Below are 56,730 nucleotides of genomic sequence, written 5' to 3' on the forward strand. Positions count from 1 at the left end.
TCCGGTGGCGGTATTCGGTGCACTACGTGCCGGTCTGGTCGTGGTCAACACCAATCCGCTCTATACCGAGCGTGAAATGGCTCATCAGTTCAAGGATTCGGGCGCACGCGCGATCCTCATCCTGGCCAACATGGCGCAAAAACTCGAGAAGGTGCTGGACCGTACCGACATCGAGCACGTACTGGTGACCGAGCTCGGCGATCTACACGGTCTACCAAAGCGTTTTCTGATCAACGCGGTCGTCAAGCACGTCAAGAAGATGGTGCCCGCCTTTTCGCTGCCGATGGCGGTGCCGTTTCGCAGCGCACTCAAGCTGGGTGCTTCGCGTCAGCACCGTGAGGTCGAGCGCCAACTCGACGATGTCGCCGCTCTGCAATATACCGGAGGCACCACCGGCCTGCCCAAGGGCACCATGCTGACCCATTGCAACCTGGTAGCCAATATGCTGCAGGCGCGTGCGGCCATTGGTCCGGGCCTTGACGAGGGCAAGGAGGTGGTGATCGCGCCGCTGCCGGTCTACCACATTTATACGTTCACGGTGAACTGCCTGTTCTTGATGGAGACCGGCAACCACTCGATCCTGATTACCAATCCGCGCGATCTGGATAACTTCGTCAAGGAGCTTCAGAAGGTCAAATTCACTGCTTTTATCGGACTCAATACGCTGTTCAATGCGCTGTGCAATCGTGAGGATTTTCGCCGCCTGGATTTCTCCCGCCTGCACCTGACCATTTCGGGAGGCATGGCGTTGACGAAGGCTGCCGCCAGCCGCTGGGAGGAGGTTACCGGTTGCCCCATCGCCGAGGGCTATGGCCTGACCGAAACCTCGCCGATCGTCAGCTTCAATCCGATCGATTCCATTCAATTGGGCACTATCGGCAAGCCGGTGGCGGGCACCGCGGTGAAGGTGGTCGATGCCGACGGCAATGCCTTGCCATTCGGCGAGCCGGGCGAGCTATGCGTCAAGGGGCCACAGGTGATGAAGGGCTATTGGAACCGCGCCGAGGAGACCGTCAAGGTCCTCAGCGGTGATGGTTGGTTCCACACCGGCGACATTGCGGTCCTGCAGGAGGACGGCTACATCAGGATCGTCGATCGCAAGAAAGACATGATTTTGGTGTCGGGGTTCAACGTGTATCCCAACGAGGTCGAGGATGTGGTGGCGGCCCATCCGGGCGTGATCGAAGTGGCTGCCGTGGGAGTCCCCGACGAGAATAGTGGTGAAGTGGTCAAGCTGTTCGTGGTGGCCAGGGACGAGAGCCTCGATGAAACGAGTCTGCGCGAATGGTGCAAGAAGGAATTGGCCGGTTACAAGGTGCCCAAGCACGTCGAGTTTCGTGACGAGCTGCCGAAAACCAATGTCGGCAAGGTGCTGCGACGCCAGCTGCGTGACGAGGAGACGGCCGGCCGGGCATAGCCTTCGCATTGGCCGCCGCCCGGCTCCCGGCGTTACAATGACCTGCCCGCTCCGGAATTTTCCGGAGCGGGCAGGTTTTTGCTTGGCAAGAGGCTTGGCTAGAGGAGCGTGGTGAATATCGCATCCGGTTCCGTCGCCGCCGGCGACAAGGCAGAGTTCGAGCGCCTGCAGCGTGCGTTGGGCGAGGTCATGCTGCGCGATCGCGCAGCGCTCGAGCGCAGGCTGAGCGGGCTGAACCGCCGTATCCGCGAGGGCAAGCCGGTGGATCGCGGGCTGGCCGAGGTGGCGCGCGGCATGGAACGCTCTGCGGCGCTGGCAGCAAGGCGCGGCACCCAGCCGGTGACGTTGAACTATCCCCCTGAGCTGCCGGTTGCCGAGCGCCGCGAGGATATCCTCGCCGCGCTGCGCGAGCATCAGGTGGTGGTGGTGGCCGGAGAGACCGGTTCGGGCAAGACGACCCAACTGCCCAAGCTGTGCCTGGAACTCGGCCTGGGACGTCGCGGTCTGGTCGGCCATACCCAGCCGCGTCGTTTAGCGGCGCGTTCGGTGGCGTCACGGTTGGCCGAGGAGCTCGAGGTGCCCCTCGGCGATCAGGTCGGCTACCAAGTGCGCTTCACCGACCAGACCGGCGACGATACGTTGGTCAAGCTGATGACCGACGGTATCCTGCTGGCCGAAACCCGCCACGACCCCGAGCTTTCGCGCTACGAGGCGATCATCATCGACGAGGCCCATGAGCGTAGCCTCAACATCGACTTCCTGCTCGGCTACCTCAAGCGGTTGCTGCCGCGACGCCCCGACCTCAAGCTGATCATTACCTCGGCGACCATCGACGTGGAGCGCTTCGCTCGGCATTTCGCCCTGCCCGGGGAAAACGGCGAGCCCGTGCCCGCCCCGGTGGTGGAGGTGTCGGGGCGTACCTATCCGGTGGAGGTGCGCTACCGTCCGCTGGTGCGCGAGGCCGACGACGAGGCCGATCGCACCCTGCAGGAGGGCATCCTCTACGCCGTGGAGGAGATCGAGCGGATCGAGCGCGACAAGCGCTGGTTCCACGGACCGCGGGACATCCTGGTGTTCCTGCCCGGCGAGCGCGAGATCCGCGAAGCTGCCGACATCCTTCGCCGCGCCGACCTCAAGGGAACCGAGATCCTGCCGCTCTACGCACGCCTGTCCAATGCCGAGCAGAATCGCGTCTTCGCTCCGCATGCGGGGCGGCGTATCGTGCTGGCGACCAACGTCGCCGAGACGTCGCTCACCGTGCCCGGCATTCGCTATGTGATCGATCCGGGGCTGGTGCGCATCAGTCGCTACAGCTATCGCGCCAAGATCCAGCGTCTGCCAGTAGAACCGGTCAGCCGGGCCAGTGCCGATCAGCGCAAGGGCCGCTGCGGGCGGGTGGCGGAAGGGGTATGCATTCGCCTCTACGCCGAAGAGGATTTTCTCTCCCGCCCCGAGTTCACCGACCCTGAAATTCGTCGTACCAACCTGGCCTCGGTGATCCTGTCGATGCTGTCGCTGGGGCTCGGCGACATCGAGCGCTTCCCCTTCGTCGACCCGCCCGACTCGCGCTTCATCAAGGACGGCTTCCGCTTGTTGTTCGAGCTGGGAGCGGTGGACGCATCCGACCGGCTGACAGCGGTGGGGCGCCGGCTCGCCCGGCTGCCGATTGACCCGCGGTTGGCGCGGATGGTACTGGCCGGTGCCGAGCAGGGAGGGTTGCGAGAGGTACTGATCGTTGTTTCGGCACTGGCCGTGCAGGACCCACGCGACCGCCCCGCGGAGAAGCGCGAGGCTGCCGACCAGGCCCATCGGCGCTGGCAGGATCCCGACTCCGATTTCGTTGCGCTGCTCAACCTGTGGCACGGCTTCGAGGCCGCCCGCGACGAACTCTCCGGCAATCGTCTGCGGCGCTGGTGTAAGGAGCACTACCTCAATTACCTGCGCCTGCGCGAGTGGCACGACACCTTTCGCCAGTTGCGCCAGCTGCTGCGTGACATGGAGATCGAGGTGCCGCCGCCGACGCCTCTGCCCGATGACGAACGGGCGCGGCATCAGGCACGCCGGCACAGTGCCGTGCAGCTGCACAAGGCACTGCTCACTGGGCTGCTTTCGCACCTGGGCGTACTCACCGAGAACCGCGAATACCTGGGGGCGCGCAATCGCAAGTTCGTCATCCACCCCGGCTCGGGGCTGGCGAAGAGATCGCCCAAGTGGTTGATGGCCTTCGAGCTGGTGGAAACCACCCGGCTGTTTGCGCGCATGGTGGCCAAGGTCGAACCGCAGTGGATCGAGCCGTTGGCAGGACATCTGGTCAAGCGCAGCTACAGCGAGCCCCACTGGGAGATGAAGCGCGCCCAGGTCGTAGCCAAGGAGCAGGTGACGCTATTCGGTCTGCCCATCGTCTCGGGGCGAAGCGTGCACTACGGACCCATCGACCCGCAGGAGGCACGCGAGCTGTTCATCCGTCGCGCTCTGGTCGAAGGGGAATTCCGTACCAAGGGTGAATTCTTCGCCTACAATCGCGCTCTGATAGCGGAGGTCGAGGACCTCGAGGATCGCGCCCGCAAGCGCGACATACTGGTCGACGAGGAGACGCTGTTCGCCTTCTACGACGAGCGCATTCCCGAGGACGTTCACAACGGTAAGGGCTTCGAGGCCTGGCGCAAGCAAGTCGAGCGTGGCGATCCCGGCATTCTCAAGTTCGATCGCGCCGCGCTGCTGGCCCGTGAGGCCGGGGAAGTGACCCAGGCCCAGTTTCCCGATGCATTGCTGCTGAGCGGCGTGCACTATCCGCTCAGCTATCGTTTCGAGCCTGGCGCGCCCGACGACGGTGTGACCTTGACGGTACCGGCGGCCATGTTATCGCAGCTGCCAAGGGCGCGACTGGAGTGGCTGGTGCCGGGGTTACTGCGCGAGAAATGCATCGCTCTGCTCAAGTCGCTGCCCAAATCGATCAGGCGTCAGGTCGTGCCGATTCCCGATTGGGTCGATGCCGCGTTGGAGACGCTCACGCCCGACGACGCTCCCCTTACCGAAGCGTTGGGTGAGTTCCTGCGCCGCCGTACCGGAGCCCGCGTTCATCCGGACGATTGGCGCGTCGACCAGCTTGAGCCGCACCTGATCCTCAATTTGCGCGTCGTCGATCATGAGGGGCGCGAGCTGGGACAGGGGCGGGACGTGCGTGAACTCGAGCGACGCTTCGAGGCGGCGGCAGGCGAGGGAGCCCGGGCGCTGGCCGCCGAGGTCGGCGATGCGCCCAGCGTGACCGACCTGCCCGAGACGCCATTGCCGGATTCGCGCGTGACGAACCAAGCCGGTATCCGCGTCGAGGCCTATCCGGCGCTGGTGCCCGAAGGCGAGGCGTTTCGCATCGAGCTGTACGATCATCCCGGCAAGGCCGAGCATGCCCACCGCCGGGGCGTGGTACGTCTGGCCATGGCACGTCTTCCCGATCAGGCGCGTGCCATTCGGCGTGTCAAGGGGCTCGAGACTTGTGCCCTGCTGTTTACCAGGGTGGGCAGCAAGCAGGAACTGGTCGAGGATGTCGTGGAGGCGGTATTTGCTCGTACCGTGGCTCAGGCACCATTGCCGCGCTCCGCCGCGGAGCTGACGACACGGCTCGACGCGACGCGCGCCGAGCTGATACCCAATGCCGAAGGACTGGTGGCGATCCTCAAGAAGGCCCTGGAGGGGCATTTTGCCGTCGCCAAGGCGCTGAAGGGCAACCTGAGTCTGGCGCTGGCGCTGGTTTACAGTGATATCAAGGCGCAGATGCAGCGGCTGGTGCATCCCGGCTTCGTGCTCGAGGCGGGCGACTGGCTCGAGGAGTATCCGCGCTATATGGAAGCGGCATCGATCCGGCTGGAGAAGGCGCCGCGCGAGCGTATGCGCGATCAGATGAACATGCAGGCGGTTCAGGACTTCGAGGCCCGGCTCGCCGCGCGCAGAGCGAGCCAGCGTCGCGGTGGCCACGAGGATCCCGAGCTGGTCGAGTTCGGTTGGTGGATAGAGGAACTGCGGGTATCGCTGTTCGCCCAGCAGCTCGGTACCCGCATGCCTGTCTCCGTCAAGCGCCTCGAGCGTCGCTGGGCGGAGCTGGTGGGGCACGATCAAGCATGACCGCGCCGCGCCGATAAGCGATATAAGGCGTCGGTTCGCCGGCGTACAGTCAGCGGTCCTGCGGCCGCACGAGGGAGACGAACATGACAGAGGTGCTGATTACCGGTACGGGACTCTTCACACCGGAGCACGCCATCGACAACGAGGCGCTGGTAGCTTCGTTCAATGCCTGGGTGGACGCGGAAAACGTGCGCCATGCCGCCGCCATCGAGGCGGGTGAGCGCGAGCCGCTACAACATTCGAGCAGCGAATTCATCGTCAAGGCTTCCGGCATTCACAGCCGCTACGTGCTGGATGCCGCCGGCATCCTCGACCCTGAGCGGATGCGTCCGCGACTGCCGTCGCGCAGCAACGACGAGCCTTCGGTCCAGTGCGAAATGGGCTTGATCGCCGCGCGCCAGGCGCTGGAGACGGCCGGCGTCGCGCCCGGTGACATCGACATGGTGATCGTGGCCTGCTCCAATCTGGAACGGGCCTACCCGGCGGTTGCCGTCGAACTGCAGGCGCAATTGGGGACTCAGGGGCATGCTTTCGACATGAACGTGGCGTGCAGTTCGGCCACCTTTGCCATCGACCTTGCCGCCTGCGCCATCCGCGGCGGCAACATCCGCCGCGCCCTGGTAGTGAACCCCGAAATCTGCTCGGCGCACCTCAACTTTCGCGACCGGGACAGCCATTTTATTTTCGGTGACGCCTGCACCGCCGTCGTATTGGAGGATGCTGAGCTGGCCACGGCCAGCGTTCGCTTCGAGATCCTCGGCACGCGCCTCGCCACGCGCTTCTCCAACGCCATCCGTAACAATGCCGGTTTTCTCAACCGGGTCACGGACAGCGATCCACTGGCCAGTGACAAGTTGTTCGTGCAGGAGGGCAGACGCGTCTTCAAGGAAGTCTGTCCCATGGTGGCGGCACTGATCAACGATCATCTCGAAAGCCTTGGGCTGGGCGGCGGCGAGCTGTCGCGCCTGTGGCTGCATCAGGCCAATCATCACATGAACGACCTGATCGCCCGGCGCGTGCTGGGGCACGACCCCAAGCCCGGACAGGCGCCCATCATTCTGGATCGCTATGCCAACACCAGCTCGGCGGGATCGATCATCGCCTTCCACTTGCACCATGCCGATCTGGCATCGGGCGAGGTAGGGGTGGTCTGCTCGTTCGGGGCCGGGTACAGTGCCGGCTGCGTTGTGGTGCGTCGGCAGTGATGCCTCGCTTACGGTAACCTGCAGGAGACTCAGCCGATGGTCGTTAAGCAGACCGGCTTTCTTTTCCGGGCCCTGGTCGCCCTGGCGGCGGTGGCCATGCTGGCCGGCTGCGCCGGACGAGTGGCCGTCGAGGATCGCCATCCCGACGACCCCTGGGAGGGATTCAACCGTCGCGTATTCAGCTTCAACGAGGCGATCGACCGCGCGGTGCTCAAGCCTGTGGCGCGTGGCTATCGTACCGTTACGCCCGAGCCGGTACAGACCGGCATCGGCAATTTCTTCTCCAACCTCGGCGAGATCCGCACCGCGCTCAATAGCCTGCTGCAGGGCAAGCCCGCCAATGCCGGTCTCTCCACCTCGCGCTTCCTCATCAACACCACGGTGGGGATCGGCGGGCTGTGGGATTTTGCCACGCCTATGGGGATTACCGCCGAGGAAGAGGACTTTGGTCAAACGCTTGGCGCCTGGGGCGTGGGAGAGGGGCCCTATCTGGTGCTGCCGTTCCTCGGGCCCAGCACGGTCCGCGATACGTCCGGCTTGCCTTTGGATATGTACACCTATCCGCTGACTTATGTCGAAGACGACAAGGTGCGCATAGGCCTGACCGCACTGCGCGTCGTCGACATACGCGCCGGCCTGCTCGACCAGGAGGAACTGATCCGCGGCGACCGCTATGTCTTCATTCGTGATGCGTATCTGCAGCGACGCCGCTTCGAGGTGAGCGATGGCGAGCTGGGCGACGATCCGTTTGCCAGCGATGATTTCGAGTTCGACGATTCGGATTTCGATGACGCCGATTTCGACGATTCCGCACTCGACGAAGCCGGTTCCGCAGACTGAGGCCTGAGCCGATGGATGTACCCAAGCCGTTGATTGGTGTACTCGATGAGCCGGGCGCTTACCGCGACGCCCTGGCCGATACCATTGCCCGGGATGGTTTGGCCGTGTTCGCCGCAGAGCGTCTGGAGGAGTTGCCGGCTGAGACGGCGCTGGTCGTGGCCCATGCCCAGGCCGTGCCCAGTCTGGCTTGGTCGAGCCTGACCGAACGGCTACCCACCGTCGTGGTCAGCGATTCCCGCCTCGATGCCGACCTGTTGACGGCGATCGACGTGGGCCTGGTGGACTACGTCGTCGAACCGATGCGGCATGGCCCGTTGTTGCGACGGATGATCCGCAAGGCGATCGAACTGCATCGGCTGGAAAAAGAGCGTGAACGCGACCGCGAACGGCTCGCTCAGCTCAATGCGCATCTGGAGGAACTCAACGAGAGCCTCGAGACGCATCTCGCGCTGCTGCGGCTGGATCAGCAGGCGGGAGGACATATCCAGCGCAAGCTGCTGCCGCCCCACCCGCAGACCGTTGGTGGAGTGACATGCGACTACTGGTTGATTCCTTCGCTTTACCTGTCGGGCGACTTCCTCGATTTTCAGCGCTTTGACGAACGTTTCACGCTGTTCTACTTTGCCGATGTGTCCGGACACGGGGCCTCGTCCGCGTTCGTCACGGTCTTGCTCAAGTATCTGAGCAATCGCTGGCTCATCGAGTGGAATGCCGAACGGCCCGAGCATCTTCCGTCACGCTGGTTGGCGGCGCTCAATCGCGAACTGCTCGATACCGGCATCGGCAAGCACGCGACATTGTTCGTCGGGGTCATTGACCATGAGGAACGCTGTCTCCACTATTCGCTGGGTGCCCAATTGCCGAAGCCGCTGCTGGTGGCCGATGGCGAGGTGACGGCGCTACCGGGCGAGGGGATGCCCGTGGGGCTGTTCCCCAACGTGGAATATCCACGTTTGACGTATAGGTTACCGGCGAACTTCCGGTTATGGTTGTGTTCGGATGGAATACTGGAGTGTCTGCCGGGCGATACGCTCGACATGCGGCTCAGGGAACTCGAGCAACGTGTTCTGACCTGTACGTCGTTGGAACGGCTTCGCGATAGCCTGGCGCTAGGCATTCCCCCCGACATCGATGCCGAAGGGGAGGGTAGCGGCGGTCAGGACTTGCCCGATGACCTGACGATCATGATGTTGAGCGGATTTGGCAATGATCACGAATGAGGGCCGCGTCAAGGCGGCGTTCGACTCCGGTGTCTTCATGCTCAAGCTATGCGGCGACGTTCGCTTGACGCTCTGTGCGACGCTGGACACTCAGGCCCAACAGCTCGCTCGTACCCCGGGGCTGCAGTCCCTGATAATCGATTTACGCGAGGCGACCAACGTCGACTCCACCGCGCTGGGTTTCCTGGCCAAGGTGGCCATGGCGGTCAAGGATCAAATCGTCTACAAACCGACCATCGTGGTCGACAACCCCGACGTCAGACGCATGCTCGAGGTGATGGGCTTCGCCCAGTTCTTCGCCATGGTGAAGGCTCCGCTCACCGAGACTTGCGAACTCTGCGATCTGCCGGAGATTCCCGCCGATCTCGAGGAGACGCGTCGACGCATCCTCGAGGCGCATCGTATTCTGATGCGCATGAACGAGCACAACCGAGAGGAGTTCCAGCCGCTGGTCGAGATGCTCGAGGCGCAGGAAGCCTCGCATCCCAATCACTGAGATGGCTGACGGAACGCACGTCAACGGGCCGGCAGGCTAACCTGCCGGCGGTCGGCGTTAGCCTTGGCGCAGCTCGGCCAGCAATTTTTCCAGCTTGCGCTGATCGTCGGCGAACTTGCGTATTCCCTCGGCCAACTTCTCGGTGGCCATGGCGTCTTCGTTCATTTCCCAGCGAAACTCGGTTTCGTCCAGAGGCTCGGGTGGCGAGGTTTCGGCATCGTTGGCAACCAGCTTGCGTTCAAGCCGTCCCTCGGTCTCGGCCAGTTCACTCAGCAGAGCGGGAGAGAGAGTCAGACGGTCGCAGCCGGCAAGCGCCAGGATCTCGCCCGCATTGCGGAAGCTCGCGCCCATCACGATGGTGCCGTAGCCATGTCCCTTGTAATGCTCGTAGATACGCTTGACCGACTTGACTCCCGGGTCGTTGTCGCCCATGAAATCGGCATCCGGCCACTCCGCCCGGTACCAGTCGAGGATGCGCCCAACGAAAGGGGAAACCAGCGTCACGCCGGCATCGGCACAGGCTTGCGCCTGAGCGAAGCTGAACAGCAGGGTTAGGTTGCAGTGAATCCCTTCACGCTCCAACTGCCGGGCGGCGCGAATCCCTTCCCACGTCGAGGCGACCTTGATCAGGATCCGCTCGGGGCCGATGCCGTGACGATCATAGCGCTCGATCAGCGAACGGGCACGGGAGAGAGTGGCCTCAGTATCGAAGGAGAGCCGGGCGCTCACTTCTGTCGATACGAAGCCCGGTACCAGGCTGCTGATCTCGCTGCCGATTTCCACCGCGACGGCATCCAGCGCGTCATCGATGTCGGTCGCCTGACGGGCGATAGCGGCGAGCCGTTCGCGGCGAGCCTCGTGCTGGGCCGCCTGGAGAATCAGCGAGGGGTTCGTGGTCGCATCGGTGGGCTGGAAGCGACGAATGGCGTCAATGTCGCCGGTATCGGCCACGACGGTGCTCATCGCCTTGAGTTGAGTCAGCAGATCCTCTGCCATGCCTAATCCTCGATGGGGTGATGGTCTCTCTCACTTTAGCAAGGCCATGGCTTCTTCTGCATCCCGCAAGCGGGGAGGTGAAGCCAGCACGCGTGGTTCCCACTCTCGGATAGCTTCGGTAAAATCGCGCGATTGTCGAGAGTCGATAATGAAGCGTCCGGCGTGGGCTCTCATCTGCTCCGCCTTCTCGCGCAACGCATGGGCATCCTGAGTGGAGAGGCTCACAAGGGAGCCGTTATCCTGGGTCACTGCCTTCATCTCGTCCATGGCTCGGTTGAGTTTGCCGATACCTTCGTGTTGGCCCTGGGAGGCGGAATCGATCTGCTCCATCAGTCGCTGAACTTTGGCGATGGAGTGAACGATCTCCGCCATGCCCTGGCTGGCATGGCTCGATAGCGCATTGCCACGCTGAACGCTGTCGCGCGATGCCGTCAGCAGGTCTCGAATCTTGTGGGCAGCTTCTGCGCTACGCGAGGCCAGCGAGCGCACTTCGCCAGCGACGACGGCGAATCCCCGACCTTGATCTCCGGCCCGCGCGGCCTCAACCGAGGCATTGAGGGCCAGAATGTTAGTCTGGAAGGCAAGGGCATCGATCAGGTCTACGATGGCATTGACCTGGCTGGCGCGCTCATTGATCTCTTCCATGGTATCGACGAAGCGATCCATGACGGCTTCACCCTGTCTCGCCTTGTCGAGGGCCAAATTAGCTAGCTGGTTAGCCTGATTGGCGCTCTCGGCATTGTGCGTCACGTTATGGGTGAGCTCGTCCAGTTGCGTGGCTGTGCGGTCAAGAGCCGCTCCCTGTTGGCGGGTCTGCGAGGCGAGTGTCTGGTTGCCCTGGGCCAGCCGCTCGGCGCTATCGAGCACATGCTGGCTGGTACCATGAAGGTGGCTCACCGTGAGCACGAGGGACTGCTGCATACCTGACAGTTCCTGAAAGAGCTGACGAACTTCACTGAGGCCCCTTGCTGTGATGTGCCCGGTGAGGTTGCCGCTGGCGATGGTGCGGAAATGATCCACCATCTCCCGTAGCGGCACGAGAACGTAGCGCTGACCCAGCCAGGCCATGAGAGCCAGTACGCCTGACGCTAACATCAATCCAATCGCCAGCAGCCATCCGAAACGTCTGGCTTGCTGCTCAGCATGGCGCAGCAGGCCAACACCTTGCTGGTCGGCGACGGCATAAAAGCGCCGGGCGCTATCCGTCAACGCTTGGCTTATCTCGACCGCTTCCAGCGTCAGCTGACGATAATGGCTGCGATCGCCCGTTCGTATCGCCGAGAGCTGTTGCTGCATGATGTCGAGCAAACCTTCGGTATGCGTGTTAAGCGTGTCACGCAGTGCCGGATGCGGGGTCGATCGTGTGGCTTCCATGAAGGCCCCGTGCGACGCCATCATTTCGTCGAGTTCTTCCTCTACGGCCTGCAAGGCAGCGATCGGATCGCCCAGGGAAGGGCGCAGTTGCCTTTCCAGGGCTCGGTCCATCCGATTGAGCCCTGCCAGACTGGCAACATGAAGTCGATTCAGCATCGAGGCCTGTTGGACATTGAGCCGTTCCAGCTCGGCCAGGTCATGTCGACTCTGCTGCATCACGCTCCAAGTCAAAAGCCCGAAAGCCAGTAGCAAAAGTGTCACCAGTGCCAGCATGGCGAAGCTGACGTGGCGGATCGAGATTTCCTGTCGTCGCGTCACTTGGATTCCCTACGAAGCGTTGGTTGTCGAGACACTCGGGAACCATGATAGAAGGCTAATGTTTCATTTCGTGGCACGAGAGGGATACGAACGGAGGTGAGGTATTGCCTCGTCATGCTAGTATTATTAGCCACCTATCTTTTTGATGTCGCAATGGAGCTGACTTGACCCTTTCTCCTCGACGCGTGGCCCTGTTGGTGGCAACCAACACGGCACTGGCGCCTTTCGCCATCGATGCCTATCTCCCCGCCATGTCGGCATTGGCCGATAGCATCGGCGCCAGCATTCATCATACCGAGCTTTCCTTGAGCGCTTTCCTGGCCGGTTTCGCCCTGGGCCAGCTGCTGTTCGGGCCGCTCTCCGACCGGGTGGGACGCAAGCCGGTGCTGCTGGGTGGCCTGGTGGCCTTCCTCCTGGCTAGCCTGGTGATCACGACCGTCGATTCTTTGACGGAATTGCTGGCGTGGCGCTTTGTGCAGGCGCTGGGCGGAGGGGCCACGGTGGTCAACTCGGCGGCCATCGTGCGGGACTGCTTCAGCGGCCGGGAAGCCGCCAAGGTGATGTCGACCATGGCAATCATCATGCTGCTAGCGCCTCTGGTGGCGCCGGTAGTGGGCAGCGGGTTGCTCTACCTGGGCGACTGGTGGCTGATCTTCGTCTTCCTGGCCGGCTATGCCGCCTTCCTGATGTGGCTAATGGGCACGCAACTGCCGGAGACCCGGGCGCCAGGATCACCCGTCGCTTCGCCGCGCCAAATGCTGGGCAACTACGCCAGCGTGTTGCGACACCGCGAGGCCATGGGCTATGTGTGTGCGGCTTCCATGTCCTTTGCCGGTTTGTTCGCCTTCATTACCGCCTCGCCTTTTCTCTACCTGGACCATTACGGGCTGAGTCCGGGGCTCTATCCGTTGCTGTTCGGCGTCAACGTGGTGACCATGGCGGCTTCCAATCGCCTCAACATTCGCCTGCTGCGCCGGCGCAGTCCGCAGCAAAATCTCCGCCTGGGGTTGGCCATTCAACTGGCGGCGGCAGCCGGTCTCGCCCTGTTGGTCGCCACCGGACTGGAATCGTTGTGGACGATGGTGCCGCTGATCATGTTGTTCGCCGGCACCATAGGCCTGGTAGCCCCCAACGCCATCTCTTCGCTGCTGGACCACTTTCATCACATGAGCGCCACCGCGGCGGCCCTGCAAGGCAGCATTCAGTTCTCCTGCGGTGCGCTGGCCGGTGTGCTGGTGGGCGCCTTCCAGATCGATAGCGCCTGGCCCATGGTGGCCACCATGCTGGGGGCGTCGCTGGCAGGTAACCTGGGGTTGCGCCTGCTGTCTGCTCGGGCCGAGCATGCCTGAGGCTTGGCTGCTGTGGGTCAACATGTCGCTCGGCGCCTGGCTGGGCTGCGCCCTGGTGCTTGCGTTGGGAGCCTTCGTGCAGCGCGCCACCGGCTTCGGCTTGGCGGTGGTCGGTGCGCCGTTGTTGCTGATGCTCGAGCCGCGCCTGGTGCCGGTGATTCTGGTGCTTTTTGGCCTCACCGTATCGCTGATGACGGTGCGCCACTATCGGCACGAGGTCCGCCTCGGCGAAATCGGCATGGCGTTACTGGGGCGGCTGCCCGGCAATGCCCTTGGCTTGTGGCTGCTGCTTGCTGCGCCCATGGTGCTATTGGAGAAGCTGATTGCCTTTAGCGTACTGTTTGCCGTGGCGGTGACGCTGTTTCGTTTTCGTCTACCGGTCAATCGGGTAAGCCTGTTCGGAGCCGGTGTGATGTCGGGCATCTTCGGTACGGTGGCCGCCATTGGTGGGCCGCCCATGGTGCTGCTGATGCATGGACTGTCCCCGGATCGCTTGCGTGGCAATTTGGCCGCCTACTTTATCATCACGGCGAGTCTGACGTTCGTCACCCTGTTGCTAGCCGGCCAGGTGCGCCCGTGGCACCTGGGGCTTGCGCTCACGTTCCTGCCGGCGGTACTGGCCGGCAACGCACTGGCCGACCGTATTGCCCATCGCCTGGACCGCCGCCGGCTGCAGGGCGCCTCGCTCTCGCTGTGCACGCTGGCGGCGCTGGGGCTGTTGCTGTAAGCCCAGTCGTTACGATCCGTTCACTTGTCATCTTTCTGCAATCAAGTCGCCGCAGAATCACTCCTGCGAATGGCCAACGAGCCAACACGACACCGCCAGGCCGTGGGTCTGCCGGATCAAAACGCAGAGAGGATAGTGAAGATGAGCTTCAAGAAGAGCACACTGAGCATGGCGATCGCCGCTTCCCTCGCCGTCGGTTTCACGACCGCCGCCCAGGCCCGCGACACCATTCAGATCGCCGGTTCCTCCACTGTGCTGCCCTTTGCCAGCATCGTTGCCGAGGAGTTCGGTGCTTCCTTCCCCCAGTTCAACACTCCGGTGGTTGGCTCCGGCGGTTCCAGCGGTGGCCTGCGTCAGTTCTGTCAGGGGGTGGGCGAGAACACCATCGATATCGCCAACGCCTCGCGTGCGATTCGCTCGGGCGAGATCGAGAGCTGCAACGCCAACGGCGTCAATGACATTCTCGAAGTCATGTTCGGCTACGACGGTATCGTCTTCGCCTCGCGTATCGATCGTGGCGAATTCGCCCTGACCCCGCAGCACGTGTTTGCCGCTGCAGCTGCGCAAATTCCCCAGGACGGCCAACTGGTCGACAACCCCTATACCCGCTGGTCCGAGATCGACAGCGACCTGCCTGACCAGGAGATCGTGCTGGTCATTCCGGCCTCCAACCACGGCACGCGTGAAGTCTTCGAAGAGAAGGTGCTCCACGCCGGTTGCGACAGCTATGCCGAGATCGAAGGCGACGCCTGTAACAGTCTGCGTGGCGACGGCCGCATCATCGAGATCGCTGGCGATTACACCGAGACCCTGGCGCGCCTCGATGCCCAGGCCGAAGCGGTCGGTGTGTTCGGCTTGAGCTTCTACGACCAGAACCGCGATCGTCTGCAGGTTGCTACCGTCAATGACGTGACTCCGAGCCTCGAGACCATCGGCTCCGGTGAATACCCGGTTTCGCGTCCCCTGTTCTTCTATGTCAAGGGCGAGCATCTCGATGTGATCCCCGGTCTGGCTGAGTACACCGAGTTCTTCCTCAGCGACGCCATCTCCGGTTACGGCAGCCCGCTGGAAGATGCCGGCCTGATCCCGATGGACGACGAAGAGCGTGCCCAGGCACTGGAAAAGTTCCAGGCGCGCACAGCCGTGTCTGCCGAATAAGCCAGGCGTGGTGCCACGGGGGGCGGCGGTGCTGCCCCCCGACCTGTACGCAAGAGCGTAAGCTGGAGAGACGATGAACCTTGTCTTGATCGCTACCGTGCTGATTGTAATGGCGTTGGCCTATCAGATAGGGCTTTCGCGCAGCAGGGCGGTGGCAAACGGTGGGGTGCGGCTGCATTCCCGGCCCGGCTATTATGGTGTGCTGGTTGCCCTCTGGTGTGGGCTACCGGCACTGCTGCTTTTTGGTGTTTGGCTTCTGCTCCAGGATGCCATCATCGAGATGCTGGTGGTAAACCAGCTACCCCCGGAGCTGGCCGGCCTGAGCGAGCGCGAGATGCAGGCGCTGATGCGCCGTATCGGTGCGCTGGCTTCCGGCCAAGGGTTGGCCGGCGAGGTGGAGGCCTACGAAATTGCCGCTGCCCAGCAGATGACCCGCCTCGAAAGCATGGGACGGCTCGCCATGTTCGCGAGTATGGCCGTCTTGGCTGTCGTCGGCCTGGTGCTGGCGCAGCGGCGAATCTCGCCGCAGTTGCGGGCACGCAATCATGTCGAGCGTGTGATCACGGCGCTTCTGGCGCTCAGTTCCGGTGTCGCTATCCTGACCACGGTGGGCATCGTCCTGTCGCTGCTTGGCGAGGCGGTCCACTTCTTCAGCTATATCAGTCCGGCCGAGTTCTTTTTCGGTACGGTGTGGAATCCACGCTTCAGCAGTGCCGGTAGCGGGGGGCAGGGCCAGTTCGGTTTGCTGCCACTGCTGTGGGGCACCGTGATGATCAGCGTGATTGCGCTGCTGGTGGCGATTCCGCTGGGCCTGATGACCGCTATCTACATGGCCGAATACGCACCGCCTTGGCTGCGCAGCGTTGCCAAGCCGGTCATCGAGGTCCTGGCCGGTATCCCCACCATTGTCTATGGCTTCTTCGCCTTGATCGTGATTGGCCCCTTCCTGTCGGGGCTGGGCGACCTGATAGGCATCAACATCCGCGCCACGAGCGCCCTGACGGCAGGACTGGTGATGGGAATCATGATCATTCCCTTCGTCTCCTCACTGTCCGATGACATCATTACCCAGGTACCCAAGTCGCTGCGCGATGGCGCACTGGGTCTCGGCGCAACGAAGTCGGAAATGATTCGTCAGGTGGTGCTTCCCGCGGCCCTGCCGGGAATCGTCGGCGCCTTTCTGCTAGCCGCCAGCCGAGCCATCGGCGAGACGATGATCGTGGTACTGGCTGCCGGCAATAATCCGGTACTGCATGCCAATCCTTTCGAGGCCGTTTCCACTATTACGGTAACCATTGTCAATCAGCTGACCGGCGACATGGATTTCTCGAGCCCGCAATCGCTGGTGGCCTTCGCCCTCGGCCTCACACTGTTCGTTATCACCCTTGGGCTCAATGTCATCGCCCTGGTGGTGGTGCGCAAATACCGTCAGCAATATGAGTGACGCCTCGTGACCACAACGAACCTCGATACCGTCGATAGCAGACGCCGCCAGCGCCTCGATACCGTCCAGCGCTCATTGAAGTCACGCCATGCTCGCGAGCGTCGCTTCCAGGGTATGGGGCTGTTCGCCGTCATCACCGCGCTGGTTCTGGTGACGATCCTGTTTGCCAGCATCCTGATGCGTGGGGTGCCGGCATTCTGGCAGGCCACGCTTTATCTCGATGTTCACCTCGATCCAGAGGTGATCCAGGTCGATGAACGGCCCGTACGCCAAGCGGCGGAGAGCCCGGCACAGTTCCGTGAGCGCGAGCTCGTCTGGTTGAACCAGCTTGGTATGGTCAATTGGAATGGTTTGATCGACGAGGCGTTAAAAGCACACCTTCCAGGAGAGATCGAGTCGCGTCAGACCCGAGATCTACGCGCCCTGGTAGCCAGCGGCGAACGCTTCGCCCTGCGTGATCGCGTCATGGAGAATCCGGGATTGATCGGCCAGACGATTAGCGTGAAAATGCTCGCCAGTGCCGATGTAGATGTCTGGTTGAAGGGCAACATTGATCGTAGCCTGGCCGACAGCCGGCAGCAGCTGAGTGCTCAGACCCGGGAATGGGCGGACTATCTGAAAGAGCAGGGCGTCATCCGCAATAGCTTCAGCACGGCACTGTTCCTCAACACCGATTCGCGTAGCTCGCCTGCTTCGGCGGGCCTGGCCGGTGCCTTCATGGGCTCGTTGTTCATGATGTTGATCGTTATCGCTCTGACGGTGCCCCTGGGTGTGGCCAGTGCCATCTACCTTGAGGAGTTCGCGCCCAGGAATCGCCTGACCGATCTGATCGAGATCAATATCAACAACTTGGCGGCGGTGCCTTCGATCGTCTTCGGCTTGTTAGGGGCCGCGATCTTCGTCGGCTATCTCGGCCTGCCGCTCTCCGCGCCATTGGTGGGGGGGCTGGTACTCACCCTGATGACGCTGCCCACCATCATTATCGCCACGCGTGCCGCGCTTCGCTCGATTCCGCCATCGATTCGCCAGGCAGCACTGGGCATTGGCGCATCGCGCGTGCAGACGGTTTTCCACCACGTACTGCCCCTGGCGTTGCCCGGGATTCTCACCGGCTCGATCCTGGGGGTGGCCCAGGCACTGGGGGAGACGGCGCCACTGCTGCTCATCGGCATGAATGCCTTCGTGGCCAACGTGCCCAGTTCACCCATGGATCAGGCTACCGCACTGCCGGTGCAGATCTATCTGTGGCAGGGTAACGAACTACGCAACTTCTTCGAGGCGCGCACCTCGGCAGCCATCATCGTGCTGCTGGGTCTGATGCTGAGCCTGAATGCGGTGGCCATCTGGCTGCGCAAGAAATTCGAGACGAGGTGGTAACCATGACTGTATCCGTCACCGTGCCCATGGCGATGAACAAGCGCACCTTGGAGAGCCGAAACGTGAAGATGAGCGCCCGAGGTGTGAAGGTGTTCTATGGGGAGAACGAGGCCCTTCACGGCATCGACATCGATATTCTCGAGAATGAGGTGATTGCCTTCATCGGTCCCTCGGGCTGTGGCAAGTCGACCTTCCTGCGCTGTCTCAATCGCATGAATGACACGATCGCAGGTGCCCGCGTCGAGGGACAAATTGCCCTGGATGGTAACGATATCTACGATCCCTCTCTCGATGTGGTACTGCTACGTGCTCAGGTGGGTATCGTGTTCCAGAAGCCCAACCCTTTCCCCAAGTCGATTTACGAGAACATCGCCTACGGCCCGCGGTTGCATGGGTTGGCCAGACGCCGTGCCGAACTCGACGACATCGTCGAAAGCAGCCTGCGTCGTGCCGGCCTGTGGGACGAGGTGAAGGATCGTCTGGACCAGCCCGGCACCGGGCTGTCGGGCGGGCAGCAGCAGCGCCTGTGCATCGCTCGCACCATCGCCGTCAGCCCTGAGGTGATCCTGATGGACGAGCCGTGCTCGGCGCTTGACCCCATCGCCACGGGCAAGATCGAGCAGCTCATTGACGAACTGAGCGAGAGCTACACGATCGTGATGGTAACTCACAACATGCAACAGGCGGCACGGGTGGCCCACAAGACCGCATTCTTTCACTTGGGAGATCTGGTCGAAATGGGAGATACCGACGACATCTTCACCAACCCTCGCGAGCAGCGCACCCACGATTACATAACTGGCCGTTTCGGCTAATCATGAGCGAGGTGAGCCAGGTGAAAAAGTATCGGGTCCTCTTTCTCTGCAATGCCAACTCCGCCCGGTCGCTGATGGCCGAAGCGCTGCTCAACCACATCGAAGGCGAGCGTATCGTCGCCTTCAGTGCCGGGGTCGAGCCCGACCGGCCGCATGAGCTTACCTTGGAAGCGCTGCATCATTTGGGTATCAGCACCGAGGGGCTGGCAAGCGAGCCACTGGAGAGCTACGCAGGGGAGCATTTCGATTCGGTCATCATCCTATGCGAAAAAGCTCGGCAGACCTGCCGGGAATGGCAGGGGCAGGCCGATGAGGTCGTCTTCTGGGATCTTCCCGACCCCCGCCTCAGCGACGATTCCTCCGCATATCGCAAGACGCTGCGCGAGATTCGTGGACGATTGCAGCTGTGGGTGGATGCCAAGCTGCGCAAGCTGGGTTGACTTTCTCGCAGTGCCGCAGAAAGCCTGCCTGTATGGCAAGTGTCTGGCGACCCCGCTCGATCTCGGTCGCGCATGAGCGACAGGCCAGTGCCGTTGACGCTGAACCAGAGTGAGGCACCCAGCGCTGGACGAGTACGATGACGGAGCGGCTGGCGTTGCCACAAGTGCAGCTGTCTTCTTCCATCGTTATTGTCCCGATAGGGTGAGACAAGGCGCCATTCGTCGCGTTCACTCGGTTATCACGGATAGGCGGTTGGAAGGTGAGCGGGGCCGTTGACATAAATTTGACACGGCAGATATGTATATATGTAATTCCATATATCTCGGCCCGTTCCACGATCCGATACATCTTTCCAACCCGGAGAACGCCATGACGATTCGTGTCGGCATCAATGGCCTTGGCCGCATGGGGCGACTTTCCCTGCGCTGCCTGTGGCCCCATGTTGCGCGCGGCGATGTCGAACTCGCTCACCTCAATGATCCGGGTGGCGACGCGGCAACGTTCGCCCACCTGCTCGAGTTCGACTCCGTGCACGGCCGCTGGGTACCGGGGAAGGGGTTCCAGGCAGAAGAGGAAGCACTGGTGATCGACGGCAGGCGTATCTCGTTCACCGGTGACCGCGAGCTGGTCGATAGCGACTGGTCCGGCTGCGATGTCGTCATCGAGGCCTCGGGCAAGATGAAGAGCCGGGACAAGCTGCAAGCCTATCTCGACCAAGGGGTCTCTCGCGTTGTCGTCACGGCACCGCTCAGAGAACAGGGTGTCCTCAACGTGGTCATGGGCGTCAATGACGAACGCTATGATCCCGGCGAGCATCGTATTGTCACTGCTGCGAGCTGCACGACCAACTGCATGGCACCGGTGGTCAAGGTCATCCTCGAGTCATTCGGCATTCGCCATGGCTCGATGACCACCGTGCACGACATTACCAATACCCAGTCGATCCTCGACACGCCGCACAAGGATCTGCGTCGGGCGCGGGCCAACAGCCAGAGTCTGATTCCCACGACGACCGGCTCGGCCAAGGCGATCACCGCCATCTTCCCCGAGCTCGAAGGCAAGCTCAACGGCCATGCCATCCGCGTGCCGCTGCTCAACGCCTCGCTGACCGACATGGTCTTCGAGCTGGAGCGCAGTGTCACCGTGGAAGAGGTCAACGCAGCGCTCAAGGTAGCCGCCGAGGGCGAACTGGCCGGCATCCTGGGCTTTGAGGAGCGTCCGCTGGTCTCGGTCGATTACCGTACCGACCCGCGCAGCTCGATCATCGACGCGCTCTCCACCATGGTGGTCAACGGCACGCAGCTGAAGCTGTACGCCTGGTACGACAACGAGTGGGGCTACGCCAACCGTACCGCGGAGCTGGCGCTGAAGGTGGGCCGTGGCTGAGTCGATCGATCCCGCGCAATCGCCGAGACGCTGCGCTTAACGGCACCCTATCGCTAAGATGCACGCGACCGTATTGGAGGGCCCCTTGGCCTTGATGGATCCCGTTCGTGTTTTCAAATGCCTGGGAGACGAGACTCGGCTAATGCTGATGCTTCTTGTCTTGCGCGAGAGCGAGCTGTGCGTCTGTGAAATGTCTCACGCTCTGCAGCAATCCCAGCCCAAGATATCACGCCACTTGGCCCAGTTGCGTCAGTGCGTCCTGCTTGAGGATCGCCGCGAGGGGCAGTGGGTCTACTATGGCTTGGCGCCAGAACTTCCTGATTGGGTCATGACGATCCTGAACGCAGCCGCATCGGGTCAGGGCGAACGCCTTGAAGCCGTCCAGACTCGCCTGCGTGGGATGGGCAATCGTCCCGAACGACGCCTGGCCATGTGTTGAGACGGCTCGGTCTGGAATCCTTCAAATGTAAGTGAAACCATGGAACAGCGAACGGTAACCGCGACAGCAGGGCATGTGGGGGAGGTCTTCAAGGCGTTTCTGTTGTTGGGCCTGACCTCCTTTGGAGGCCCTATCGCTCATCTTGGCTATTTTCGCACCGAATTCGTGGCGCGACGCAAATGGCTGGACGAGCAGGCGTATGCCGACCTGGTGGCGCTGTGCCAATTCCTGCCCGGTCCGGCCAGCAGCCAGGTAGGCTTCGCCCTCGGATTGATGCGAGGGGGCCCTTGGGGCGCTGCCGCCGCATGGCTGGCCTTCACGTTGCCCTCGGCCCTGGTGCTCGTGCTGTTTGCCTACGGGGCTGCGGTCATGGAGGGGGCGGTTGGGCGTGGTGTCATCCATGGGCTAAAGATCGTCGCCGTTGCCATCGTGGCGCATGCCGTATGGGGCATGGCGAAGAACCTATGCCCCGATCGTCAGCGGGCTACCATTGCCTTGGCGGCAGCACTTGTCGTGGTGTTGATAAACGGTTCACTGGGCCAGGTGGGGGCCATCCTGGCCGGGGGGCTGGCCGGCATCTGGTTGTGTCGCGGCCGTGTCGTGGCCACTGCGAGCCATCTGTCTCTACCCGTTTCCCGCACTGCCGGCGGGGCTGCCCTCGTGCTTTTCGTTGCCCTATTGGCTGGACTGCCGCTACTTACATGGATTGTCACGAGCCAGACGCTGGAGGTAATGGATGCGTTCTATCGCGCCGGGGCCATGGTGTTCGGCGGCGGCCATGTCGTTTTACCCTTACTCGAAGCTGAAGTGGTGCAATCCGGCTGGGTGAGCTCGGATGCCTTCTTGACGGGCTATGGTGCAGCGCAGGCGGTTCCCGGGCCGCTTTTCACCTTTGCCGCTTATCTCGGCAGCGTGTTGGAACCTGCCCCCGACGGTTTGGTTGGTGCGATCATTGCGCTATTGGCCATTTTCCTACCCGGGATGCTGCTTCTGGTTGCAATACTGCCGTTCTGGAACACCTTTCGCCAATTGGCGGCCGCCCAGGCCGTGATGCGTGGTGCCAACGCCGCCGTCGTCGGTATCCTGGGTGCCGCGCTCTACCAACCGGTGTGGACGAGCGCCATTTTCGGTCCCTACGATTTCGCGCTGGCACTGACGGGCTTCGTGCTATTGAGCATATGGAAAATGCCGGCTTGGGCCGTGGTTTTGATCGTGGGTTCTGGTGGGGTGGCGGTCAGCTTGTTGACTACGTCTGCTTTTTGAAAACGCACGAAATCAGCTATATCCACCAAGAAAGCAGCGCCATATTGAGCTAATGGAATGCTGCATTGCGGCTTCGTCACCTTCGCGTTTCGTTGGGTGGGCGCAGCCAGCCCGCTAATGGCGAGTGCTACTCGAAACGCGATGGCAATGCGCTAGTCATGCTCAATCGAATGTCTCGTTGGCGCGGGAAAAATGCTCGTGGGTATTGTTGGCGATGCGTACCAGAGCCAGCATCAGTGGCACCTCCACCAGAACGCCCACCACCGTGGCCAGCGCCGCGCCCGACTGCAGGCCGAACAGCGCGATGGCGGCGGCCACGGCCAGCTCGAAGAAGTTGCTGGCGCCGATCATGGCGCCGGGAGCGGCTACGTTGTGCGGTACCTTCCACGCCTTGGCCCAGCCATAGGCGATGAAGAAGATCAGGAAAGTCTGAATGATCAACGGAATGGCGATCAGCACGATATGCAGGGGGGTGGCGATGATCACGTCGCCCTGGAAGGCGAACAACAGCACTAGGGTGATGACCAGTCCGATGGGTGTGAGCGGTCCCACCTTCTTCATGAAGACGTTGTCGTACCACTCGAGGCCGTGGCGGGCGATCAGGGTGCGCCGGGTCACGCAGCCGGCGGCGAGCGGTATGACGATGTAAAGAAAGACAGACAGCGCCACGGTGTCCCAGGGCACCTGGATACTGGAGATGCCGAGCAGGAAAATCACGATGGGGGCGAAGGCGAACAGCATGATCAGGTCGTTGAAGGCTACCTGCACCAGGGTGTAGGCGGCGTCGCCGCGGGTCAGGTAGCTCCACACGAAGACCATGGCGGTGCAGGGGGCGGCGCCGAGCAGGATGGCGCCGGCCAGGTACTGGCTGGCCAAGTGTTCCGGAATCAGTGGCTGGAACGCCACCATCAGGAAGAACCAGGCGATGGCGAACATGGTGAAGGGCTTGATCAGCCAGTTCACTGTGGTAGTGATAATCAGTCCCTTGGGCTGGCGGCGCACGTCCAGCACGGCGGCGAATTCGATCTGCGCCATCATCGGGAAGATCATTGCCCAGATCAGGATCGCCACCGGTATCGATACCTGGGCGACTTCGAAGCGCGAGAGAGTTTCTGGCACCGCCGGGGCGAACTGGCCTAGCAGTACACCGGCGACGATGGCCAGTGCCACCCACACGGAGAGATAACGTTCGAACAGGCCCATGCCCTCGGTTGGCGGAGGCGCCTGGGTGTCCTGATGTGAGGTCATTTCGTTATCCGAAGGGTAAAAAGAAGTTTGAAGACAAGCCCTGGTGAATTAACTTGAACCTGCTGGTTTATTATATATGGATACCCATATATAGACAATCGAGAGGTAACATGGCTTCGACTTGTCAGCCTGCGGGTTCGCGCCACTGCCACTTCTTTTCCACCCGGCGGGGAAAAGCCTTGTCCGAAGAGTGCTTGCGACTCGACCGTGTTGCCATCGGCGAGCTGGCCGAGGTCAGCCTCGACGTCGCACCTGGCGAGATCGTCTGTCTCTCCGGCGCCAGCGGTTCCGGCAAGAGCCGGCTGCTGCGTGCCGTGGCCGACCTTGAACCCCATGGTGGCGAGGCCTGGCTGGGCGAACGAGCCCAATCGAGCCTGCCGGGGCATGTCTGGCGGCGGTGTGTGATGCTGGTGCCGGCCGAGAGCCACTGGTGGGAGGAAACGGTGGGCGAACATTTTCCCCAGGAGCCGGAAGCATCGGAACTGGAAGCGCTGGGGCTGGCCCCCGATGCCCTGGCCTGGCAGGTGGGGCGGCTCTCCACCGGCGAGAAGCAGCGCCTGGGGTTGCTGCGGGCCGTGAGCCGCGAGCCCGGGGCACTACTGCTCGACGAGCCCACCGCCAACCTGGATGATGCGACCAGCGAGTGTGTGGAGGCCTGGCTGAAGGCGCGTATCCACGAGCGTGGCTGGCCGACGCTTTGGGTCGCCCATGACCGAGGGCAGATCGCTCGGGTAGCCGGCCGACACCGGCGGATTGCGAACGGGCGACTGGAGGAAGTGGACGCAGCATGGACGTGATAGAACTCTCCTGGTGGCAGCTGGCGCTGGCGGCGATGATGGTCGTGCTGCTTGCGGCCTGTACCGTCGTGATGCGGCTGGGCATGGGGCGCAGCCTGCTGGTTGCCGCGCTGCGCACCGTCATTCAACTGGCGTTGGTCGGTCTGGTGCTGGAGGCGCTGTTCGCCGCCGAGCGGCTGGTGTGGGTCGTGCTGATGGCGCTGGCGATGCTGCTGGTCGCCGGGCGCGAGGTGATGGCGCGCCAGAAGCGACGGTTGCTGGGCGGCTGGGCCTTCGGCATCGGGACGCTGTCGATGTTTCTCTCGTCGTTCACCGTCGCCGTGCTGACCCTGACCGTAGTCATCGGCCCCGAGCCGTGGTATCGCCCTCAGTATGCCATTCCGCTGCTGGGCATGCTGCTGGGCAACACCATGACCGGCGTGGCTCTGGCGTTGGATCGACTGACCGATACCGCCTGGCGTCAGCGTGGCGTGATCGAGAACCGCTTGATGCTCGGCGAGCCGTGGCAGGTGGCGATTGGCGGCATCCGTCGCGAGGCGATGCGTAGCGGCCTGATGCCGATGATCAACGCCATGGCCGCCGCCGGCGTGGTCAGCCTGCCGGGCATGATGACCGGCCAGATACTCGCCGGCACCGCGCCGGCGCTGGCGGTGAAATACCAGATTCTGATCATGTTCGCGATCACGCTGGGAACCGGTTTCGGCACCTTGGCCGCGGTATCCATGGGCAGTCGGCGCCTTTTCGATGGACGCGAACGGCTACGCCTCGACCGTCTCGCCGCTCCCCAAGGATGACGGCGGGCATCTAGCGGATCGTCGGATCGGCGAGGAAAGGCTGTAGGGCGTCGAGCAGGCGCTCCGGGCACTCGCGATGGGGGACATGGCCGCAGTCGGCTAGCAGCTGTGCCACGGAGGGGCCCGCCGTCAGCGCTTTGATGCGTGCCGGCTGCTCGGGGGAGCCATATTCATCGTCTTCGCCGTGGAGCGCCAGCGTCGGGCAGCGTACCTGACGCAGGGCATCGTCCAGCCGCCATTCGCGGAAGGCCTCGGAGTGCCAGTTGTCGACCCAACTGCGCAGCACCCACTCGGCCTTGTCGCCATGGTATCTCGCCAGCCGCGCCATCTGCTCGGGGTCGGCGAAGGCCCGCTCGGCCTCGCGGATCCCCGCCAGGGTGCAGGGTTCGATGAAGGCTTGGGCGCCCATCGTCACCAACGCCTCGCAGGCGTCGGCATGGACTCCGGCGGCGTGGACGGCCATGCAACCGCCCACGCTGTGACCCAGCAGCACGAAGCGTTCCAGGCCAAGTCGCTCACATACCGCCGCCAGCGCTTGCCGTGGCTCGTCGGCGATGAAGCTGGACGGTTGCCGACCGACATGGGGGTCGGATCTGCCGTAGCCAAGCCGGTCATAGGCGACAACGGGGCGTCCCGTGCGCCGCGCCAGGCGTTCCGGGAAGTCCCGCCAGAGGGCTACGCAACCCAGGGAGTCGTGCAACAGAACGATGGGACAGCGCCCCGGCAGCGCCTCCGCTGGCATCCAGCCGACGGCGTGGAGGATGCCCCGTGGCGTCGCGATGCGGTACTCCCTCATGGCGGGTACTCCTCAAGCCGTTCAGTCGATCAGTTCGACCGCGACCGCGGTGGCCTCGCCGCCGCCGATGCAGAGACTCGCGATACCGCGCTTGCCGCTGCGGGAGCGCAGGGCGTGGATCAGGGTAGCGATGATGCGTGAGCCGGTGGAGCCGATCGGATGGCCCTGAGCGCAAGCGCCGCCGAAGACGTTGACCTTGCTGTGCGGGATATCGAGCCCATCCATGGCCAGCAGGGTGACCACGGCGAACGCCTCGTTGATCTCGAACAGGTCGACGTCGTTCACGCTCCAGCCAAGCGTCCTCATCAGCTTGCCGATGGCGCCCACCGGAGCAATGGTGAATTCGCTGGGGTGCTGGGAATGGGTGCTATGGCCGAGCATGCGGGCCAGAGGCTTGGCGCCGAGCCTGTCCGCTGCCGTTTGGCTCGCGAGAATCAAGGCCGAGGCGCCGTCGGAGATCGAGCTGGCGTTGGCGGCGGTGATCGTCCCGTCCTTGGCGAAGGCGGGGCGCAGCTCACGAATCTTGTCGAGCTTGGCCTGGAACGGCTGCTCGTCGTGCTCGACGACGCTTTCGCCGTGGCGGCTGGTGACGGTGACCGGCGCCATTTCGGCCTTCAGGTGGCCGGCGTTGGTGGCCTCCATAGCGCGCTCCAGCGAGGCGATGGCGAAATCGTCCAGGCGCTCGCGCGTGTAACCGCGCTCGGTGGCGATGTCCTGGGCGAAGGCGCCCATCAGCTTACCGGTCTCGGCGTCCTCCAGGCCGTCGAGAAACATATGGTCCTTCAGCTCGCCATGACCTAGGCGATAGCCGGTGCGCGCCTTGGTCAGCACATGCGGCGCGTTGGACATCGACTCCATGCCACCGGCCAGGATCACGTCGCCACTGCCGGCGCGGATCAGATCGTGCGCCATCATGGTGGCCTTCATGCCCGAGCCGCACAGCTTGTTGATGGTGGTGGCGCCGATGCCATCCGGGATGCCGGCCTGGCGCATCGCTTGTCGGGCCGGGCCCTGTTTGACGCCGGCGGGCAGTACGCAGCCCAAGATGCCTTCGTCGATGCTCGATGCCTCGATGCCGGCGCGCTCGATGGCAGCGCGAATCGCCGTGGCCGCAAGCTCGGGGGCCGTGACGCTGGACAGGCTGCCCAGCATGCCTCCCATGGGAGTGCGGGTGGCGGAAAGGAAAACGATATCGGTGGGATGGCTCATGGCATCTCTCCTGACTTGTGATTATCGGGGCGTGAGGCGCGACAACATCGGCTTCGCTCCGGCACCTGCCGCTGGCGTGAATGCGCTAGCGCTGCGTTGACCTGTCGGCGTCGCTGTGTTCTTCTCAAGATCAACCAAGCAAGCGCTAGTGTAAACCCGATGAATGCCGTTAACGAGTCCCCACGCCGCAAGGAATTGACCCGTCTGGCCGCCCAATTGTTCGTTCAGGAGGGCTTCGACCGGACCACGGTGCGCATGCTCGCCCAGGAAATGGGCATTAAATCCGGGAGCCTGTTCCATCATTTCCGCGATAAGCAGGAAATACTTGCCGCGGTGATCGAAGAGGGCACCCAGAACGCCCTAAGCCTTGCCCGCCAGGCGCTCGAAAGCTGTGGCGATTCCGCGCGCGAGCGTCTGCATGCCATGGCCCGGGCCCATCTGGAAACGCTGCTGACCGATCGCAATGCCCACGTGGTGGCGCTCTACGAGTGGCGGCGGCTCGATGCCGCGGCCCGCGACCATCTCAGTCATCTACGCGACGCCTACGAGGCGCTGTGGGAGCAGGTAATCGATGAAGCGCTCGAGGCCGGTCTCGTTCACGGTGACCGCTTTCTGGTTTCACGCTTCGTCATGGGGGCGCTGAATTGGACGGTGCGCTGGTACGATCCCGAAGGTGAGCGCAAACCAGGGGATCTCGCCCATGAGCTGGTCGCCATGATCACGCCTGCCGCCCCGCTGACGGCATCGGAATCGACCAAGGTCTAGCTTCCGGTTGGCGTTTGAGGGGTTGCCCTACCCCGGCTTTGCTTCTAGCTTGTACCGAGCGCTTGCTAGGTTGACGCTTACGTCAACTGCCTCTAAGCAGAGAAGGTATCGTGCGCCGGTCATGGTCAGACGCCATGCCGGCGACGCATTCCACACAACAAGCACAAACCGGTACAAGAGGGCAGTCCCGCCATGAGCACCCACACCCTTCCCGAATATTCCGCCTACCTCGAGCGATTCTCCATCGACGAGGTCATCGCCCGACTCGATGATCACGTCGATGGCAAGTTCAATGCGTACGAGTCCTGCTGTGGACGCCATCTGCGTGCCGGTCGCGGCGAGGTGCTCGCATTGGTGCACGAAGATGCCCAGGGTAGCGCCAACCGCCTTACCTATGCCGAACTCGAGGCCCGGAGTGCGAAGCTGGCCGGCTGGTTCGCCGAGCATGGCCTGGGAGTGGGTGATCGTATCGCCTGCATGCTGCCGCGCTCGCCCGAACTGCTGGTGGCGGTGCTGGCGGCCTGGCGTATCGGCGCCGTTTACCAGCCGCTGTTCACCGCCTTCGGCCCCGATGCCGTCGATTATCGCCTCGGCCGCGCCGACACCAAGCTGGTGATTACCGACTCGGTCAACCGTTTCAAGTTCGACGGCCTGACACAGAGCCCTCCGGTGCTTGCCGTGGGGGGGGCTGGCGTAGGCCGCGATTCCGACTGGGATTGGGCCGAGGCGCTGGGGCATAGCCCGATCCAGACCCAGCCGCCGCGGCTGGCGCCGGACGCCCCTTTCCTGCAGATGTTCACTTCGGGCACCGTGGGCAAGCCCAAGGGCGTCGCGGTACCGCTTTCCGCCATGCCGGCCTTCGCGCTCTACATGGAACTTGCCATCGATCTGCGCGAAAGCGACCGCTTCTGGAACATGGCCGATCCGGGTTGGGCTTACGGGCTCTACTACGCCATTGCCGGACCGCTGCTGCTGGGCGTCACCACGCACTTCTGCGAGGCGGGCTTCAGCGCCGAAGGGGCGCTGGACTTCATGACGCGACACCGCATCACCAATTTCGCCGCCGCGCCCACCGCCTATCGTCTGATGAAGGCTTCGGGCCTGTTCGACAGCGCCCATGAGACCCTCGAGCTACGCGTGGCCAGCTCGGCTGGCGAGCCCCTCAACACCGAAGTGGTGACTTGGGTCGAGCGCTCGCTGGGCTGTTCGGTCATGGATCACTATGGGCAAACCGAAACCGGCATGACGTGCTGCAATCACCATGCGCTGGAGCACCCCAAGCACGTCGGTGCCATGGGCGTGCCGATGCCGGGTTATCGGCTCGCCATCCTGGACGCCGAATACAACGAGCTGCCCCCCGGGGAGCCGGGGGTACTGGCGGTGGACATCGCACGCTCGCCGGCGCACTTCTTCGCCGGTTACACCTGGCAGGAGAAACATCCGTTCGCCAACGGTTACTACCTGACCGGCGACGTGGTGATCCGCAATGAGGATGGCACCTTCCAGTTCGCCGGCCGTGACGACGATATTATCACCACCGCGGGCTACCGCGTCGGGCCCACCGACGTCGAGAATACGGTCATGACCCATCCCGCGGTGGCGGAATCCGCTGCGGTGGGGCAGCCCGATGAGATTCGCGGTGAAATCATCAAGTCCTACATCGTGCTGCGTGAAGGCTTCGAGGCCAGCGATGCCCTGGCCGACGAAATTCGTCAGCGTGTGCGCGAACGGCTTTCCACCCATGCCTTCCCGCGGGTGATCGAGTTCGTCGACACCCTGCCCAAGACGCCCAGCGGCAAGATCCAGCGCTTCAAGCTGCGCGCCGACGCCGCCGAGAAGGCGGAAGCCGGTGCGCCGGCAGCGAAATGAACCGGGAGATCCCATAGATGCAAGTGAAGGACCGTACGTTTCTGATTACCGGCGCCGCCTCCGGCCTGGGGGCGGCCACCGCCGAGCGCATCGTTGCCGGCGGTGGCCGGGTGGTGCTGTGCGACCTCAGCGAAGCCGTCGAGGCGCATGCAGAAGCGCTGGGTGACGCCGCGCGCGCGGTGCGGGGCGACGTCACCTCGGCCGACGACATGCAGGCGGTGATCGATGCGGCCGTTGCGCTTGGCGGTGAGAGTGGGCTGGCCGGCGTAGTGCACTGCGCCGGTGTGGTCAGCGTGGCCAAGCTGGTCGACCGCGAGGGCAACCCCGCCGATCTCGACGCCTATGCCCGCACCGTACAGATCAACCTGGTCGGCACCTTCAATGTCATGCGCTTGGCGGCCGCCGCCATGGCTCGGAATGCGCCGGGTGAAGATGGCGAGCGTGGGGTGATCGTCAATACCGCCTCCATCGCCGCCTTCGACGGTCAGGTCGGCCAGTGCGCCTACAGTGCTTCCAAGGCCGGCGTGGTGGGCATGAACTTGCCAGCGGCGCGTGAATTGTCTCGTCACGGCGTGCGTGTCATGGCGATAGCGCCCGGCGTATTCCAGACCCCGATGATGAGTGACATCCCCGACGAGGCGGCTAAGGCGCTAGCCGCCGCGGTACCGTTCCCCAAGCGGCTTGGGTTTCCTGATGAATTCGCTCGGCTGGTCGAGCAGATCATTACCAACCCCATGCTCAACGGCGAAGTGATCCGGCTGGATGGCGGCATTCGCATGCAGTGAGCGTTGGTGGGGGCCGCTTGGCAGGTGTCGGCTGGCGCGCTAGCGTGTGGCGCACGACAAGACGCGCCAAGAACAGGGGAGTGCCCGCATGGCCAGCCAGGAGACCGGCTCCGACCTTCAACTCGACAACCAGCTCTGCTTTACGCTCTACACGACCTCGCTGCTGATGACCAAGTTCTACAAGCCCCTGCTCAAGGGGCTTGGCCTTACCTATCCCCAATACCTGGTGCTGCTCACCCTTTGGCAGGAGGACGGTCAAAGCGCCGGCGCCATCAGCCGACGTCTGATGACCGATACCGGCTCGCTGACGCCCGTATTCAAGCGCCTGGAGGCTGATGGGCTGCTAAAGCGGGTGCGTAGCCGCCGTGACGAACGGGTCGTCGAGCTGTTTCTCACCGAGCGGGGCAGGGCCATGCAATCGCAGGCCGAGGAGATACCCGACTGCGTGGTCATGGCCAGCGGCCAGTCGCCAGACGAACTGGTCGAACTCAAGGCGCGTCTCGAGATGCTGCGCGATAGGCTCGAGGAAGCCATGCCCTGACCACGCCTGCCTCTGACTCAATCACGCTACCGCCGTATGGCTCGCTTAATTGCTTAGTGCACAATAGTTTATTGTTATTTTGATTGGTGCGCGTTCTATTGGTGTGATTCGAGAGTTCTGTAATCTGTTGCAGCAAGTAGTTTTCTCTTTCAAGCACTCTCCTGAGCCGAATAGACGAGGTTCGCCGTGGCTTGCACTCCGATGTTGAGCCTGGCTGCCGGTGTGGCATGGGTGAGCCTTCGTCGGGTCGTCACGAGCATGAATAAAACGAGCGCTTGACTAAGCGTTGCATGCAGGCTAGTTTCAAACACATGTTTGAAAGAGGCTTTGCCGCTTTCACGCGACCGACTTCAGGCGACCTTTTTGCCCAGGCGATCTTTTGGAGAAGTGGAGATGCCCGACTATCAGGCCCCCCTGCGCGACCTTCGTTTCGTGATGGACGAAATGCTGAACTATCCCGCTCACTATGCCCGCTTGCCGGGTGGTGAAGAGGCCACACCCGACGTGGTGACCGCCATTCTCGAGGAGGGCGCTCGCTTCGCACGCGAGGTACTGCTGCCGCTGAACCAGAGCGGCGATCAGGAGGGATGCCTGCTGGAGGGTGGTGAGGTCAAGGCGCCAAAGGGCTTCAGGGAAGCCTACCAGCAATTCGTCGAGGGCGGCTGGCCGAGCCTTGCCGCCGATCCTGCCCACGGCGGTCAGGGGCTGCCTCATTCGCTGGCCATGGCGCTCAACGAGATGATCTGCTCCACCAACCTGGCCTGGGGCATGTATCCCGGCCTCTCCCATGGCGCCGCTGATGCCCTGCGCCACCATGGTACCGAGGAGCAGCAGGCCACCTATCTCACCAAGCTGGTGGAAGGCGTATGGACCGGCACCATGTGCCTGACCGAACCGCACTGCGGCACCGATCTGGGGCTGATCAAGACCCGCGCTGTGCCTACCGCCGACGGTGCCTATGAGATCACCGGCACCAAGATCTTCATCTCCGCCGGCGAGCACGACCTGGCCGAGAACATCGTTCACCTGGTGCTGGCCAAGCTGCCGGATGCGCCGGAGGGCTCCAAGGGCATCTCGCTGTTCGTAGTGCCCAAGTTCTTGCCCGATGCCGAAGGCAACCCCGGCAAGCGTAACGGCGTCAGCTGTGGCTCGCTCGAGCACAAGATGGGCATCCATGGCAATGCGACCTGCGTGATGAACTTCGATGGCGCCCGTGGCTTCCTCGTGGGTCCGCCCAACAAGGGGCTGGCGTGCATGTTCACCATGATGAACGCTGCGCGCCTGGGCGTGGGTATTCAGGGGTTGGGCCTGACCGAGGCGAGCTTCCAGAACGCGCTGGCCTATGCCCGCGACCGCCTGCAGATGCGTGCGCTCTCTGGGCCCAAGGCGCCGGAAAGACCCGCTGATCCGATCATCGTTCACCCCGACGTGCGACGCATGCTGCTGACGCAGAAGGCCTTCGCCGAAGGCGGGCGGATGCTGGTGCTATACACCGCCCAGATGCTCGATATCGTCGAACATGGCCAGGACGCGTCGGAGCGTGAGCATGCCGAGACCCTGCTCAGCCTGCTGACGCCGATTGTCAAGGCGTTCCTCACCGAGGTGGGCTTCGAGGCCACCAACGAAGGCGTGCAGGTTTTCGGTGGCCACGGCTTCATTCAGGAGTGGGGCATGGAGCAACTGGTACGCGATGCGCGTATCACGCGCCTCTACGAGGGCACTACCGGTATTCAGGCCCTCGACCTGCTGGGCCGCAAGGTGCTGATGAGCCAGGGCGAGAGTCTCAAGGTCTTCACCAAGGAAATTCACACGTTCTGCAAGGCAGAAGAAGCCAACGGCGAGCTGGCCGAATTCGTCGGCCCGCTGGCCAAGCTCAACGCCGAATGGGGCGAGCTGACCATGGGCATCGGCATGAAGGCCATGAACGATCGGGAGGAAGTGGGCGCGGCCAGTGTCGATTACCTGATGTACTCCGGCTACGTGACGCTTGCCTACCTCTTTGCCCGCGCGGCGAAGCAGGCTCGCGAGGCGCTCTCGGCGGGCAGCGACGAAGCGGCCTTCTACGAGGCCAAGATCCACACAGCGCGCTTTTACTTCCAGCGTCTGTTGCCGCGCACCCTGGCTCATGCTCGCATGATTCAGGCTGGCGCCGAGCCGCTGATGGCACTGTCACCGGAGGATTTCGGTCGCGGTTTCGAAATCTGACGTCGATCGAGCATGTCTCTCGGTCAGGTGACCGATCGGTGGTTTGCGGCGGGCCTTGCCCGCCGCTTTTCGTTGGGCTTCGTTCGGCTGGTTTCTCGCCACTGGCATTCCGCGGTCGGCTCCGTCGTCGCACTGGGACCGTCGTGCGTCTCCCGCCGTCCTCATGGAAGATGGAAGAGCTGCGGGGCGTCTCATGTCAGCGGGGGGTAGCCCAGCGCGTCGCGTATCCGTTCGGCATGGCGGGCCACCCAGGCCGGGTCGATGGGGCCCCAGTCGACGATCGTATAGCGCCCGCTGTTGTGACGTTGGCCTGGCGTGGGCCGAAATTCGTAGCGCACGTCCAATTCCTCCAGTGCTTTCAGCGTGTCCTGCGCAGTACGCCGTGGCATGCCGGTGGCCTCGAGGAGAGCCGGCACGCTGGCGATGCCGTGCTCGATCAGGTGGGCCAGGTAAAGGCGTCGGTAGAAGCTGGACTGTGTCTTGCTGAGTGTCATGCGGAATTTCCTGGAATCGGGGCGCTGCCGACAGCATAGCGTCCGCCGGCGGGCGGCCTCCACCCCCGCCTTGCCCTGTACCGAGCGCCTTCATCACCTACAGTGAAGGAGTGACCCTGCAGCACTTGGCAAGGACGGCATAACGGAGGAGAGCCATGTCAACCCAACAAATGGAAGTGAGCAAACACGAGCTGAAAGAACAGGTAGGGCGCTGCATGTTCGGGGAGCGCTTGGTGATCGAGCACGAGGGCAAGCGTTTCTCGGCACGTGTACAGCATGTCGGGGTTACCGGAGTGAAAGTCGTTCCCGAGACGGATCTGCTGGAGCATGAGGGAGAGCCGGGCGATCTCAACGGTGTCACCGTCTCTTACGACGATATCCGCGAGGTGGAGGTGGGAGACGTCATCTACCAGTTGAAGTAGGGGGCTTATTCGTCTCGCTCGGCATGCGAGGCGAGTCGCTCCAGCGCACGCTTGAGCCTCGGGTCGTCGATATCGGCGGCACAGGCGGATATCTCGTCGGCGGCCGGGGCCGGCAGTCGGCGAACCTGGCGAAGGGGGGGCTTGACGGGGCGCACCGGACGCACCTTCAGAGTGAAGCCGCTTACCGGGGCGAACTCGGGCAGGCGATGCAACAGGTCGAGCAGGCGCGGCTGCTCATAGCGCAGCCAAGTCAGCCATACGGCGCGATCGGTGAGTAGCGTCAACTTGCCGTCGCGAAACCCCCCGACGAAGACATGGTCGCGTACTTCTTCGGGCAAGTGGTCTCGCAGGTGCTGCTGGGCCTGGGCGATGGCCTTCGCGATGCGCATCAGCGGCGCCAGCTCGCCACGCCCGTCGAGCAAGCGTGACATGGGCTGGGCTCGTGAACGCTTAACCTTTATACTCATGAGCTTGTTTCTCGGGGCGGAAGCCTTGTCCGGATGACGCGGGCAGGTCGAACATACCATCTGCCTCGGAATGCGCTAACCGGCGTTCGTCGCCGGCGCCCGACACATCACAGCCTATCACGCTCGGAGTTCGTCGACAGCATGACCGCCGCCCCGATCACGCACCAGCGCACCGACAGCCCGCCCTCGGGGGCGGTGACACGCTGCCGGTTGCGTTCGCGCTGGTGGCTGGCGGGCCTGTTGGTGACTTGCCTGCTGCCGGCGGGGCTGTCCCAAGCGGAAACGCTGCGCCTCGCCGAGCGAGTGGTCCATACCTGCATTCTCGCTCCGACGCTGATGCGCGCGCGCTGCCGCTACGTGGCGCGCCGACGCGCTTCACCGCACTGGCCACCGCGTCGCCTGGTCGTCACCGCGCATCGGACGCCCACCCCACGTCGACCGCGGCCGTTCCGTGCCCGCTGGGCGGCCGCGCATGACGTCCTGACGCGCCGCGGCCCGCCCGGTGTGTGTCGCTGCCCTTGATCCACGATACTACCGGCGGGGCTGGTTCGGACCAGTCTTCGCGCCGGCTAACGCGACACGCAGAGATGGACGTCTCATGATCAATACGTTGTTACGCAAGGTCGTCGGCTCCAAGAACGACCGCGAAGTCAAGCGCATGCAGCGCCAGGTGGCGCAGATCAACGCGCTGGAACCGCAGTTCGAAGCGCTCGATGACGCCGCCCTCAAGGCGCGCACCGAGGAGTTTCGCGAACGTCTGGCCGGCGGCGAGAGCCTCGATGCCCTGCTGCCGGAGGCCTTTGCCACGGTGCGCGAAGCCAGCAAGCGCGTAATGGGCATGCGCCATTTCGATGTCCAGATGATCGGCGGCATGACGCTGCACCGCGGGCGCATCGCCGAGATGAAGACCGGCGAGGGCAAGACCCTGGTCGCCACGCTGGCGGTCTATCTCAACGCACTACCCGGCCAGGGCGTTCACGTGGTCACGGTGAACGACTACCTGGCGCGCCGCGACGCCGAGTGGATGCGGCCGCTCTACGAATTCCTGGGCCTCACGGTCGGCATCATCTTCGCCGGCCAGAGCGGTGAGCAGAAGCGAGCCGCCTATGCCTGCGACATCACCTACGGCACCAACAACGAGTACGGTTTCGACTACCTGCGGGATAACATGGCCTTCTCGCTGGAGGACAAAGTCCAGCGCAGCCTCAGCTTTGCCATTGTCGACGAGGTGGACTCGATCCTGATCGATGAGGCGCGTACTCCGCTCATCATCTCCGGTGCAGTGGACGAGAATACCGAACTCTACAAGGTGGTGGACAAACTCGCGGCGCACCTGGTCAAGGGCGAGGTGTCGGAAGACCCCGAGGCTCCCGTCAGCGGTGACTTCGTGCTCGAGGAGAAGCACAAGCAGGTCGAGATCACCGAGGCCGGCCACCACAAGGTGGAGGAGTTGATGCGCGCCGAGGGGCTGCTGGGCGAGGACGATTCGCTCTACGCCGCACAGAATCTCAATTTGCTGCACCATATGCATTCGGCCCTGCGCGCCCGTCACCTTTACCATCGCGACGTCGACTATATCGTCGTCGACAACCAGGTCGTGATCGTCGACGAACACACCGGCCGCACCATGCCCGGTCGCCGCTGGTCCGAGGGGCTGCACCAGGCCGTGGAGGCCAAGGAGGGCGTGCCGGTGCAGCGCGAGAGCCAGACGCTGGCCTCGACCACCTTCCAGAACTATTTTCGTCTCTACGACAAATTAGCCGGGATGACCGGTACCGCCGATACCGAGGCCTTCGAGTTCCGCCAGATCTACGGCCTTGACGTGGTGGTGATTCCCACCAACCGGCCGCTGATTCGTCGCGACCTCAATGACCTCGTCTATCTCTCGGCGGAGGAGAAGTTCGAGGCCATCATTCAGGACGTCAAGGAGCAGACCGAGGCCGGCCGTCCGGTGCTGGTGGGTACCGCCTCCATCGAGACCTCCGAGTACCTCGCCGGGCTGATGAAGCAGGACGGGCTCGGCTTCAACGTACTCAATGCCAAGCAGCACCAGAGCGAGGCCGAGATCATCGCCCAGGCGGGGCGACCCGGGGCCATCACCATTGCCACCAACATGGCCGGTCGCGGCACCGACATCGTGCTGGGCGGCAACTGGGAAGCCGAGGCGGCCAAGCTGGAGAATCCCACCGAGGAGCAGCTCGAACGCCTGCGCGAGGAGTGGCGCGAACGTCACGAAGCCGTGCTCGCTGCGGGTGGACTGCACGTGATCGGGTCCGAGCGCCATGAATCGCGGCGTATCGACAACCAACTGCGCGGTCGTGCCGGTCGCCAGGGCGACCCCGGCTCGACGCGTTTCTTCCTGTCGATGGAAGACAGCCTGATGCGCCTGTTCGGTTCCGACCGCGTGCAGCGCATGATGAAGGCGCTGGGGCTGGAGCGCGGCGAGGCCATCGAGCACAAGATGGTGACCAACGCCGTCGAGCGAGCCCAGAAGAAGGTCGAGAGTCGCAACTTCGATATTCGCAAGCAGCTGCTGGAATACGATGATGTGGCCAACGATCAGCGTCGCGTGATCTACGAGCAGCGCAACGAGATATTGGCCGTCAATGACGTCTCGGCCAATGTCTTAGGGATTCGCGACGAGGTGCTCGATCAGGCGATCAGCGAGTTCGTGCCGCCGCAGAGCCTGCCGGAACAGTGGGATCTGGCTGGGCTGCAGGAGCATCTGAAGACTGAATTCAACCTCGATGCCCCGGTGATGGAGTGGGCCGAGCAGGACGAGCGCCTCAGCGAGGAGCAGCTGCGCGAACGGTTGCAGGAGATGCATCGCAGCATCTACCAGGAGAAGGTCGATACCGCGGGCCCCGAGCTGATGCGCCGTTTCGAGAAGCAGATCATGCTGCAGGTGCTCGATACGCGCTGGAAGGAGCACTTGCAGTCGATGGACCATCTTCGTCGGGGCATTCACCTGCGCGGCTATGCGCAGAAGAATCCCAAGCAGGAATACAAGCGCGAAGCCTTCGAGTTGTTCCAGGCCCTGCTGACCAACATCAAGGCCGATATCACTCGCATTACCAGTCACGTACATGTGCGCAAGCCGGAAGAGGTCGATGAGCTGGAGCGGCAGCGCCGCGAGGCGCTGGAGCGCGAGAAGGCGGCTGCGGCCAGCCGACACGATGCTCCTCAACCCGAGGCGGAGGAGACACATGGTCAGCAGACGGCGGCTTCGACCGCCGAAGGACGCCCGGTGCGTCGCGAGGGACCCAAGGTGGGGCGCAACGATCCCTGCCCATGCGGATCGGGGAAAAAATACAAGCAGTGCTGCGGCAAGCTGAGCTGACCGGAACGGACAGGAGACGACACGATGGCTGTGGGTGAAACGCGCTTTCCGGCGATGCCGGCGATCGATGGGTTGCGCTTGGGCACTGCCATGGCCGGTATCAAGACACCGTGCCGCCGCGACCTGGTGGTGGTGGAGATCCCCGCGGGCGCCCGGGTGGCGGGCAGCTTCACCCGCAATGCCTTCTGTGCCGCGCCGGTGACATTGGCCAAGGCCAACCTGGCGGCATGCCGGGCGAAGGGAGAGGGCCCACGCTATCTGGTGATCAATACGGGCAATGCCAATGCCGGCACCGGTGAGGTTGGACTACGCGACGCCAGGGCCACCTGCGCCGAGCTGGCCAGGCTGGCCGGCGTCAACGAGGACGGCGTGCTGCCGTTTTCCACCGGTGTGATCGGCGAGCCGCTGCCGATGGAACGTCTGCTGGGCGGGTTGCCGGTCGCGCTGGCGTCGCTGGGTGCGGATGGCGAAGCCTGGCATCAGGCCGGGGAGGGGATTCTCACCACCGATACCCGGCCCAAGGGGGCCAGCGTGACTCTGGCCCTAGGTGAGCGCACTGTCACGATCAACGGTATCAGCAAGGGCTCGGGCATGATCAAGCCCAACATGGCCACCATGCTGGCTTTCGTCGCCACCGATGCTGCCATCGAGCAGGAGCTGCTCGATTCGCTGTTGCGCGAAACGGTGGACCGCTCGTTCAACTGCATCACGGTGGACGGCGACACCTCGACCAACGATGCTTGCATGCTGATCGCCACAGGCCGTGGTGCCACGGTTCACGGCGACGAGGAAATAGCGGTGTTTCGCAACGGACTTCAGCGGATCATGACCGAGCTGGCCCAGGCAATAGTGCGAGACGGCGAGGGTGCCACCAAGTTTGTAACGCTGCAGATCGAGGAAGCTGCGAGCCGCGAGGAGGCGCTGGATGTGGCCTTCACCGTGGCCCATTCGCCGCTGGTCAAGACCGCCCTGTATGCTTCCGATGCCAACTGGGGGCGCATCCTGGCTGCCGTGGGGAGAGCGCCGCTAGCCGATTTCGATGTTTCCCGGGTAGCCATCGACCTGGGCGACGTGCGCCTGGTGGAGCACGGCGGGCGTGCCACGGGCTATACCGAAGAGGATGGAAGTCGAGTGATGGGGCAGGAGGAAATCACCATTCGCATCGCGCTGGGGCGCGGCGAGGAGGTGGCCACGGTGTGGACCACCGATTTGTCCCATGATTACGTCAGCATCAACGCCGACTATCGCAGCTAGGCGGCATCAGTGCGGCCTGAGCCAGAGTACACGACCCTGCGCCAGTCGATTGGCGCAGGTAGAGCGGGTAGGAGTCAATGAACGTAATGGTGAAGAGAAGGGTGCACGTGGCAGCGGCCGCCATCATCAGCGGCGATGGCAAGAAGGCGCTGATTGCCCGCCGTCCGTCCAATGTCGACCACGGTGGGTTGTGGGAATTCCCCGGCGGCAAGCTGGCCCCCTACGAGACGGGGCTGGAAGGCCTCAAGCGCGAGCTCCACGAGGAGCTGGGGGTGGAAATCAAGCGTGCCCAGCCGTTGATCCGGGTTCACCATGAATACCCTGACAAGCATATCCTGCTCGACGTTTGGCAAGTGCATGAGTTCAGCGGTGAGCCGTTCGGTCGCGAGGGCCAGGCGGTGCGCTGGGTGCCGCTCGACGAGCTGGTGAATTATCCATTCCCGGCGGCCAACCTGCCGATCCTGCAGGCGGTGATGCTGCCCACAGAATACCTCATCACCGGTGAGGAGAGCGATGAAGCGAGGTTCGATGCTTGTCTGCAGCGGGCGCTGGAGCAGGATGGCGTGCGATTGGTGCAGTTGCGTGACAAGGCCCTTGGGGAGGCGGCTTACCTCGCCCGTGCCGAGCGGGCACTGGCGCTATGCCGGAAATACGGTGCACGCCTTTTGCTCAATGGCGAGCCGGAGTGGCTGGAGCGTGTCGATGCCGATGGCATCCACCTGACCAGTGAGCGGTTGATGGGGCTCGAGCGGCGGCCTATCTCCGAAACCAAGTGGCTGGCAGCGTCCACTCACGATCGTCGTCAGCTTGGCCAGGCGGCCCGGATCGGCTGCGACTTCGTCACACTGTCGCCGCTGCGTACAACGCCGTCGCACCCCGAGGTTGCGCCGATGGGCTGGCACGACTTTCAGCAACTGGTGGAACGTGCCGCCATGCCGGTATTCGCACTGGGCGGTATGACCCGTCACGACGCCAACCACGCTCGTGCTGTGGGTGCCCAGGGCATTGCCTCGATCCGCGATTTCTGGAAAGCGCCGGAAGCCTGAGCTCGGCTGTAAACAGAAAAACCCACCGCATGCCCTGTCGCGGTGGGTTTTTCTTTATCCGCCGGACCCGATAAGCCTCTGTGGCCTATCCCCGCGGCTGTTCTGGTGACAGGTTACAGGGCGCTGGATCGTCGATGAGGCGCTGTAACCCCTTCCTTGGGCGCTACTTTTGCCCTGCTTCGCTCGCGCATCCTGCTCCGCTTGCAGGACCCGTGCTGGCCATCCATTGGCCAGCCCGTTCGGAGCTATGCTCCTAACCCATGGAAAAGACCGCCTCTCCGGCCTGCCCCCAGTGCCGCTTACGCTGGTGCGTGTTTCACGGCAGGATATCTCAGTCTCTGTAACGTCGGGTCAGGTCGCCATAGGCGTCGATGCGGCGGTCGCGCAGGTAGGGCCAGATGCGCCGGACGTCCTCGCCGCGGCTCATGTCGAGAGTGACCAGCAGGCGCTCGGCCTCGGTGCCGCCGTGGGCCAGCAGCTCGCCTTGGGGGCCGGCGACGAAACTGCCACCCCAGAAGTCGATGCCCTCGCCTACGCCGGAGTGGTCCGGCTCGTGACCGACACGGTTGGCCACGATCACGGGTACTCCGTTGGCTACCGCATGGCTGCGCTGGATCAGGGTCCAGGCGTCCTTCTGACGCGCTTTCTCGGCACTGTCGTCGGACGGGCTCCAGCCGATGGCAGTGGGGTAGAGCAGCACTTCGGCACCCGCCAGCGCCATCAGTCGCGCTGCTTCCGGATACCACTGATCCCAGCACACCAAGAGTCCCAGCCGGCCCACCGAGGTATCGATGGGTTGGAAGCCCTGCTTGCGACTGTCGTCCTGGTCGCCGGGAGCGAAGTAGAACTTCTCGTAGAAGCCTGGATCGTCGGGGATGTGCATCTTGCGGTAGACGCCTACCTGGCCGCGGTCGCGGTCGTAGACCACGGCGGTGTTGTGGTAGAGGCCCGGTGCGCGGCGTTCGAACAACGAGCCGACCAGGACGATGCCGAGCTCGGCCGCCAAGGCGGCGAGGCGTCGTCCGGTGGGGCCGTCCAGCGGCTCGGCCAAATCGAACAGCTCGGTGTCCTCGTACTGGCAGAAATAGTGCGTGGCATGCAGCTCCTGGAGCAGCACCAGTTCGGCACCGGCAGCCGCCAGCTCGCGTACGCCGGCCTCGCTCTCGGCCAGGCTGCGCTCCTTGTCCGGCCAGGCGGGTTGCTGGACCAGGCCGACCTTGAGGGTGCGGGTCATGAGGTTTCTCCTTGCTGTGTAGCGTCATTCACGCTGCCCCGGGGGAGCTGCATGGTCAGGCAGTGCAGGCTGCCGTGCTGGCGGATCACGTTCGAGCAGTCGATGGGCACGATGTCTCGGCCCGGGAAGGCCTCGGCCAGGACAGCGAGTGCCCGGCTATCGGCGGCATCGCCATAGACAGGCACCAGCACGGCCGAGTTCACGATCAGAAAGTTGGCGTAGGTTGCCGGCAGCCGATGCCCGTCCACGGGATCGAAGCAGGAGCGCGGCCAGGGCAATGGCACCAGCCGGTAGGGCTCGCCGTCGGCGCGACGAAAATGCTTCAGCTCGACCTCCATCGCGGCCAGGTCCGGGTAATGCGGGTCGGATGGATCATCGCAGCGCACATAGGCTATGGTGGCCGGGTCGCAGAACCGCGCCAGGGTATCCACATGGCTGTCCGTATCGTCGCCTTCCAGATGACCGTTGGCCAGCCATAGCACCCGCTCGATACCGAAGTCCTTCCTGAGCAGTGACTCCACCGCTTCGCGATCGAGATGGGGGTTGCGGTTGGGGTTGAGCAGGCAGGCCTCGGTGGTGAGCAGGGTGCCTTCGCCATCGGTATCGATGGCGCCGCCCTCGAGGACGACCTCACGCCGCTCGACGGGGCAGGCGTAGATGCCGGTCTCTGCCAGGCGCTGCGTCAGCCGGTTATCGCGTTCGGCCTCGAACTTGCCGCCCCAACCGGTGAAGACGTAATCGAGCAGCACGGGCCGTCCGTCGCGCTCCACCGCGATCGGACCGTGATCGCGTGCCCAGGTGTCATCCGCCTCGACTACCGTCAGGTGCAGGCGCGAGGCCTCGACGCCCAGGTTGGCGAAGCGACTCAGCAGTTGGGCGCGGGTGGCGGCGTCGGGCACGGCGATCAGTACGCTTTGGTATCGTGCGATGGCCACCACCAGCGCTTCCATGGTGGCCTCGATGCGTTCGATCAGAGGCGCCCAATCGCTCGAGGGGCTGGGCCAGGTGAGTTGTACGGCATCCTGGGGGTGCCATTCGGGAAGCAGGCGGTTGGCCATGGAGTGAGCCTCTTTAGTAGCATCGGCAGCCGGTGGGTGCACCGAGTCGGCGCAATGTAGGCTCAGCCCGGTAATGTTGCAAGTCTCGGGGAAACCGGGTGCACCCGATGCAGCGGCGCGTAAAAAACCGTACCATGACCCCCCTCTGACAAGGAACGCAACGATGCTCGACCGCCTGCCACTGCTGATCGGCCTACGTTATGTGCGCGCCAAGCGCCGCAATCATTTCATCTCCTTCATTTCGCTCACCTCCATGCTGGGATTGATGCTCGGCGTGGCGGTTCTGATCCTGGTGCTCTCGGTCATGAACGGTTTCGATCATGAACTGCGCACCCGCATTCTCGGCATGGTGCCGCATACCAAGATCGAGTCGCGCAGCGGCCTGGTCGATTGGCAACCGTTGGCCGAGCAACTGATGCAGCGCGAGCGTGTCATCGGTGCGGCGCCCTATGTCGAGCAGCAGGGCATGTTCTCGGTCGGTGGGCGCAACGAGGGTGCCATGGTCAACGGTATCCACCCGGAATGGGAGGACCGGGTCTCGATCATCGGCTCTCATATGCGCCAGGGCAGCCTTGATGATCTGCAGCCGGGTGAGTGGAACATCGTGCTGGGGGCGCTGCTGGCACGCCATCTGGGCGTTGGGGTCGGCGACCGCGTCACTCTGCTGGTTCCCGAAGCCTCGATCACGCCGGCCGGGGTTTTTCCACGGCTCAAGCGCTTCACGGTTAGCGGCATTTTCAATGTTGGCGCTGACCTCGACGCCAATCTGGCCTACGCCAATATCGAGGACATGCAAACCCTGGCGCGACTGGGCGATGCCGTGGGTGGACTGCGCCTGGAGCTGAATGACCTGTTCGCCGCCTCCAGCGAGACGCGCGCCATCATCGACGAACTCGGCTCGGGCTATCGAGGCTTCGATTGGACCTTTTCCCACGGCAACCTGTTCCAGGCGATCCAGATGGAGAAACGCATGATCGCGCTGCTGCTGACGGTGATCATCGCCGTGGCCGCCTTCAACATCGTTTCGACCCTGGTCATGGTAGTGACCGACAAGCATGCTGATATCGCCATCCTGCGCACGATCGGCGCCACACCACGCTCGATCATGGGTATCTTCGTGGTGCAGGGGCTGGCGATCGGCGTAATCGGCATCGCCGTGGGTGTCGGACTCGGCATTCTCCTGGCGTTGACAATCTCCGATCTGATCGGCTGGGTGGAATCGACGTTCGGTATCCAGTTCCTTGACGCCGGGGTCTATTTCATCAGCGACCTGCCGTCACGGCTGCACTGGGAGGACGTGCGCAATATCGTTGCCGCCGCCTTCGGCCTGACCTTCCTGTCGACGCTCTACCCGGCCTGGCGTGCATCGCGAGTCCAGCCGGCGGAGGTGCTGCGCTATGAGTGAAACAACCGTGAACAAGGAAAGCCTCGTGAACCAGACGGCGAATGGCAGGATCATGCTGGCTTGCCGCGACCTGACGCGCATCTATCGCGAGGGGCCGCAGGACGTCACCGTGCTCGATGGCCTCTCACTCGAGGTGCGGGCCGGCGAACGGGTCGCGGTGGTCGGCAGTTCGGGGTCGGGCAAGACCACCCTGCTCAACCTGCTCGGCGGGCTCGACCGTCCGACCCGCGGCGAGGTGTCGATCGCGGGGGAGTCGCTGCTCGACCTGGGCGAGGCGGCGCTGGGCAAGTTTCGCAACCGTCGCATCGGCTTCGTCTACCAATTTCACCACCTTCTCGCCGAGTTCTCCGCGCTGGAGAACGCCGCATTGCCGCTGATCATACGCGGTCAGCGCAAGAGAGCGGCCGAAAGCCGCGCCAGGGAGCTGCTGGCCAAGGTGGGGATCGAGCACCGCGCCGACCACAAGCCGGGCGAGCTATCAGGCGGCGAACGCCAGCGTGTGGCTATCGCCCGGGCGCTTGTCACCGATCCGAGCCTGGTGCTGATGGACGAGCCGACCGGCAATCTCGATCAGAGTACGGCCGCAAGCATCCTGGCGCTGATGGATGAATTGGCGAGAACGACCGATTGCGCTTTCGTGGTAGTGACTCACGATCCGTCGCTGGCCGCCCATCAAGACCGCGTGATGAAGCTCGATGGCGGGCGCCTGACCGAACAGCGTTGAGCGGCACCCGCCTCTCGAACCCCGTAGAGCGGGGCTAGGTGTCTCGCTCCAGTCGTCTGCGACGGCGCTTCAGGGCGCGTCGCTTCCAGCTGCGCGAAACACGCCAGCGCCACAGCAGCCGAACCACCGCGTTGGCCAGAACGGCCAGCAGCACGGCTGACACCACCGAGCCGAGGGCGAGCGCCGGCAGGATGTCGGCCATGCGCTCGGCAATCCAGCGCGTCGAGATGCGTGTCGGAGCCTCCCGGGCCGGTGTCTCCATCAGCCAAGCGCCGAGGCGATAGTTACCGTAAAAGACCAAGGGCATGGTCAGCGGGTTGGTGATCCACACCAGGCCCACGGAGAGCGGGAGATTGCAGCGCAGCAACCAGGCGCCGAAGGCAGCGACGGCCATTTGGAAGGGAATCGGCAGCATGGCACTGAACAAGCCGACCGAAAAGGCGTTGGCTACGGTTCGCCGTGACAGCGCCCAGAGCCCAGGATCGCCGATAACGTGGCCCAGGAAGCGCAGCGAGCGCTGGCGCCTGAGCGTTTCGGGGTTGGGCATGTAGCGCTGCAGGAATCGGCGCGGCATGGCGTTGGCTCGCTGCTTCGTGACCCGGTTATTATCCATGGATGGCCGTTGACCCGCCATGTCATGCGTTGGCAGGAAGTTTGCCTTCGCATGCCTGGTGAAACCGGCTCGAGTCGCGTTGGATGTGCCGACGGGAGGCAAGGGAGTGCGGATGGGGGTGGCAATGCCGATGGCGCTGGCGGCGCTGGGCGGCACGGGGCTTGGCCGGTGGGCGCCGCCCGGGTTGGTGGAGGCCTGGGCGCTGGCGCTGCTTTGCGCATTGGCGAGCAAGCGCTGGCGAATGGCCGGGCTTGCCTTGGTGCTCGCCGTAACGGCGGTTCAGGTGTTGCTGGCCAGGGGCGCCGAGCTGCCGGCTGGGCTGTTGCGGGCCGACCTTGCACTCGCAGGACGGCTTGAAACGGTCGAAGGCGAAGGCCGCCTGACCCGGTTGCTGGTGCGGGTGGACGATTGCCGGCCGCTCGAGGCCGATAGGCTACCTTGCCACCGGCTGCGCCGGGTGCGCCTCAGCGTCTACGAGGCGCCGCCGATGCAGCCGGGCGAGCGTTGGGCCCTCACCGTGCGGCTGCGTCCACCGGATGGTTTTGCCAATCCCGGTACCTTCGATTATCGCGCCTGGCTATGGCGCGAAGGCATCCAGGCCACCGGCTATGTGCGCCGCGAACCGGCTCCTCGACGGCTGGCGCCGGCGCCTTATTCCCTACGCCGCCAAGCCGTGGCATTCCTCGATGCGCAGCCGCTCGCCCCTCTGACGACTCGCTGGCTGGCGGCGTTGACGCTGGGGGCCGGTGACCGGCTCTCGCGCGACGACTGGGAGCGGCTCAACGCCAGCGGTACTACCCATTTGGTGGTGATCTCGGGGCTGCACGTGGGCCTGGTCGCCGCCTTCATCCTGCTGCTGGCACGAGGCGTCGCGCGTGCGTTGACCCCGGAGCGCTGGCGCATGGCGATCTGGCCCTGGTGGTTGGCGGGGTTGGCGGCGGTTGGCTACGCCGCCCTGGCGGGTCTGCAACCGCCGGCCCTGCGTGCTCTGATCATGACCGTGATCGGGCTATGGGTCGCCAGTGGACGCCACGCTCCCGGTTCCTGGCAAGCCTGGTGGTTGGCGCTGGGACTGGTGGTGCTGCATGACCCGTTATCGGTTTGGCGTCCGGGGCTGTGGCTCTCGTTCCTGGCCGTGGCGGTGTTGATCCTGATCTGGCAAGGGCGTCCGCGGCCACGGGGCTTGCGCGGCTGGGCATGGGGGTTGCTGCGTACTCAGCTTCTGCTGGCGACGCTGATGGCGGCGGCTGTGCTGCTGGCCTTCGCCCGGCTTGCGCCTGCCGCGCCGCTGGTCAACTTGGTGGCGGTGCCGCTGGTGAGTTCGCTACTGGTGCCGCTGGGGCTGCTGGGCTGGTTGTTCGCACCGCTGGCGCCGCTCGGCGCTGCCTGCTGGTGGCTGTTCGAACGCATCACGCTGAGCATGACGGAGCTGCTCGATCTCGCGGTTTCCCGGCTCCCGCTATGGTGGCCCTCCGCCGAGCTGATCGCTCCACTTGCCCTGATGCTTGGGCTAATGGCGCTGCTGTGGGCGTTGCCCGGGCTCGCCAGGCGTCTTCGCGTCGGGGGGACGCTGTTGTTATTGCCCGCCATGCTGGGACTCACCGTGCCCGTGCCGGAGCCGGGCAGTCTGCGAGTACGGGTTTACGACGTCGGCCAGGGGCAACTGGTCGAGCTGCACAGTGCCGGTTTTCGCATGCTCTACGACAGCGGGCCGCGCTTCGCCTCTGGCTTCGCTCCGGTGAGTGCGTTATGGCCGGCGGGCCAACGCTTCGATCGGGTCATGGTCAGCCATGGCGATCTCGACCATGCCGGAGGCGTGGCCTGGCTGGCGGAGCGGCACGACGTCGGCGAGTTCCAGGCGCCTGCGGGAGAAAACCTCGACGTGACTTCCACTGTCTGCGTGGCTGGGCAGCAGTGGCAGCGCGACGGTGTGAGCTATCGCGTGCTTTGGCCTCCGGCAGACGCGGCACCGTTTTCCAGCAATGACCGCTCCTGTGTGCTCGAAGTAACGGCGGGGGAGGAGCGCCTGTTGATCACCGGCGATGTGAGCAGCGACATCGAGCGGGTCATTCTCCAGCGACTACCTCTGCCGATCACGGTGCTGGTGGCGGGGCATCACGGCAGCCGTTCCAGCTCCGGCCCCCAACTCGTGCAGTGGACCACGCCGCAACATGTCGTGTTCAGTGCCGGTCGTCACAATGCCTTCGGTCATCCCAGCGACGCGGTAGTGCGACGTTTCCATCGCGTCGGTAGCTGTCAATGGAGCACCGCCCTGGACGGTGCCGTCACCTTCTGGCTCGGACGCGACTCGAGCGTAAGCCTCGATACCGCCCGCGCCATGCCTTGGCGGCGCGGCGGTGTCGAAGGGAAGTGCCATGCGGTAGAATCGCGCCATTGATCGCGACAGCGTTGCGTGAGGAGGGGAACCGATGGACATGATGGATGCGCTGGTCGCCGGGGGGTGGCTGATGGTCCCGCTCCTGGGCTGCTCGCTGCTGGCGACGGTGATCATCATCGAGCGTCTGTGGACCCTGCGCGCCAAGCGCATCGCCCCTTACGGCTTGGGGCAGGAGGTTTGTTCGCTGGTCGCCCGTGGCCAGGTCAATCTCTACTGGCTCGAGAGTCACTCACCGCTGGGGGCCGTGCTGGCCGCCGGGCTGCGTAACGCGCGCCTGGGGCACGAGCAGGTGCGGGCCAGGCTGCAGGAGGCTGCTACCGCCGTGATTCACGACATGGAGCGCTTTCTCAGTCCGCTGGGCACCATTGCCGCGATTACGCCGCTGATCGGCCTGCTGGGCACCGTGGTGGGAATGATCGAGGTGTTCGCAGTGATCGTCGCAGCGGATGGGGCAAGCCGGACCGCCGAACTTGCCGGTGGCATTTCGCGTGCCCTGGTGACCACTGCTGCGGGTCTCACGGTGGCAATTCCGGCGCTGATGTTCCATCGTTACTTTCTGCGCCGAGTGGAGGACATCACGGTGCGCATGGAGGAGCAGGCGGGCCAGGTGGTGGAATTTCTGGCCCACTATCAGGGCGAGCTGGGTTTCAGCGAGCAGCGCGAGGAAGAGCGGGCCCGCTTTCGGGAGCAACCTGCGCCGGAGGTCGGCAGGTCGTGAAATTTCCGCGCCGCCGTCGCGATCCGGTGGAGGTCAATCTCACCCCGCTCATCGACGTGGTCTTTCTGCTGCTGATCTTCTTCATGGTATCCACGACATTCGAGACCCGACAGGCATTGGAGCTGGAACTGCCCGAGAGCGCTGCCGGCACGGCGCTCGAGGCGTCGCCGGTGACCCTGGTCGTCACCGAGCGGGGACGCTACCGGCTGGGAGAGCGCGAGCTCGGGGCAGCGGAGCTGGGTGAGGCGCTCTCCGCCGAAGCCGATCAAGCTCGCCTCCATGGGCTAGTGGTGGAGGCCGATGCACGTGCGGTTCACGCCGACGTGGTGCGAGCGCTGGATCAAGCGGGCGCGCTCGGCGTTCGCCAGGTGCGCATTGCCACGCGCGAAACTCAGGCAACATCCACGCAAGCGGAGACACCGTGACTCAAGACCGGACCCAACATTCTAGCTGGGCCCTCTACAAGCGGCTGCTGGCTTATGTGAAGCCCCACTGGGTTTCGTTCACCCTGGCGATCGTCGGCTATGCGCTCTACGCAGCCTCGAGCACTGCCCTGGCGGAAATGATGAAGCGCCTTATCGATGGCATTCAGAACCCCGATGCCTCCTTTCGCCTGCTGTTGCCGCTGTTCGTGGTCGGCATGTTCGCTGCCCGCGGCCTGGGCACCTTTCTCGGTACCTACTTCATGAGCAACGTGGCGCGCAACGTGGTGCATTCGCTGCGTTGCAATGTGTTCAACCACATGTTGCACCTGCCGGGTCGTTTCTTCGACGCCCACTCCAGCGGCCATCTCATCTCTCGCGTTACCTACCATGTCGAGCAGGTGACCGGGGCGGCGACCAATGCCATTACCATTCTGCTGCGAGAAGGTCTGTTCGTGATCGGCCTGCTGAGCTACCTGTTGTGGACCAACTGGATGCTGACGCTGCTTTTCCTGGGCGTGACCCCGCTGATCGCCGGCGTGGTGAGTTACGCCAGCAAGCGCTTCCGGCGTATCTCGCAGCGCATCCAGCACTCCATGGGCGATGTCACCCATGTCGCTTCCGAGGCGCTGACGGGCTATCGCGTCGTGCGTACTCACGGGGCGGAGGCGTACGAGAAGGCGCGCTTCGCCAAGGCCAGCGAGTACAACCGCCAACAGAAGATGAAAGAGGCCCTGACCAAGGCGATCAGCACGCCGGTGATTCAACTGATGATCGCCGTATCGCTGGCAGTGTTGGTATGGCTGGCGATGTCGCCGGCGATGATGGCAGACATGACGCCAGGTGAGTTCGTGGCGTTCATTACCGCCGCTTCGCTGATGGCCAAGCCGGTGCGTCAGCTCACCGAGATCAATAGCGAGATACAGAAGGGCATTGCCGCCGCCGATGAGCTGTTCGGCCTTCTGAACGTGCCAGCCGAGCCCGACGAAGGCACTCTGGAGCCGCAAAGACTCGAAGGACGGGTCGAGTTCGAAGGAGTGCGTTTTCGTTACGGCGAAGACCAGCCCGAGGTGCTCAAGGGCATCGACCAGGTCATTGCGCCAGGCGAGATGGTGGCCATCGTCGGTCGCTCGGGAAGCGGCAAATCGACCTTGGTAGGGCTGCTACCACGTTTCTATCGGCCCACTGGCGGGCGAGTGCTGATCGATGGGGTACCGATCGACGATTATCGCCTGGCGCCGCTGCGCCGGCAGATCGCGTTGGTTTCACAACAGGTGACGCTGTTCAACGCCAGCATTGCCGACAATATCGCCTACGGGGTCCCGCAGGCCGACCGTGTCGCCATCGAGGCGGCGGCGCGCGCCGCCTATGCGCACGAGTTCATTGAACGGATGCCCAACGGATACGACACCTTGGTCGGCGATAATGGCGTGATGCTCTCCGGCGGCCAGCGGCAACGGCTGGCCATTGCCCGGGCAATCTTCAAGGATGCGCCGTTGCTGATTCTCGACGAGGCCACGTCGGCACTGGATACCGAGTCGGAGCGTTATATCCAGGCAGCCCTGGAGGTCGTCTGCCGCGGGCGCACGACGCTGGTCATTGCCCATCGGTTGTCCACCATCGAACGCGCCGACCGCATACTGGTCATGGAACAGGGGCAGGTCGTCGAGCAGGGCACCCATGCCGAACTGATCGCCCGCGACGGTGCCTATGCCGCACTGCATCGGTTGCAGTTCCAGGAGGCCTCGACGGCATGATACGCGGGTTCGGTGAGCGCTGGCTCGTAGCCGCCTACGGCAACGCGGCCTGGCTCAAGTTACTGCGGCCGCTGGAGGCGCTCTACCGTAGGGCAATGAAGCGCCGTGCCGCCGCCTACCGTCAAGGCAAGCGTGCGGTATGGCACGCCGACGTTCCGGTGATCGTGGTCGGTAACCTGACGCTCGGCGGCACAGGCAAGTCCCCCTTGGTGGCCTGGCTTGCGCGCCACTTGTCCGAGCGGGGCTGGCGGCCGGGCATCGTGTCACGGGGCTATGGCGGCAGAGCGGGACAGGGCGCAGGCTACCCGCTGCATGTGACTGCGCACACACGCATCGCCGAGAGCGGCGACGAGCCGCGCATGCTGGCACGCCAGACCGGGCTACCCGTGGTGGTGGACCCGGAGCGGCCGCGGGGAGCGCGGGCACTGCTCGAGATGGGCTGTGACTTGGTGATCAGTGATGATGGGTTGCAGCATCTGGCGCTAGGGCGCGATATCGAACTGGTCGTGGTGGATGGGCGGCGTGGCTTCGGCAATGGACGTTGCCTGCCGGCAGGACCACTGCGTGAACCGTTGTCACGCCTGAGCGAGGTGGACGCGGTGCTGATCAATGGCAAGCCCACCTTCGAACCGCCTGTGGGGGCTTGGTCCTTCCGGCTGGCGCCGGTGCGCTGGCGCTCGCTAGAGGCCGACCGGAGATGTCCCGTGATGCCGCTTCCCTTCAGCGGGCCGGTGCATGCCGTGGCGGGTATCGGCAATCCCGACCGCTTCTTCGCCACGCTCAAGGAGCTGGGCATGGAAGTGCGACCGCATGCGTTGCCGGATCATCACCGCTTCACGGCGGCGGATCTCACCTTCGACGATGGCCGGCCGGTAGTCATGACGGCCAAGGACGCCGAGAAGTGTCGAGACCTGGCGCCACCGGGCAGTTGGGTGCTGGAGGTCGAGGCCGAGCCTATGCCCGCTTTCGTCGAGTGGCTGGATCAGCGACTGTCAGGATTGCGGTAACCTAGGCGTTAGGGACCGGCGAAGACGGTCGATAACGAATACGATAATTCTGCGGAGGTGAACGATGGACAAGGAATTGTTGGCAATGCTGGTCTGTCCGCTGTGCAAGGGCAAGCTCAAATACGATCGCGAGGCGGGGGAGCTGCGCTGCCATTACGATGGGCTGGCCTACCCGGTGCGCGACGGCATTCCGGTCATGCTGCCCGAGGAGGCACGCCAGATGGATGTCGATGAAAAGCTGCCGACATCGCCTGGCCGTACTGGGGAAGCGTGATGACGCGGGAGCAGGGATTTATCGCGGTGATTCCGGCGCGCTTCGGTTCCACTCGCCTGCCGGGTAAGCCGCTGCTCGATATTGCCGGGGAACCGATGATCGCTCACGTTTGGCGGCGTGCCAGTGAAAGTGCCGCCAGCCGGGTTGTGGTGGCCACCGACGATGAGAGAATCCGCGAGGCGCTCGCGCCGCTGGGTGCGGAGGTGGTGATGACTCGGGCCGACCACCCCTCGGGAACCGATCGCCTGGCAGAAGTGGCCGAGCGGTTGGGGCTTGCTGATGACGAAGTGCTGGTCAACGTACAGGGAGATGAGCCGTTGATTCCCCCGCGGCTGATCGATCAGGTGGCGGCCCGCCTGCTCGACGATCCCGGTGCTTCCATTGCGACGCTTGCCGAGCCGATCAGCGATGTGGAGACGCTATTCAATCCCAACGCAGTCAAGGTAGTGCGGGCGCTCTCCGGCCGTGCCCTCTATTTTTCTCGCGCACCCATCCCCTGGGATCGCGAGGCTTTCACCGCGCGCCCCGCTTGGCTCGTCACCGATGGCTGGCTGCGACATATCGGCCTGTACGCCTACCGTGCCGGCTTTCTCTTCGAGTATCGCGATTGGGCGCCATCGGCGCTCGAACAGCTCGAGCAGCTCGAGCAGCTACGGGCACTGCACTACGGCCATGCCATACAGGTGACGCTGGCCGCCGAGCCCAACCCTGCCGGGATCGATACGCTCGAGGATCTGGAGCGTGTACGGGACCTTTTGACCCCTAAGACTTGAAAAGCGTAAGCCCTGAGTCACTGCAAGGAGCGATCATGCGCGTACTGTTCGTCTGCTTGGGCAACATCTGCCGCTCCCCTACCGCCGAAGGGGTCTTTCGTCGCGAGCTGGATGCTGCCGGCCTGACTGGCCGCGTCGAGGTGGATTCCTGCGGCGTAGGGCCCTGGCACGTGGGCAAGGCGCCGGATCCGCGTGCCTGCGCGGCAGCCCGGCGGCGTGGCATCGAACTGAGTGACTTGAGCGCACGTCAGTTGTGCGCTGAGGATTTTCAGCGCTTCGACTATCTGTTGGCCATGGATCATGACAATCTTGCCGCCCTGAAGCGTTTGCGTCCGAGTGACTGCCGGGCCCATGTCGGGCTGTTTCTCGATTTTGCCGGTAAGGAGAACCGTCCGGTTCCCGATCCCTATTATGGTGGCGAGCAAGGTTTCGAAGAAGTGCTCGATCTGATCGAGGAAGCCTCCCGAGGGTTGATCGAGGATATCGGAAGGCGGCTCGAGGTCTTGTGAAATTGATCGAACCGATCCTGAAGAACCACGACCTGACACATGCCAACACCCTGGGCCTGCCCTGCAGGGCCGAGCGCTTCGCGGCGCCTGCCGACATGACGGCACTGCGCCACGTGCTGCAACAGGCATGCGCGCAAGGCTGGCGTTTGACACTAGTGGGTGGCGGCAGCAACCTGATCCTGCCGACGAGCCTCGAAGGGCTGGTGGTTCAGCCGGCGCTGTCGCATTGGTGGCTGGAGCGGCAGGGCGAGAATGTGCGGGTACATGTCGGGGCGGGCGTGGAGTGGCATCCGCTGGTAATGACACTGGCTCATCGCGGGCTATGGGGCATAGAGAACCTGGCGCTGATTCCGGGCCGCTGTGGCGCCGCACCGATCCAGAACATCGGTGCCTATGGCGTTGAACTGAGCGAAGTGCTGGAGGCGGTGCATCTGCTGTTTCTCGACGATGGACGCAAGGTGACACTGACGCCTGCCGAGTGCGCCTTCGGTTATCGTGACAGTATCTTCAAGAGAGAGCTGGCGGGGCGCGTTGTGATCATCGGGTTGACGCTGAGGCTGACGCGTCAGGCGCGCCCTCGGCTGGATTACGGTGATCTGTCGGCGCGCGTGGGCCCGCGCCCGAGTGCGCTTGACGTAGCCGAAGCCGTATGCGCCATACGCCGTGAGAAGCTGCCCGATCCGGGGCAGTTGGGTAATGCCGGCAGTTTCTTCAAGAACCCGGTGGTGGCACGCGCCGTTGCCGACCGCTTATTGGCCCGTTGGCCGGATATGCCGCACTTCAATGTCGATGCGGAGAGGGTCAAGCTGGCCGCGGGCTGGCTGATCGATCGATGTGGCCTCAAGGGCTGGCGCGACGGCCACTTTGGCGTGCATGAGCGTCAAGCCCTGGTGCTCGTACATCTGGGGGGGGGCGATGCTGACGAATTGTTGACGTTTGCCGAAGGCGTGGCGCAACGTGTGCATTCGCATTTCGGCGTGACGTTGGAGCGTGAGCCCAGAAAAGCCTGACAGCGTATCGATTCGGCCGACAAGAAAAAGCCCGCGCTAACGCGGGCTTCTTCGTGCTGAGCCGGTCGAAAGGGCAATTCAGTTCTGGTTGCCTTTTTGTGCTTCCTGCTCGCGGCGACGGATCTCGCGCGGATCGTTATGCGCGCGACGCCGACGCCGGCTTGCGGCGGGAGAGGGCGAACCTTCCTGCGCGTCGGGGGCCTGGGTCGGCTCAGCGGGCGTCTCCGTTGGCTTGGGCGCTTCGACCTGGGTCGGCTCGGCGGGTTTCTCCACCGGCTTGGGCGCTTCGGCCTGGGTCGGCTCGGCGGGTTTCTCCACCGGCTTGGGCGCTTCGGCCCGAGTCGGCCCGGCGGGTTTCTCCACCGGCTTGGGCGCTTCGGCCTGGGTCGGCTCGGCGGGTTTCTCCACCGGCTTGGGCGCTTCGGCCCGGGTCGGCCCGGTCGGTTTCTCCACCGGCTTGGGTGCCTTGGCCTGGGTCGGCTTGGCGGGCGTCTCCGTTGGCTTGGGTGCTTCGGCCTGGGTCGGCGCTGCCGGTTTCTCCACCGGCTTGGGCGCTTCGGCCTGGGTCGGCTCGGCCGGTTTCTCCACCGGCTTGGGCGCTTCGGCCTGGGTCGGCGCTGCCGGTTTCTCCACCGGCTTGGGCGCTTCGGCCTGGGTCGGCTCGGCCGGTTTCTCCACCGGCTTGGGCGCTTCGGCCTGGGTCGGCTTGGCGGGCGTCTCCGCCGGCTTGGGTGCTTTGGCCCGGGTCGGCTCGGCCGGTTTCTCTACCGGCTTGGGCGCTTCGGCCCGGGGCGGCTCGGCGGGTTTCTCCGCCTTGGCGGGCGTCTCTGCCGGCTTGTGCGCTTCGGCCCGGGTCGGCTCAGAGGATGCCTCCACCGCCTGGGACGATTCGCCCTTTGCCGTTTCTACGGTTTCAGCTTGGTGTACCGCTTCGGCCTGGAGGCGTTTCTGCTCGGCTTCGGCTTGAGGATTAATGGCGTGCTGGCGCGAGCGATTGCGCGGGTTGTTGCGGGTACGCTTGGGCTTGCCATCGTCATCCCTGGCGGATTCAGCCGCTTTCTCGGCAGGTTTCTCTGCGGGCTTCTGGGCCGGTTTATCCAGGTTCTCGGCCTTCTGGCGGCGGGGCGCCTCATCGCGCTGACGCTGTGCCGGCTTGCCCTGGCGGCCTTCGTCGCCCTGCGATTTCTCGGCACGTGCCTGGCCGCGACCACCGCGTCCGCTGCGGCCGTCGCTGCGCCCACCGGCGGGTTCCTGGCGCGATTCGCGCGAATCGGGATGTGGGCTTTCCTGTTGGCGCGACTGAGGACTCCGCTGGCTGCTGCGGCTCTCTTCGGGCGTGTTGCTGCGTGAGCGGCGACGCTGGCGGCCGTTGCGCTCGCCTCGGTCCTCGACGCCGCGTGCCTGAGGGGCTGCTGCCTCTGGCTTGCGCGACGGTGCCGAGGACTCGGTATCACTTTCGGCACTGCCGAGCCACTTGCTGACTCCCTTGATAAGACGGCCCAGCACGCCGCTAGTGGCGGGCTCCGAGACGGGGGAAGCAGGCTCGCGGGCCGGCTCCTGCTGCAGCGAAGCGGGGGCCGGTTCGTTGTGGATCACCGTCTTGACCGCTGCTTCCGCGCGGGCAACCGGCTTGGCAATGCTCGCATCCGGCTCCCTGCCGATCTCGGTATCGACCGAGAGCTCGAAACTGGACTTGTCCTGATCGCCTTCCTCTTCGATGTGGTCATCGCGCAAACGCTGCACATCGTAGTGAGGGGTATCCATGTCGGGGTTGGGCAGAATCAGTACCCGTACGCCCTGGCGCTTCTCGATGTCGGCGAGAACCGCGCGCTTTTCATTGAGCAAATAGGTGGCGACCGGAACGGGAAGGATGGCGCGGATCTGCGCGCTGCGCTCCTTCATCGCCTCTTCCTCGATCAGGCGCATGATGGAAAGCGACAGCGAACGCACATCGCGAATGGTGCCCTGGCCATTGCAGCGCGGGCAGACCACGCCGCTGGTCTCACCCAGCGAAGGGCGCAGGCGCTGGCGCGACATTTCCATCAGGCCAAAGCGAGAAATGCGGCCGATCTGCACGCGCGCGCGGTCGAGCTTGAGCGCGTCGCGCATGCGATTCTCGACCTCGCGCTGATTGCGTGCCGGACTCATGTCGATGAAGTCGATCACCACCAGGCCGCCGATGTCACGCAGGCGAAGCTGGCGGGCGATCTCGTCGGCCGCTTCCAGGTTGGTCTGCAGGGCGGTTTCCTCGATATCGCTACCCCGGGTGGCACGCGCCGAGTTGATGTCGATGGAAACCAGGGCTTCGGTGTGGTCGATGACAATGGAGCCGCCTGAGGGCAGCTTCACTTCGCGTTCGTAGGCGGTCTCGATCTGGGATTCGATCTGGAACCGCGAGAACAGCGGCACCTC

Annotated in this window: 50 protein-coding genes (2 of these 50 only partly in view); 39 read left to right on the forward strand and 11 right to left on the reverse strand. The window is 63.9% G+C overall.

All coding sequences use genetic code 11. The features are described 5' to 3' along the window. The 6 genes from F0A17_RS14765 to F0A17_RS14790 all read left to right on the forward strand — a co-directional run. Nucleotides 1–1,417, forward strand: partial view of an AMP-binding protein gene (locus tag F0A17_RS14765; RefSeq protein ID WP_149329101.1) — the 3' portion only. 257 nt of this gene lie to the left of the window's left edge; only the last 1,417 of its 1,674 coding nucleotides appear in the window; its start codon lies beyond the left edge, outside the window; the stop codon is at nt 1,415–1,417. Nucleotides 1,418–1,534: 117 nt separating this feature from the next. Continuing rightward, complete coding sequence (gene hrpA, locus F0A17_RS14770; RefSeq protein WP_422671007.1) at nt 1,535–5,536, forward strand: ATP-dependent RNA helicase HrpA; 4,002 nt, start codon at nt 1,535–1,537, stop codon at nt 5,534–5,536. An 83-nt stretch (nt 5,537–5,619) separates the two neighbouring features. Continuing rightward, complete coding sequence (locus tag F0A17_RS14775; protein ID WP_149329103.1) at nt 5,620–6,741, forward strand: beta-ketoacyl-ACP synthase III; 1,122 nt, start codon at nt 5,620–5,622, stop codon at nt 6,739–6,741. 36 nt (nt 6,742–6,777) lie between these two features. Next, complete coding sequence (locus tag F0A17_RS14780; RefSeq protein WP_149329104.1) at nt 6,778–7,581, forward strand: MlaA family lipoprotein; 804 nt, start codon at nt 6,778–6,780, stop codon at nt 7,579–7,581. 11 nt (nt 7,582–7,592) lie between these two features. Beyond that, on the forward strand, nt 7,593–8,801 hold the full coding sequence (locus tag F0A17_RS14785) for a PP2C family protein-serine/threonine phosphatase (RefSeq protein ID WP_149329105.1): 1,209 nt from the start codon (nt 7,593–7,595) through the stop codon (nt 8,799–8,801). Then, nucleotides 8,788–9,297, forward strand: a complete 510-nt coding sequence (locus F0A17_RS14790; RefSeq protein ID WP_149329106.1) for an STAS domain-containing protein — start codon at nt 8,788–8,790, stop codon at nt 9,295–9,297. Before F0A17_RS14785 ends, F0A17_RS14790 begins: the two co-directional genes overlap by 14 nt. 57 nt (nt 9,298–9,354) lie before the next feature. Here the strand turns inward: F0A17_RS14790 and tal are convergent, their stop codons facing one another. Together tal and F0A17_RS14800 are read right to left on the reverse strand one after the other, a co-directional pair. Further along, a complete protein-coding gene (tal, locus tag F0A17_RS14795; RefSeq protein ID WP_149329107.1) occupies nt 9,355–10,293 on the reverse strand; it encodes a transaldolase in 939 nt (312 codons plus the stop codon). Between the two features lie 30 nt (nt 10,294–10,323). Beyond that, nucleotides 10,324–11,985 carry a methyl-accepting chemotaxis protein gene (locus F0A17_RS14800; protein ID WP_228716917.1) on the reverse strand — a complete coding sequence of 554 codons (1,662 nt, stop codon included), beginning with the start codon at nt 11,983–11,985 and terminating at the stop codon, nt 10,324–10,326. Nucleotides 11,986–12,149: 164 nt separating this feature from the next. On the opposite strand from F0A17_RS14800, the gene F0A17_RS14805 reads away from it, so the two are divergent. From F0A17_RS14805 to chrA, 10 genes are all read left to right on the forward strand, one after another. Continuing rightward, a complete protein-coding gene (locus F0A17_RS14805) occupies nt 12,150–13,334 on the forward strand; it encodes a Bcr/CflA family multidrug efflux MFS transporter (RefSeq protein WP_149329108.1) in 1,185 nt (394 codons plus the stop codon). Further along, a complete protein-coding gene (locus F0A17_RS14810; protein WP_149329109.1) occupies nt 13,327–14,061 on the forward strand; it encodes a sulfite exporter TauE/SafE family protein in 735 nt (244 codons plus the stop codon). Before F0A17_RS14805 ends, F0A17_RS14810 begins: the two co-directional genes overlap by 8 nt. Nucleotides 14,062–14,202: 141 nt before the next feature. Beyond that, on the forward strand, nt 14,203–15,219 hold the full coding sequence (locus tag F0A17_RS14815) for a substrate-binding domain-containing protein (protein ID WP_149329110.1): 1,017 nt from the start codon (nt 14,203–14,205) through the stop codon (nt 15,217–15,219). A 73-nt stretch (nt 15,220–15,292) separates the two neighbouring features. Then, nucleotides 15,293–16,663, forward strand: a complete 1,371-nt coding sequence (gene pstC, locus F0A17_RS14820) for a phosphate ABC transporter permease subunit PstC (protein ID WP_149329111.1) — start codon at nt 15,293–15,295, stop codon at nt 16,661–16,663. 6 nt (nt 16,664–16,669) lie between these two features. Continuing rightward, nucleotides 16,670–18,040 (forward strand): phosphate ABC transporter permease PstA, encoded by a 1,371-nt coding sequence (gene pstA / locus F0A17_RS14825; protein WP_149329112.1) that lies wholly within the window; start codon nt 16,670–16,672, stop codon nt 18,038–18,040. A gap of 26 nt (nt 18,041–18,066) precedes the next feature. Further along, entirely contained in the window at nt 18,067–18,855 is a 789-nt protein-coding gene (pstB, locus tag F0A17_RS14830) for a phosphate ABC transporter ATP-binding protein PstB (RefSeq protein WP_149329248.1), read from the forward strand. A gap of 2 nt (nt 18,856–18,857) precedes the next feature. Further along, nucleotides 18,858–19,295 (forward strand): arsenate reductase ArsC, encoded by a 438-nt coding sequence (locus tag F0A17_RS14835; protein ID WP_422670992.1) that lies wholly within the window; start codon nt 18,858–18,860, stop codon nt 19,293–19,295. Nucleotides 19,296–19,665: 370 nt separating this feature from the next. After that, complete coding sequence (locus tag F0A17_RS14840; RefSeq protein ID WP_149329113.1) at nt 19,666–20,682, forward strand: ArsJ-associated glyceraldehyde-3-phosphate dehydrogenase; 1,017 nt, start codon at nt 19,666–19,668, stop codon at nt 20,680–20,682. A 94-nt stretch (nt 20,683–20,776) separates the two neighbouring features. Continuing rightward, a complete protein-coding gene (locus F0A17_RS14845; protein WP_149329114.1) occupies nt 20,777–21,121 on the forward strand; it encodes a metalloregulator ArsR/SmtB family transcription factor in 345 nt (114 codons plus the stop codon). Nucleotides 21,122–21,160: 39 nt separating this feature from the next. Further along, entirely contained in the window at nt 21,161–22,384 is a 1,224-nt protein-coding gene (gene chrA, locus F0A17_RS14850; protein ID WP_149329115.1) for a chromate efflux transporter, read from the forward strand. A gap of 162 nt (nt 22,385–22,546) precedes the next feature. On the opposite strand, the gene arsB is transcribed toward chrA, so the two are convergent. Next, nucleotides 22,547–23,632: an ACR3 family arsenite efflux transporter gene (arsB, locus tag F0A17_RS14855; protein ID WP_149329116.1), complete on the reverse strand. Its 1,086-nt coding sequence runs from the start codon at nt 23,630–23,632 to the stop codon at nt 22,547–22,549. Nucleotides 23,633–23,742: 110 nt separating this feature from the next. On the opposite strand from arsB, the gene F0A17_RS14860 reads away from it, so the two are divergent. Both F0A17_RS14860 and F0A17_RS14865 read left to right on the forward strand, forming a co-directional pair. After that, nucleotides 23,743–24,429: an ABC transporter ATP-binding protein gene (locus F0A17_RS14860; RefSeq protein ID WP_149329117.1), complete on the forward strand. Its 687-nt coding sequence runs from the start codon at nt 23,743–23,745 to the stop codon at nt 24,427–24,429. After that, a complete protein-coding gene (locus tag F0A17_RS14865) occupies nt 24,420–25,223 on the forward strand; it encodes an ABC transporter permease (RefSeq protein ID WP_149329118.1) in 804 nt (267 codons plus the stop codon). The genes F0A17_RS14860 and F0A17_RS14865 overlap by 10 nt, the downstream gene beginning before the upstream one ends. 10 nt (nt 25,224–25,233) lie before the next feature. Here the strand turns inward: F0A17_RS14865 and F0A17_RS14870 are convergent, their stop codons facing one another. Then, nucleotides 25,234–26,019 (reverse strand): alpha/beta fold hydrolase, encoded by a 786-nt coding sequence (locus tag F0A17_RS14870; RefSeq protein ID WP_149329119.1) that lies wholly within the window; start codon nt 26,017–26,019, stop codon nt 25,234–25,236. A gap of 21 nt (nt 26,020–26,040) precedes the next feature. Further along, a complete protein-coding gene (locus F0A17_RS14875) occupies nt 26,041–27,228 on the reverse strand; it encodes an acetyl-CoA C-acyltransferase (protein WP_149329120.1) in 1,188 nt (395 codons plus the stop codon). Nucleotides 27,229–27,387: 159 nt separating this feature from the next. On the opposite strand from F0A17_RS14875, the gene F0A17_RS14880 reads away from it, so the two are divergent. The 5 genes from F0A17_RS14880 (at nt 27,388) to F0A17_RS14900 (ending at nt 33,393) form a co-directional block, all read left to right on the forward strand. Next, nucleotides 27,388–27,993: a TetR/AcrR family transcriptional regulator gene (locus tag F0A17_RS14880; RefSeq protein WP_149329121.1), complete on the forward strand. Its 606-nt coding sequence runs from the start codon at nt 27,388–27,390 to the stop codon at nt 27,991–27,993. 192 nt (nt 27,994–28,185) lie between these two features. After that, complete coding sequence (locus tag F0A17_RS14885; protein ID WP_149329122.1) at nt 28,186–29,862, forward strand: AMP-binding protein; 1,677 nt, start codon at nt 28,186–28,188, stop codon at nt 29,860–29,862. A gap of 17 nt (nt 29,863–29,879) precedes the next feature. After that, nucleotides 29,880–30,647 carry an SDR family NAD(P)-dependent oxidoreductase gene (locus F0A17_RS14890; RefSeq protein WP_149329123.1) on the forward strand — a complete coding sequence of 256 codons (768 nt, stop codon included), beginning with the start codon at nt 29,880–29,882 and terminating at the stop codon, nt 30,645–30,647. 88 nt (nt 30,648–30,735) lie between these two features. Beyond that, on the forward strand, nt 30,736–31,188 hold the full coding sequence (locus F0A17_RS14895; protein WP_149329124.1) for a MarR family winged helix-turn-helix transcriptional regulator: 453 nt from the start codon (nt 30,736–30,738) through the stop codon (nt 31,186–31,188). A 393-nt stretch (nt 31,189–31,581) separates the two neighbouring features. Next, on the forward strand, nt 31,582–33,393 hold the full coding sequence (locus F0A17_RS14900; RefSeq protein WP_149329125.1) for an acyl-CoA dehydrogenase C-terminal domain-containing protein: 1,812 nt from the start codon (nt 31,582–31,584) through the stop codon (nt 33,391–33,393). Nucleotides 33,394–33,584: 191 nt separating this feature from the next. Here the strand turns inward: F0A17_RS14900 and F0A17_RS14905 are convergent, their stop codons facing one another. Beyond that, nucleotides 33,585–33,887: a winged helix-turn-helix domain-containing protein gene (locus tag F0A17_RS14905; RefSeq protein WP_149329126.1), complete on the reverse strand. Its 303-nt coding sequence runs from the start codon at nt 33,885–33,887 to the stop codon at nt 33,585–33,587. A gap of 155 nt (nt 33,888–34,042) precedes the next feature. Here F0A17_RS14905 and F0A17_RS14910 point away from each other — a divergent pair, with 155 nt between their 5' ends. Continuing rightward, complete coding sequence (locus tag F0A17_RS14910; RefSeq protein WP_149329127.1) at nt 34,043–34,309, forward strand: hypothetical protein; 267 nt, start codon at nt 34,043–34,045, stop codon at nt 34,307–34,309. Nucleotides 34,310–34,314: 5 nt separating this feature from the next. Here the strand turns inward: F0A17_RS14910 and F0A17_RS14915 are convergent, their stop codons facing one another. Further along, nucleotides 34,315–34,740 carry a DUF721 domain-containing protein gene (locus F0A17_RS14915; protein ID WP_149329128.1) on the reverse strand — a complete coding sequence of 142 codons (426 nt, stop codon included), beginning with the start codon at nt 34,738–34,740 and terminating at the stop codon, nt 34,315–34,317. A gap of 177 nt (nt 34,741–34,917) precedes the next feature. Here F0A17_RS14915 and F0A17_RS14920 point away from each other — a divergent pair, with 177 nt between their 5' ends. The 4 genes from F0A17_RS14920 to F0A17_RS14935 all read left to right on the forward strand — a co-directional run bounded on the left by F0A17_RS14920 (nt 34,918) and on the right by F0A17_RS14935 (nt 40,416). Next, nucleotides 34,918–35,298 carry a hypothetical protein gene (locus F0A17_RS14920; RefSeq protein ID WP_228716918.1) on the forward strand — a complete coding sequence of 127 codons (381 nt, stop codon included), beginning with the start codon at nt 34,918–34,920 and terminating at the stop codon, nt 35,296–35,298. A gap of 76 nt (nt 35,299–35,374) precedes the next feature. Further along, nucleotides 35,375–38,116: a preprotein translocase subunit SecA gene (gene secA, locus F0A17_RS14925; protein WP_149329129.1), complete on the forward strand. Its 2,742-nt coding sequence runs from the start codon at nt 35,375–35,377 to the stop codon at nt 38,114–38,116. A gap of 24 nt (nt 38,117–38,140) precedes the next feature. Beyond that, nucleotides 38,141–39,370 carry a bifunctional glutamate N-acetyltransferase/amino-acid acetyltransferase ArgJ gene (argJ, locus tag F0A17_RS14930; RefSeq protein ID WP_149329130.1) on the forward strand — a complete coding sequence of 410 codons (1,230 nt, stop codon included), beginning with the start codon at nt 38,141–38,143 and terminating at the stop codon, nt 39,368–39,370. Between the two features lie 86 nt (nt 39,371–39,456). Beyond that, nucleotides 39,457–40,416: a Nudix family hydrolase gene (locus tag F0A17_RS14935; protein WP_149329131.1), complete on the forward strand. Its 960-nt coding sequence runs from the start codon at nt 39,457–39,459 to the stop codon at nt 40,414–40,416. A 331-nt stretch (nt 40,417–40,747) separates the two neighbouring features. On the opposite strand, the gene F0A17_RS14940 is transcribed toward F0A17_RS14935, so the two are convergent. Next, nucleotides 40,748–41,650 (reverse strand): carbon-nitrogen hydrolase, encoded by a 903-nt coding sequence (locus F0A17_RS14940; protein ID WP_149329132.1) that lies wholly within the window; start codon nt 41,648–41,650, stop codon nt 40,748–40,750. Further along, nucleotides 41,647–42,708, reverse strand: a complete 1,062-nt coding sequence (locus tag F0A17_RS14945) for an agmatine deiminase family protein (protein ID WP_149329133.1) — start codon at nt 42,706–42,708, stop codon at nt 41,647–41,649. The genes F0A17_RS14940 and F0A17_RS14945 overlap by 4 nt, the downstream gene beginning before the upstream one ends. 163 nt (nt 42,709–42,871) lie before the next feature. Here F0A17_RS14945 and F0A17_RS14950 point away from each other — a divergent pair, with 163 nt between their 5' ends. Beyond that, the gene (locus F0A17_RS14950; protein WP_149329134.1) at nt 42,872–44,113 is read left to right on the forward strand and encodes a lipoprotein-releasing ABC transporter permease subunit; all 1,242 of its coding nucleotides are present in this window, start codon (nt 42,872–42,874) and stop codon (nt 44,111–44,113) included. Further along, on the forward strand, nt 44,106–44,837 hold the full coding sequence (locus F0A17_RS14955) for an ABC transporter ATP-binding protein (protein WP_149329135.1): 732 nt from the start codon (nt 44,106–44,108) through the stop codon (nt 44,835–44,837). Before F0A17_RS14950 ends, F0A17_RS14955 begins: the two co-directional genes overlap by 8 nt. A 34-nt stretch (nt 44,838–44,871) precedes the next feature. On the opposite strand, the gene F0A17_RS14960 is transcribed toward F0A17_RS14955, so the two are convergent. Next, nucleotides 44,872–45,411 carry a DUF2062 domain-containing protein gene (locus F0A17_RS14960; RefSeq protein ID WP_149329136.1) on the reverse strand — a complete coding sequence of 180 codons (540 nt, stop codon included), beginning with the start codon at nt 45,409–45,411 and terminating at the stop codon, nt 44,872–44,874. A gap of 151 nt (nt 45,412–45,562) precedes the next feature. Between F0A17_RS14960 and F0A17_RS14965 the strand changes: the two genes are divergently transcribed. The 9 genes from F0A17_RS14965 (at nt 45,563) to murB (ending at nt 54,318) form a co-directional block, all read left to right on the forward strand. Continuing rightward, nucleotides 45,563–47,848 (forward strand): DNA internalization-related competence protein ComEC/Rec2, encoded by a 2,286-nt coding sequence (locus tag F0A17_RS14965; protein ID WP_187774707.1) that lies wholly within the window; start codon nt 45,563–45,565, stop codon nt 47,846–47,848. Between the two features lie 31 nt (nt 47,849–47,879). Then, nucleotides 47,880–48,566 carry a MotA/TolQ/ExbB proton channel family protein gene (locus F0A17_RS14970; RefSeq protein ID WP_149329137.1) on the forward strand — a complete coding sequence of 229 codons (687 nt, stop codon included), beginning with the start codon at nt 47,880–47,882 and terminating at the stop codon, nt 48,564–48,566. Next, nucleotides 48,563–48,991: an ExbD/TolR family protein gene (locus F0A17_RS14975; protein WP_149329138.1), complete on the forward strand. Its 429-nt coding sequence runs from the start codon at nt 48,563–48,565 to the stop codon at nt 48,989–48,991. Before F0A17_RS14970 ends, F0A17_RS14975 begins: the two co-directional genes overlap by 4 nt. Beyond that, a complete protein-coding gene (gene msbA, locus F0A17_RS14980; protein WP_149329139.1) occupies nt 48,988–50,745 on the forward strand; it encodes a lipid A export permease/ATP-binding protein MsbA in 1,758 nt (585 codons plus the stop codon). The genes F0A17_RS14975 and msbA overlap by 4 nt, the downstream gene beginning before the upstream one ends. Continuing rightward, entirely contained in the window at nt 50,742–51,752 is a 1,011-nt protein-coding gene (lpxK, locus tag F0A17_RS14985) for a tetraacyldisaccharide 4'-kinase (protein WP_149329140.1), read from the forward strand. The genes msbA and lpxK overlap by 4 nt, the downstream gene beginning before the upstream one ends. A 64-nt stretch (nt 51,753–51,816) precedes the next feature. Continuing rightward, nucleotides 51,817–52,026, forward strand: coding sequence for a Trm112 family protein (locus F0A17_RS14990; protein ID WP_149329141.1), 210 nt, complete (start codon nt 51,817–51,819; stop codon nt 52,024–52,026). Then, nucleotides 52,026–52,799 carry a 3-deoxy-manno-octulosonate cytidylyltransferase gene (kdsB, locus tag F0A17_RS14995; RefSeq protein ID WP_149329142.1) on the forward strand — a complete coding sequence of 258 codons (774 nt, stop codon included), beginning with the start codon at nt 52,026–52,028 and terminating at the stop codon, nt 52,797–52,799. The genes F0A17_RS14990 and kdsB overlap by 1 nt, the downstream gene beginning before the upstream one ends. Nucleotides 52,800–52,834: 35 nt before the next feature. Further along, nucleotides 52,835–53,308 (forward strand): low molecular weight protein-tyrosine-phosphatase, encoded by a 474-nt coding sequence (locus F0A17_RS15000; RefSeq protein ID WP_149329143.1) that lies wholly within the window; start codon nt 52,835–52,837, stop codon nt 53,306–53,308. Continuing rightward, a complete protein-coding gene (murB, locus tag F0A17_RS15005) occupies nt 53,305–54,318 on the forward strand; it encodes a UDP-N-acetylmuramate dehydrogenase (protein ID WP_422671002.1) in 1,014 nt (337 codons plus the stop codon). Before F0A17_RS15000 ends, murB begins: the two co-directional genes overlap by 4 nt. A 78-nt stretch (nt 54,319–54,396) precedes the next feature. Here the strand turns inward: murB and rne are convergent, their stop codons facing one another. Continuing rightward, nucleotides 54,397–56,730, reverse strand: partial view of a ribonuclease E gene (gene rne, locus F0A17_RS15010; RefSeq protein WP_187774708.1) — the 3' portion only. The gene runs 774 nt beyond the window's last position; only the last 2,334 of its 3,108 coding nucleotides appear in the window; its start codon lies off the right edge, out of view — the gene reads right to left on this strand; it ends in the stop codon at nt 54,397–54,399.

Source organism: Billgrantia pellis, from assembly GCF_008297955.1.
GTDB classification, from domain to species: domain Bacteria; phylum Pseudomonadota; class Gammaproteobacteria; order Pseudomonadales; family Halomonadaceae; genus Halomonas; species Halomonas pellis.

Excerpts from the sequence above, each read along its gene's own strand:
- F0A17_RS14775 (WP_149329103.1), top strand. The coding sequence starts at position 5,620 with ATGACAGAGGTGCTGATTACCGGTACGGGACTCTTCACACCGGAGCAC.
- F0A17_RS14780 (WP_149329104.1), top strand. The coding sequence starts at position 6,778 with ATGGTCGTTAAGCAGACCGGCTTTCTTTTCCGGGCCCTGGTCGCCCTG.
- F0A17_RS14785 (WP_149329105.1), top strand. The coding sequence starts at position 7,593 with ATGGATGTACCCAAGCCGTTGATTGGTGTACTCGATGAGCCGGGCGCT.
- F0A17_RS14790 (WP_149329106.1), top strand. The coding sequence starts at position 8,788 with ATGATCACGAATGAGGGCCGCGTCAAGGCGGCGTTCGACTCCGGTGTC.
- tal (WP_149329107.1), bottom strand. The coding sequence starts at position 10,293 with ATGGCAGAGGATCTGCTGACTCAACTCAAGGCGATGAGCACCGTCGTG.
- F0A17_RS14810 (WP_149329109.1), top strand. The coding sequence starts at position 13,327 with ATGCCTGAGGCTTGGCTGCTGTGGGTCAACATGTCGCTCGGCGCCTGG.
- F0A17_RS14815 (WP_149329110.1), top strand. The coding sequence starts at position 14,203 with ATGAGCTTCAAGAAGAGCACACTGAGCATGGCGATCGCCGCTTCCCTC.
- pstC (WP_149329111.1), top strand. The coding sequence starts at position 15,293 with ATGAACCTTGTCTTGATCGCTACCGTGCTGATTGTAATGGCGTTGGCC.
- pstB (WP_149329248.1), top strand. The coding sequence starts at position 18,067 with ATGGCGATGAACAAGCGCACCTTGGAGAGCCGAAACGTGAAGATGAGC.
- F0A17_RS14835 (WP_422670992.1), top strand. The coding sequence starts at position 18,858 with ATGAGCGAGGTGAGCCAGGTGAAAAAGTATCGGGTCCTCTTTCTCTGC.
- F0A17_RS14840 (WP_149329113.1), top strand. The coding sequence starts at position 19,666 with ATGACGATTCGTGTCGGCATCAATGGCCTTGGCCGCATGGGGCGACTT.
- F0A17_RS14845 (WP_149329114.1), top strand. The coding sequence starts at position 20,777 with ATGGATCCCGTTCGTGTTTTCAAATGCCTGGGAGACGAGACTCGGCTA.
- chrA (WP_149329115.1), top strand. The coding sequence starts at position 21,161 with ATGGAACAGCGAACGGTAACCGCGACAGCAGGGCATGTGGGGGAGGTC.
- arsB (WP_149329116.1), bottom strand. The coding sequence starts at position 23,632 with ATGACCTCACATCAGGACACCCAGGCGCCTCCGCCAACCGAGGGCATG.
- F0A17_RS14860 (WP_149329117.1), top strand. The coding sequence starts at position 23,743 with ATGGCTTCGACTTGTCAGCCTGCGGGTTCGCGCCACTGCCACTTCTTT.
- F0A17_RS14865 (WP_149329118.1), top strand. The coding sequence starts at position 24,420 with ATGGACGTGATAGAACTCTCCTGGTGGCAGCTGGCGCTGGCGGCGATG.
- F0A17_RS14870 (WP_149329119.1), bottom strand. The coding sequence starts at position 26,019 with ATGAGGGAGTACCGCATCGCGACGCCACGGGGCATCCTCCACGCCGTC.
- F0A17_RS14875 (WP_149329120.1), bottom strand. The coding sequence starts at position 27,228 with ATGAGCCATCCCACCGATATCGTTTTCCTTTCCGCCACCCGCACTCCC.
- F0A17_RS14880 (WP_149329121.1), top strand. The coding sequence starts at position 27,388 with ATGAATGCCGTTAACGAGTCCCCACGCCGCAAGGAATTGACCCGTCTG.
- F0A17_RS14885 (WP_149329122.1), top strand. The coding sequence starts at position 28,186 with ATGAGCACCCACACCCTTCCCGAATATTCCGCCTACCTCGAGCGATTC.
- F0A17_RS14890 (WP_149329123.1), top strand. The coding sequence starts at position 29,880 with ATGCAAGTGAAGGACCGTACGTTTCTGATTACCGGCGCCGCCTCCGGC.
- F0A17_RS14895 (WP_149329124.1), top strand. The coding sequence starts at position 30,736 with ATGGCCAGCCAGGAGACCGGCTCCGACCTTCAACTCGACAACCAGCTC.
- F0A17_RS14900 (WP_149329125.1), top strand. The coding sequence starts at position 31,582 with ATGCCCGACTATCAGGCCCCCCTGCGCGACCTTCGTTTCGTGATGGAC.
- F0A17_RS14905 (WP_149329126.1), bottom strand. The coding sequence starts at position 33,887 with ATGACACTCAGCAAGACACAGTCCAGCTTCTACCGACGCCTTTACCTG.
- F0A17_RS14910 (WP_149329127.1), top strand. The coding sequence starts at position 34,043 with ATGTCAACCCAACAAATGGAAGTGAGCAAACACGAGCTGAAAGAACAG.
- F0A17_RS14915 (WP_149329128.1), bottom strand. The coding sequence starts at position 34,740 with ATGTCACGCTTGCTCGACGGGCGTGGCGAGCTGGCGCCGCTGATGCGC.
- F0A17_RS14920 (WP_228716918.1), top strand. The coding sequence starts at position 34,918 with ATGACCGCCGCCCCGATCACGCACCAGCGCACCGACAGCCCGCCCTCG.
- secA (WP_149329129.1), top strand. The coding sequence starts at position 35,375 with ATGATCAATACGTTGTTACGCAAGGTCGTCGGCTCCAAGAACGACCGC.
- argJ (WP_149329130.1), top strand. The coding sequence starts at position 38,141 with ATGGCTGTGGGTGAAACGCGCTTTCCGGCGATGCCGGCGATCGATGGG.
- F0A17_RS14935 (WP_149329131.1), top strand. The coding sequence starts at position 39,457 with ATGGTGAAGAGAAGGGTGCACGTGGCAGCGGCCGCCATCATCAGCGGC.
- F0A17_RS14940 (WP_149329132.1), bottom strand. The coding sequence starts at position 41,650 with ATGACCCGCACCCTCAAGGTCGGCCTGGTCCAGCAACCCGCCTGGCCG.
- F0A17_RS14945 (WP_149329133.1), bottom strand. The coding sequence starts at position 42,708 with ATGGCCAACCGCCTGCTTCCCGAATGGCACCCCCAGGATGCCGTACAA.
- F0A17_RS14950 (WP_149329134.1), top strand. The coding sequence starts at position 42,872 with ATGCTCGACCGCCTGCCACTGCTGATCGGCCTACGTTATGTGCGCGCC.
- F0A17_RS14955 (WP_149329135.1), top strand. The coding sequence starts at position 44,106 with ATGAGTGAAACAACCGTGAACAAGGAAAGCCTCGTGAACCAGACGGCG.
- F0A17_RS14960 (WP_149329136.1), bottom strand. The coding sequence starts at position 45,411 with ATGCCGCGCCGATTCCTGCAGCGCTACATGCCCAACCCCGAAACGCTC.
- F0A17_RS14965 (WP_187774707.1), top strand. The coding sequence starts at position 45,563 with ATGGGGGTGGCAATGCCGATGGCGCTGGCGGCGCTGGGCGGCACGGGG.
- F0A17_RS14970 (WP_149329137.1), top strand. The coding sequence starts at position 47,880 with ATGGACATGATGGATGCGCTGGTCGCCGGGGGGTGGCTGATGGTCCCG.
- lpxK (WP_149329140.1), top strand. The coding sequence starts at position 50,742 with ATGATACGCGGGTTCGGTGAGCGCTGGCTCGTAGCCGCCTACGGCAAC.
- F0A17_RS14990 (WP_149329141.1), top strand. The coding sequence starts at position 51,817 with ATGGACAAGGAATTGTTGGCAATGCTGGTCTGTCCGCTGTGCAAGGGC.
- kdsB (WP_149329142.1), top strand. The coding sequence starts at position 52,026 with ATGACGCGGGAGCAGGGATTTATCGCGGTGATTCCGGCGCGCTTCGGT.
- F0A17_RS15000 (WP_149329143.1), top strand. The coding sequence starts at position 52,835 with ATGCGCGTACTGTTCGTCTGCTTGGGCAACATCTGCCGCTCCCCTACC.